Raw genomic sequence first — 55,706 nt, 5'->3', positions numbered from 1 at the left:
GGATCAGGCCCGCACGATCCGCATCCCGGTGCACATGATCGAGACGATCAACAAGCTGGTCCGCACCAGCCGCCAGTTCCTTCACGAGCAGGGCCGCGAGCCCACGCCGGAAGAAATGGCCGAGCGCCTGTCCATGCCGCTCGAAAAGGTGCGCAAGGTGATGAAGATCGCCAAGGAGCCGATCTCGCTCGAAACGCCGATCGGCGACGAGGAAGATTCGCATCTGGGTGACTTCATCGAGGACAAGAACGCGATCATCCCGGTGGACGCGGCGATCCAGGCGAACCTCAAGGAAACGGTCACCCGCGTCCTTGCCTCGCTCACCCCGCGTGAGGAACGCGTGCTGCGCATGCGCTTCGGCATCGGCATGAACACCGACCATACGCTTGAGGAAGTCGGCCAGCAGTTCTCGGTTACCCGCGAACGTATCCGCCAGATCGAAGCCAAGGCCCTGCGCAAGCTCAAGCACCCGAGCCGCAGCCGCAAGATGCGCTCGTTCCTCGATCAGTAACAACTGCACGAAGATACAAGAGCCTCGCTTCGGCGGGGCTCTTTTTTATGGACATCATCCCCTGATGCTCCCTCCCGGTTGGAAGAACGATAAGCCATGGCCTTCGGGGATACCGATATTGTCAGCGAAGCGGGCGCTCGCGAAGCAACGCTCTGTGCCGCAGGTGCCTGCATAACTTTCCCATCGTTGATCCTGATGGGCCTGCTGGCAGTGCTGCGGATCGCCGGCCCCGCCTTCCTGCTCACACTGCCGCCTCCGTTACTCATGCTCCTTGCTGCAATCCTTGCGACATCCTTCGCCTGCGCTTTTCGCTTCTCCCAGCAGAAGGGTGAGCGTGCAGGCTACCTGATGCTCCTGGCCCTCCTGGGCAGCGTTCTCGCGACATCTTTCGTGGCTTTGAGCATCGATGCAGCGGGTATCTTTGCTGTCATCCCGATTGCCACTCTGGCTGCCGTGGTCAGCAAGTTAGTCCTGCATGGTATGCGCGGCGCGCGGAACCTGCGCGAGCCGCCGCCCGAGTTCTTCGAATAGCGCTCAGGTCTTACCGTGGTTCTTGCCAGCGTCCGAATAGGCCGCGATGCTGGCCGCTGGAGCATCCAGCCGCAGCCACAGGGAAACACCGATGGCCATCAGCAGCAGCAGTGCCGCCAGCACCTGCGAACCGCGTAAAGGTAGCGCAGGCTGTAGCGGCACCAACGCGCAAACGGCGATCGCCAACGGAAGAACCGCCACCATCGGCATCGTCGGCCCCACTGCCTGCAACAGCGAATAGCCGAGCATGAGCGCGTAGCCTGTTACCACACCGGCAACGGTCGCTCCCGCCGCCCGCGCCAGACTGCCAAGCCCGAACGCTCGCAGCAGCGCCACTACGCCTCCCAGCATCAGCGGCACCGCTAGCACATAGGCGGCTGACGGAGCGTAAGCCTGAAACACGGTGCCGCCCAGAAGCAAGGGCAGCACCAATCCGGCCTCCCCCGCCTCGCCGTCCGGCTTGCGGCCCAGCAGAAGCACCGAGACGGCCATACTGACGCAAAACGCCACGATCTGGAGCCTCGGGATAGCAGCAAGGCGGTCGTAATAGTTCACCGGGCCATCTGCGCCGGACAACAGGTTGAGCAGATAGAGCGCGCCCGCCGTCACCAGAACAAGCCCAAGCATTCGCACAGCACCATCCAGGAAGGCCCTGCCCTCGAACCGGCGTAGCGACAGCAGCCCATGGCCGACGAAGCCCACGGCCAGCATCACCCAGCCCCACCAGACCGCATAATGCACCACGAACAGGCCGAAAACGTCGAAGAACACCACGTCCGGCGCCCGGCCCGGTAGTTCCGCTCTGCGGGCAAGGGCCCGTGCAAGTCCCAGGGTCTGCTCCCCCATCTGCTGAAGAGAGCCTCGGTCGAGACTGTCTGCCGTCGCCATCGGCGAATGATAAAGCCCCGGCCTTCCGATGAAGGCGAAGTTCCACGCCGGGTAACCATGCGGCAGCGCCACCGAGAGATCGGTATCGTTAGGCAAGACGCTGTAGATGAAAGTTGCCAGCGACGTACCCGCCGGATGCGGTGCCGTATCCGCCCAGAGCCGCGCGACATCGCCGTTCAGCGCGGATGTCTGAAACAGGTTCGCCTTGCCGCCGCCACCGCGCGTTTCCAGGTTCACGATCGCGCCGATCCGCCGCGCTTCAGGGGCCTGGGCAAAGAACATCCTCGCCCCCAGCAGCCCGGATTCCTCCCCATCCGTGAGAATCACCACGACATCCCGCCGAAGCTCCCGCTCCAGCGAGAGCGCACGCACGGTCTCCAGGATCGACGCAACTCCCGCCCCATCGTCGGCCGCAGCCGGAGACCCCCAGACACTGTCATAATGCGCCATCAGCGCCACGGCGGGCAGGTTCGGCTCGGATCCCCTCAGAAGGCCGAGTACATTCGTCAACGGGATGCGCGCGGCATTACCGCCACTGCGGGCATTCAGGCCCCGGCGTGCGTCCTCCGGAAAAGTCCCTTCCTGCGTGCGCACCGTCAGGCCCAGTTCGCCAAGCCGCTGCATCAGGTAGCCACGCAAAGCCGCATGTTCGGCCGATCCGCTGGGATGCGGCGCGCGGGCGATACGCTCCACATCGCCCATCGCCCGCAAGGCGGAGAAATCCCGGGCGGCTGCCGTGACCTGAGCGGGTCTCGGCGGCGTCGTTCCCAGGATCGCCAGCCCCACGGCGAGAAGCAATGCCACAAGGAACCATTTGCCGCTCTTCACGCGATCCTCCTGATTTTCGGGAGCAAGTCGGGCCGACAATGCCACGTCCTTCACCGCTCGCCAGTCCCTTTCGACTCCAGATGCGCGCAAGACTGGCAAAGCGACGAACTCGCGACTAAGGGGAGCGCGAAAGAATCCTCGCATCCAGGACAGGCGAACCGATTCCATGCGCATCGCGATTGCATCAGACCACGCCGCCGTCGACCTCAAGGCCGAACTGCGCGAATACCTCATCGAACAAGGTCACGAAGTGGCCGACCTCGGCCCGGAAACCGCTGACCGCGTCGATTACCCCGACTACGGCTACAAGCTCGCATCGGTCGTCGCTGACGGCACGGTGCAGTTCGGCGTCGCTCTGTGCGGCTCCGGAATCGGCATCTCGATTGCCGTGAACCGCGCCCCGGCCTGCCGCTGCGCGCTTGTTTCCGAGCCGCTCTCCGCAGCGCTGGCGCGCGAGCACAACGATGCCAACTGCATCGCCATGGGCGCGCGACTGACCGGGATCGACATGGCCAAGGCCTGCCTCGACGCTTTCCTTTCGACCGAATTCGGCGGCGGCCGCCATGCCGGACGCGTCGAAAAACTTTCCAATCCGTCCTTCTGAAGGGGCTTTCAGAACATGACCGTTGAAACCGCCATCCGTTCACCCGGCTTCTTCACCGACAGCATCGCGCAAAGCGATCCCGCCGTGGCCAAGGCCATCGGCCACGAACTCAAGCGCGAGCGCAAGCAGATCGAGCTGATCGCCTCGGAGAACATCGTCTCCAAGGCCGTGCTCGAAGCGCAGGGATCGGTGCTGACCAACAAGTATGCCGAAGGCTACCCCGGCAAGCGCTACTACCAGGGTTGCGAGCCCTCGGACGAAGTCGAAACGCTCGCCATCGAACGCGCCAAGCAGCTGTTCGACTGCGGCTTCGCCAATGTGCAGCCCCACTCGGGCGCGCAGGCCAACGGCGCCGTGCTGCTCGCCACCGTGAAGCCCGGTGACACCATCATGGGCATGAGCCTCGATGCCGGCGGCCACCTGACGCACGGCGCCCGCGCCGCGCTTTCGGGCAAGTGGTTCAAGGCCGTGCAGTACGGCGTGACCAAGGACACCCACCTGATCGACTACGATGAGGTCGAGGCCCTTGCCAAGGAGCACCAGCCCAAGCTCATCATCGCCGGCGGTTCCGCCTACCCGCGCGTGATCGATTTCAAGCGCATGCGCGAAATCGCAGACGCCGTGGGCGCGCTGTTCCAGGTCGACATGGCGCACTTCGCCGGCCTCGTGGCCGCTGGGCTGCACCCCTCGCCCTTCCCGCACGCACATATCGCCACCACCACCACGCACAAGACGCTGCGCGGTCCGCGCGGCGGCATGATCCTCACCAATGACGAGGCGCTGGCCAAGAAGATCAACTCGGCGGTGTTCCCCGGCCTTCAGGGCGGCCCGCTGATGCACGTCGTCGCTGCCAAGGCCGTGGCCTTCGGTGAGGCGCTGCGTCCCGAGTTCAAGGACTACGCCGCGCGCGTGATCGAGAACGCCAAGGTCCTCGCCGAAACCCTGAAGGAGCGCGGCGCCGCGATCGTTTCGGGCGGCACCGACACGCACCTCGCCCTGATCGACCTCTCGCCGCTGGGCGTGACCGGCAAGGACGCGGACGAGGCGCTGGAACGTGCGGGCATCACCTGCAACAAGAACGGCATCCCCTTCGATCCGCTGCCGCCGATGAAGACCAGCGGCATCCGCGTGGGCTCGCCCGCCGGCACCACCCGCGGCTTCGGTCCGGAAGAATTCCGCGAAATCGGCAACATGGTTGCGACGTTCTGGACGGCCTTGCCAAGTGCGGCGAAGCGGGCGACGCTCAGGTGGAGCAGAACGTGCGCACGCGCGTTGAAGCCCTGTGTGACCGTTTCCCGATCTACGAGGACTGATGCCATGACCGACCCCAACCGCCCCCACGACAATGGCGACTTCATCACCGATGCACGCCATGAAATCGCCGGAATGCTCCAGGATGGTCTCGACCATCCTTCGACCAAGCCGGTGCTTGTCTGGGGCGCGTTGGGGGCGGTGGCCGGCGCGGTATTGCCGTTCGTATCGATCCCGCTCGGCCTTGCCGCCGGTGCAGGATATCAGTTCTACAAGCGCGTGCGCCCCTGAAGTCTCTCAAGTCTTGAAAGTATCTTACTGAATGCGCTGTCCTTTTTGCGCCCACGACGATTCCCAGGTCAAGGACAGCCGCCCGACCGAGGACAACACGGCGATCCGTCGCCGCCGCCAGTGTTCAAGCTGCGGCGCGCGGTTCACGACTTTCGAACGCGTCCAGCTTCGCGAGATCACCGTCGTCAAGAACGACGATTCCCGCGAGCCTTTCGACCGGGCCAAGATCGAGCAGTCCGCCACTCTCGCCTGCCGCAAGCGCGGGATCGAGCGTGAGAAGATCGACCAGCTCGTGTCCGGCGTGCAGCGCCAGGTGGAAACGCTCGGCGAATCCGAAGTCTCGTCGCGCGAAATCGGCGAGATGGTGATGGAAGGTCTGCGCCAGCTCGATTCGGTCGCCTATATTCGCTTCGCCTCGGTCTACCGCGCCTTCAACGAGGCGCGCGACTTCGAGGAATTCGCCGGGACGGTTCGCGATGTCGCGGGTCCGGGCCACATGGAAGGTCGCAACGATGACTGACGTTAAGAAGCCGGTCATCGTGCTGGTCCGCCCGCAGCTCGGGGAAAACATCGGCAAGGCCGCACGCGCCATGCTGAACTTCGGCCTTTCCGAAATGCGTCTCGTTTCACCGCGCGACGGCTGGCCCAACCCCTCCGCCGGTCCCGCCGCGGCGGTGCCGACCTGGTCCTGGAACGCGCCGAAGTCTTCGAGACCCTGGCAGAGGCCGTTGCCGATTGCGGCAATGTCTTCGCCACGACCGTTCGCAAGCGCGGCGTCACCAAGCCTGTCGTCACCCCCGAGGAAGCGGCACGCGAAGTCCATACCGCGCAGGGCCGCTCCGCCTATGTCTTCGGCCCCGAGCGCTCCGGGCTGGAGACAGAAGACGTTGCGCTTGCCCGCGCGATCCTGACGGTGCCGATCAATCCCGAATTTGCCTCGCTGAACCTTGCACAGGCAGTGATCCTTTGCGCCTACGAATGGTCGAAGGGCGCGGTCTCGTCAGGTGAACTGGCCCAGCCGACCGTCGAGGACCTGCTCCCCCCTGCCCCGCAGGACGAACTGGAAGGCCTGATCGGCCATTTCGAGCGGATGCTCGAACCCAAGAACTACTTCTGGCCCGAAACACGTGCCGCCGCCAACCGGCTGACCTTGCGCAACCTGCTGACCAAGCCGGCATGGAACCACCTCGAAGTACGGACCCTGCGCGGGGTCCTCTCCGCACTGGAGAAAGAGCGCCGCAACCGCGATTGATCCGCGGATTGCGGCGCCAGCCCGCTCCCCCATCAGCCGTCCTGCAGGGCCGCCATTTCAGGTGGGCTCACACAAGGCGGATGGGGTAGCGGGCCGGCGCCGCCGTAAGATGTGCCGAAGGCATGTCGTTACGACGCATTCGAGACCGCAAATCCACCGATGCGGCTTGACTTTCCGGCCCCAGTCCGTAAGGGGCACGCCTTCACATGGCGCCTGCCTGTTTCGGCAGCCCGTCCATTCGGCCCCGCACCCCGGTGAAGCGGCGGCCGCATCCCGCAAAGTAGGCTGGATGGTGCGCCCCGGGACAACACGGATCGCCTCCAGGTCGGAGGCGGCAGCAGAACAGGAGACGACTTATGTCGAAGCGTAAAAGCGCCAAGTACAAACTCGACCGCCGCATGGGCGAGAACATCTGGGGTCGCCCCAAGAGCTCGGTCAACCGCCGCAGCTACGGCCCGGGCCAGCACGGCCAGCGCCGCAAGGGCAAGCTTTCGGACTACGGCATCCAGCTGCGCGCCAAGCAGAAGCTCAAGGGCTACTACGGCGACGTGACCGAGAAGCAGTTCAAGCGCACCTACCAGGAAGCTTCGAAGATGAAGGGCGACACCGGTCAGAACCTGATCGGCCTGCTCGAACAGCGTCTCGACATGGTCGTGTACCGTTCGAAGTTCGCACCCACCATCTTCGCGGCTCGCCAGATCGTTTCGCACGGCCACATCCGCGTCAACGGCGTGAAGTGCAACATCGCTTCGCGTCGCGTGAAGGTTGGCGACGTCATCAGCCTCGGCAACAAGGCCAAGGAAATGGCTCTCATCATCGAAGCACAGAACCTGCCCGAGCGTGAGATCCCTGACTACGTTTCGACCGACGGCACCGACAAGGTGACCTTCGTGCGCGTTCCGACGCTCGACGAAGTGCCTTACCCGGTGAAGATGGAACCGAACCTGGTCGTCGAGTTCTACTCGCGCTAAGGTCCCGGTCCACCGACAAGACATGCGAAGGGCGGCCCTCACGGGCCGCCCTTTTCTTTTGTGCGACGAACCGCCGGGAAGCGCGGTAAATCGAGGAATTTGTCAGGGAACGGACATGGTTCTCGTGCATTGGACAGTCACCATGTCACGCTATCGATTCATTACCCCCAACCGCACCGGAAAATGGTATCCCGACCTCGAAACCGCGAAGCAGTTCGCGGCGGAAATCGGCGCCGGATTTCTCGATTCCCGCACTGGGCGTTTCGTCGCCTATGTCGGCACGAAGCTCGAGATCGGCGCACTTCACGAAGAAGCCGGAGAGGCGCTGCAACCGGCCTGAGCTTACACTCAGGCCCGGAGAGCTCACTCTTTCGGCATCCCCAGGTTCTCGCGCAGAAAAGCGTCGCTCTGAGCCAGCATCCTGGCCCTCGCCTCGCCTTCAACCAGCGAGTGCGTGAGCCCTTTGAAGGTGACCAGTTCGGCCCGCTTCCCGGCATCGAGCAGGCGCCGCTGCATCAGCTCTGACTGGTCGACATCGACGTTGGTATCCCAGTCGCCATGAAACATCAGGACAGGCGCCTGAATTTTCGCGGCGTTCTGCGCGGGTGATCCTTGCGAAACATGCGGCCCGTTGCCGATCATGGCGTCGACCAACTTGTAGTCCGAATAGTTGAGATGATCGTTGCGCAGCTGCTGAAGGTCGGTGACCGGAGCTACAGCGATGATCGCCTTGAACAGATCCGGCTTCAGCACCCCGGATTGCAGCGCCGCATATCCACCATATGACCACCCGAAGATCGCCAGCTTGCCTTTCGCAGCGATCCCGTTCGATACCAGCCAATCTCCTGCATCGGTGACATCACCCACAGCCGTGCGCCAGGACTGGAATCCGTTCTTTTCGAACCAGGCTTCGCCGTAGCCCGACGATCCGCGAAAATTCGGCTGAAGAACGGCAAAACCACGTGCCGCAAAAAACTGCACGAGCCAGTCGAAACCCCATTCGTCGCGTGCCGAGGGTCCGCCGTGCGGCATGATGATGGCGGGAAGATTTTTCCCATCGCTGCCGGGCGGCAGGGTCAGGTAAGCCGGGACCATCGTACCATCAGAAGCCCGAAACTGAATGGATTTCATGGGCGAGAGCGTGCGTCCGGACATGGCTGTCCGTAGCGGGAGGACTTCCTCCAGCTTGCGTGTGGCCTTGTCGAAAATATAATATTTCCCCGGATCGATATCGCTCCCCACGAACATGAGCAGCTTGCTCTCATCAGCGCTGGAATCGACGATCGTCACCGAAGGATCACCGGGCAGCGCCTTCGAGAGCGCCGAGCGCAAGGCTGCCAGCTTGGGGTCGAAATACTCGATCTGGCGATAATCCGTGGCGAATGAGACGCCCACCACCCGCCTTGATCGACCGATGCGGATCAATTCGTCAACATCGACACCGGGCTTCGAGATGACTTCCTCCCGGCGGTTGGAGCCATCGAGGCTCTGCCGGTAAAGTGCGGAAAAGCCGTTCTTGTTGTCGAAACCAAATACCGAATTGCTCTCCGGGTCGACTGCCACGGGCCGGAAACCCGAATAGGTGCCGGAAGGATTGACGGTGACCCTTCCCAACGGGTTCCAGCCGTGCTGCCCCACCAGGCGATAGAAATAATCGGTATAATTGCGATCATAGCCTATACCCATTGCAGGCGTGCTCGCCATGATGCGGATATTGCCCATTCCGTCGGTTATGTAGCCGGCGGCTGTCCGGTTCGGCTTTTCCACGGTAGCACGGCGCAGGGTGCGAACATTCAGGCTTTCGACACCGAGCCCTTCCCCTGATTGGGCCAGCCGCGTCCCTATCGTATTTTCGGGAATGTACTGACGCAGCATCAGCACTTCTTCCGGCTTCCCGCCCTGCCAATCGATGATGTCGCCCCCGTATCGCGCCACCCCCAGCGAACGGCTGTTAGCGCTCTGCGTGAGCATCTTGGCAGGCGAACCGTCCAGACTGAGCGAAAGAAGGCGACTGAACGACAAGACGTTCCCAGTGCTCTTGTCCTGGACGAGGATACTGCAAACCAGTTGTGCGTCGCTGGGCCAAGAACAATAGCTGACATGTTCTCCCTGTCCGGACGCGTTCAGGATCGTCCGGGGAGCACCGCCCTTTACCAGGTCGGCGATCATGACCTTGTCACCACGCCCGCCCGAAGGCGCGACAATAGCGGCAAGTGCGCCGCCCGGAGCAAGGCTTATGTCCGTGATATCCTGCCGAGCGCCGAAAGCAGCCGCCAGTTTTTCGACGCTTTCGGCTTCGGCCGTTCCCCATCCTGCCATGCCCAGCACAAAAGCCGGGCCGGCGAGCCAAATCTTCTTCATGTAATCCCCCCAGTGGATAGCCATCGACTATCCTTGAGAGAGAACCTCTTCCAGTTAAATCTGCTGGTAGATCAATGGAGATACTCGCGACGGAAGTCTGCCGCGAACTGGGCGAAAGTGCCGGCGGCGATGGCGTCGCGCATGCCCTGCATGAGTTGCTGGTAAAACGAAATGTTGTGCTCGGTCATCAGCATGGAACCGAGAATTTCCCCCGCCTTCACGAGATGATGCAGATAAGCGCGGCTGTAGGTCGCGCAGGTAGGGCACTTGCAACGATCGTCCAGCGGGTTGCTGTCCTCCGCATGGCGGGCGTTGCGCAAGTTGAGCGGGCCGTTCCAGGTGAAGGCCTGGCCGTTGCGGCCCGAGCGGCTGGGCAGCACGCAGTCGAACATGTCGACGCCGCGCTCCACCGCACCGACCAGATCGTCGGGCTTGCCGACCCCCATGAGATAACGCGGATGATCGGCCGGAAGCTGGCCAGGGGCGAATTCAAGCGTGGCGAACATCGCCTCCTGCCCTTCGCCCACCGCAAGTCCGCCGATGGCGTAACCATCGAAACCGATATCGGTAAGCGCATCAGCCGACGCCTTGCGCAGGCCTTCGTCGAGCGCGCCCTGCTGGATGCCGAACAGGGCGGAATTGGCCGCATGCTCGCCGCCGCTGTCGAAACCGTCGCGACTGCGCCGGGCCCAGCGCATCGACATTTCCATGGACCGTGCGATCACGTCGCGGGGCTGGTCGATCTTAGGACATTCATCGAAGCACATCACGATGTCGGACCCCAGCAGGCGCTGGATTTCCATCGAACGCTCTGGCGTCAGCAGATGGCGCGAACCGTCGAGATGACTGGCGAAAGTGACGCCGTTCTCGGTGATCTTGCGCAAGTCCGACAGGCTCATGACCTGATAGCCGCCGCTGTCCGTCAGGATCGGGCGGTCCCAGTTCATGAACTTGTGCAATCCCCCGAGCCGGGCGACACGCTCGGCACCGGGGCGCAGCATGAGGTGATAGGTGTTGCCCAGGATGATCTCAGCGCCGGTGGCGCGCACATCCTGCGGCTTCATCGCCTTCACGGTTGCCGCCGTGCCCACCGGCATGAAGGCTGGCGTGCGGATTTCGCCGCGGCGCATCTTGATCGTGCCGGTACGGGCCTTGCCGTCGGTGGCGTGGATGGAGAATTCGAAACGGGGGTTCATGACCCGCCCGTTACAGACTTCAGAAGCCGTAGACCAGTGAGAAGCGAGAGATCGTGTCGGTCTGGAGCGAACCGTCCGGCGGAGAGGTTTCGTGCTCGATCGAATAGGACAGGCGCGCCTTCAGCCCCTTGCTCATTCCCGCTTCAAGGCCGGTAGCCGAGGTGAAGGTACTGTTGCCGGTTTCAACATAGGACGAGGCATCCTGCGTGAGCTTGATCGTCGGGCTGACCTGCCAGTCGAAATCGAGCGAGGTCAGCGTCGACCACGTCGTTTCCTTCGGCACGGTGACATAGCGCGTGCGGCGAAGCGCCGGGCCGATTTCCATCGACAGCGTCACATTGTCACGCTTGAGCACACGGTAGCCGAGCCCGCCCGACAGCGAGTAGCGATCCAGATAGCCCTGAATGCGGTCCTTTTCGTACTGCATTCGGCCATAAGTGAAGAAGCCGTCGTTCAGGGTATATCGCGGCTGGTAGCTGGCCCCGTACTGCTCACGCGTGACCGAGCCGCGATCCTTCTGGAAATCCGCGTTGAGCTGGATCGTATGCTGCCAGTCGATGCCTTTACGGTCCAGCTTGACCGCCCCGGTATAGCCGAAATTGCTGGTGTTTCCCGTCGCGCGGAAAGCGCCGAGTTCGACTTTGCCGGTCCAGAGTTCGAGTAGCGCGGCGCGGCGGATCCGCTCCGTTTCCGCATTCGCCTTTTCCGCGATCTCGCGGGCGTTCGCATCGAGGAACGCCTGCTGCATCGTGCGGATTTCTTCCTTGTCATAAGGCTGTGTGGCTAGCGCCGCCTTGACCACCGCTGCAACGGTGGCCGAATCCTTCGTCTTCACCGCCGCCTCGATCATGGCCTTCACATTGCGGGGAAGACGCGGCGGCGGCGCCGGGATGAACGGCGGCGGAGAGACATAGTCCGGCAGCACGAGACGAATCGGCAGCTCCACGACAGGAACCACCGACACGATCTCGATATCCGGGAAGGGTTCGAACTGAAAGGATTGGGGCGGCTCTGCCTGAGCCGGGACGGCAATCAGCAAGGCAGGCACACCAATCGAAACAGCCAAACGCATTGTCATGACACGATATTACCGACTCAGGCGCGCAGGCGCCACCCTGTGCGGAAGATCCAGGCGATGAACGCCACACAGAGCGCGAGGAAGCCCAGCGTCATGCCGAGCGACAGGCCGATGGGGAAGTCCGAACTGCCGTAGAAGCACCAGCGCAGCCCGTTCACCAGATAGACCACCGGATTGGCCATGGCGACCGAACGCCAGGGCTCGGGCAGCAGGTCTATCGAGTAGAACGTACCGCCAAGGAATGTCAGCGGCACGATGAACAGCACCGGAACGATGCCCAGCTTTTCAAAGCTGTCCGCCCATATCCCCAGAATGAACCCGAACAAGGAGAAGCTTGCCGAAACCAGCAGGATGAAGCCCAGCGCATAGAATGGATGGGCAATCGTGTAGTCGACGAAGAACGTGGCCGTCACGAGGATGATCGCCGCCAGGATCAGGGATTTGGTGGCCGCTGCTCCCACGAAGCCGATCAGCGTTTCGGCAACACCCACCGGCGCCGAAAGCAATTCGTAGATCGCGCCGGTGAAGCGCGGCATGTAGATGCCGAAGCTGCCGTTCGACGTGCTCTCACTCAGCAGGGTCAGCAGCAGCAGGCCCGGCACGATGAAGGCCCCGTAGTTGACGCCGGCCATGCCCGAATCCATCTTGCTGCCGATCGCCGCGCCGAACACGACAAAGTAGAGCACCGTGGTCAGAACCGGTCCGAGGATGGACTGCATGGCGGTGCGCATGGCCCGCATGACCTCACGCTTGTAGATGGTCCAGGTGCTGCGCGCGTTGAAGGCGATCATGCCGCCGCTCCTTCCAGAAGATCGACGAAGATTTCCTCAAGGCTCGATTCGCGAATTTCGATCGAGGTGTAGTCGATGCCGTTTGCCACGAGCTCCTTGGTGAGCTGCGCCACTTGCGCCTTGCCGCCGCCCGAACCGTCGCCGCCGCGATAGACGAGTTCGAGCCCGCCATTGCCCAGCGAGAGATTGTACGGGGCCAGCGCTTCGGGGACGAGCGCCAGAGGCGTGGCCAGGCCGATATGCGCCTCGGTACGGCCGAGCCGCTTCATCAGCGAGCGCGTTTCTTCCACCATGCGGATGCTGCCCGCCTGGATGATGCCCACGCGGTCGGCCATTTCCTCGGCCTCCTCGATATAGTGCGTGGTGAGGATGATCGTGGTTCCGCGGTCGCGAAGCTCGGCGATCTGCGCCCACATGTCGCGGCGAAGCTCGACATCGACACCGGCGGTCGGCTCGTCGAGGAACAGCAGGTCGGGTTCATGCGCCAGCGCCTTGGCAATCAGCACGCGGCGCTTCATGCCGCCCGAAAGTGCGCGGATCTGCGCCTTGCGCTTGTCCCAGAGGCTGAGCGCACGCAGGATTTCCTCGACCCGCGCGGGGTCCGGCGCCAGGCCGAACAGGCCGCGCGAATAGTTCACCGAGTGGATGACCGTCTCGAACATGTCGGTCGCCAGTTCTTGCGGAACCAGCCCGATGCGGGCACGCAGGGAGCGCCAGTTGTGATTCATGTCCTCGCCGAAGGCGCGCATGGTGCCGCTGGTCGGCCGCACGAGGCCGCAAACCGCGCCGATCAGCGTTGTCTTGCCCGCACCGTTAGGCCCGAGCAGCGCGAATATCTCGCCCTTGTTGATCGTGAGGTCCACGCCCTGGAGCGCGGTGAAGCCCCCGGCGTAAGTCTTGGTCAGACCGCTGATTTCGAGAATGGGTTCCATGGCCCGCGTGATGCGCGAAACCGGTGACAGTTCCAAGTCCCCTCAGGGCAAAAGAAGGCTGGAATCCCCGTAGGAGTAGAAACGGTAACCCTGCGCGATCGCATGGGCGTAAACCGCCTGCATCCGCTCCAGCCCCATCAGCGCCGAAACCAGCATGAACAGCGTGGACTTGGGCAGGTGGAAGTTGGTCATCAGCCCGTCGATCGCCTTGAAGCGATAGCCGGGCGTGATGAAGATCGAGGTGTCCCCTTCGAAGGGACGAATCACGCCATCCTCGCCCGTCGCGCTTTCCAGCAGGCGCAGGCTGGTGGTGCCCACCGCGATGACCCTTCCGCCGCCCGCGCGCGCGGCATTCAGGCGATCGGCGGTCTCGGCATCGATGCGGCCCCATTCGGCATGCATCTTGTGGTCCTGCGTCTCATCCGCCTTGACCGGCAGGAAAGTGCCGGCACCCACGTGAAGCGTCAGCGTCTCGCGCTTCACGCCCGCCGCATCCAGCCGCTCGATCAGTTCGGGCGTGAAGTGCAGCGCGGCGGTGGGAGCGGCAACGGCGCCCTTCTCGCGCGCGAACATCGTCTGGTAATCGCTGGCGTCCTGCTCGTCGGTCTCGCGCTTGCCGGCAATGTAGGGTGGCAGCGGCATGCGCCCTGCCCGCTCCAGCAGGACCTCGACGGGCTCGTCGCCCTCGAACAGCAAGGTCCAGCTGCCGTCATCGTGGCGCTCTTCAGCGACGGCAGTGACGTCTGCGGGAAATTCGATGCGATCGCCCGCCTTCAGGCGCTTGGCATTGCGGACGAAAGCCTGCCAGCGGCGAAGGTCGATCCGCTTGTGAAGCGTCGCTCCGATACGGGCCTCGCCGCGGCGCCCTTCGAGCTGGGCGGGAATGACGCGGGTGTCGTTGAAGACGAGGATGTCGCCGGGGCGCAGTTCTCCGGGAAGATCGCGCACGACGCGCTCGACCAGAGCCCCTTCGTCGCGGCCCTGCGCGACCAGCATCCGCGCCGAATCGCGCGGACGCGCGGGGCGGAGGGCGATATTCTCGGGAGGAAGGTCGAAGTCGAAAAGGTCAACGCGCATGAGCCGCCCTCTAGGGGCGCACTCACGCGGCGTCATCCATTTTTCGCTTCAGGTCACCGGGTCAGGTTACCTGGACTTCGATTTGCTGAGCTGGTCGGCCGTGATTTTCGCAGGCGGCGGCGCGACCGGGGCGGGCGGCGGCGGCGCCTTGTTCTCGGATGCCAGCGAGGCCTGCACGATCCTGGTCGGGTTCTGGGGCGGTTCGCCGCGCTGGATCGCGTCGACATACTGCATGCCCGAGATCACGCGGCCGAAGTTAGTATACTTCCGATCGAGCGAGAAACGCGGGTAGAACACGATGAAGAACTGGCTGTTCGCGCTGTTCGGCTCGTTGGTGCGCGCCATCGATACGGTGCCGCGAACGTGCGGCATCGCGTTGAATTCGGCTGCCAGATCGGGAAGCTGCGAGCCGCCCTGCCCGGTGCCCGTCGGGTCGCCCGTCTGCGCCATGAAACCGTCGATCACGCGGTGGAATATCTGGCCGTTGTAGAAGCCCTGCCCGGCGAGCGTCTTGATCCGCTCCACGTGATGGGGCGCCCATTCCGGCATGAGACGAATGGCGACACGGCCACCGTCCGAGAGATCGAGCAGGAGCACGTTCTCGGGCTGATGGGTTACATCGGGATCGACGAAAGTCGGCAGCGCCGCCACCGGCGGCGTCGGGGTCGGGTCTTCCTTCTTCTTGGCCATGGCGGGCGTAGCCGCCAGCGCCAGGCCGATCATCGTCGCGGTAAGGGTCAGGCGAAACGTCATCGAATACTCACAGGAAGGAAGCCGCTCAGGCCAGGGGCGATAGTGCCCCGCTGCTGACGTGACAATGAATGAATTTGTCGCAATCGTTTCTTGGGCGTTCTCAATAGTCGCCGAGAAGCCCGGTCTCGGCGATCCGCGCGACGACATCGGCGCGCACCGTGGGGCTGACGAACTTGGCGATCTCTCCGCCGAACGTGGCGATTTCCTTGACCAGCTTGGAGGCGATCGGCTGAAGGCTGACGTCCGCCATCAGGAACACGGTCTCGATGGTGGGGTTGAGCTGCTGGTTCATCCCCGCCATCTGGTATTCGTACTCGAAGTCCGCGACGGCGCGCAGCCCCCTGATGATGACGCTGGCGCCCTGCTTCTGCGCAAACTTCATCAGCAGCGCGTTGAAGCCGACCACGGTGACGTTCTCGATCCCGAGCGCCGCCACTTCGCGTTCGACCATGGCCATGCGCTCCTCGGGCGTGAAGAGCGGGTTCTTCGAAGGGTTCGTCGTCACCCCGATGATAAGGCGATCGACCAGCTTGGCGCCGCGCCGGATGATATCGGCGTGACCCAGCGTGATCGGATCGAACGTGCCCGGATAGACACCGATGCGTTCACCAAGGCTCATCAATGATCCCTCTCGATGATGTAGCGCGCCACTGCGCGCAGCAGGTCGGCTTCCTTGCCGTGCTGGGCGAGGTGGCCGATGGCCTGCTCCACCAGCATGCGGGCCTGTTCGCGGGCGCGTTCGGGGCCGAGCAGCGAGACGAACGTCTCCTTGCCCGCCTCGGCATCCTTACCAACGGCCTTGCCGGCCACCGATGCATCGCCTTCATGGTCGATAAGGTCGTCGGCGATCTGGAAGGCCAGGCCGATATCGCGGGCATAGCCACGCAGATGTGCGCGACCTTCCGGCGGCAGGCGGCCCAGGATCGCGCCCATTTCCACCGCCGCGCCAAGCAGCGCGCCGGTCTTGAGCTGCTGGAGCCGGGTTACGGTCTGAAGATCGAACTCGCTCGTCTCTGCCACCAGATCCATCATCTGCCCGCCGGCCATGCCCTGCGCGCCGCTGGCATGGCCAAGCGCCTGCACCAGTTCGATGCGGGTGAAGGGATCCGCGCTCGTCGCGGGATCGGCCAGCACCTCGAACGCGAATGCATGGAGCGAATCGCCCGCGAGCACAGCGGTCGCCTCGTCGAAGGCGATATGCAGGGTCGGCTTGCCGTGACGCAGCGCGTCATCGTCCATGCACGGCAGGTCGTCGTGGATCAGCGAATAGACGTGGATCGATTCGATGGCGATGGCGGCCCGGATCGCGGCTTCGCGAACCACGCCGTACATATCCGCAACGGCTGTGAGCAGGAGCGGCCGCAACCGCTTGCCGCCGCCGATCGCGGCATAGCGCATCGCCTCCAGCAGGCGCGCGCGGGCATCGTCCGGCACCGGCAGCATCGCATCGAACGCTCCGTCGATCTCCCGCGCGATCCGCGAGAGGCCTTCGGCGAGGATCGGGTCGGTCACGGCGACCTCACCCACGAATCAGCGATCCGCCGCGTCGAACGGCTGGGTGCCGGCGGGCACCCCGTCGGGACCGGCGACGATACGCTCGATCCGGGCCTGCGCGGCGTCGAGACGCTTCTGGCAGTGCTGGCGCAGCGCTTCCCCGCGTTCGTAGAGCGTGATCGAATCGTCGAGCGGCACGTCACCGCTTTCCAGACGGCGGACCACGTCTTCAAGCGCCCTCAGCGCATCCTCGAAACTCATCTCGGCGATTTCGGCACTGTTCTCAGTCATGATCACCGCAATGGAGCGGGCGCGTTCACCGGTCAAGGCGGGACTATGCGCCACTGCCCCGGCGCGCTGTATCGGCCGCCGCGAAAACACCCCTTTTTACGTCTAGCGAAGAGCCACGCACGGCGCTAAGGCGCGTCGCATGTCCGAAATCACCCCCGATGTCGTCAGGCGCATGGCCTCAATTCCGAGGAATACGAGCGGGTCCTGAACGCGCTCGGCCGAGAGCCCAACCTGGTTGAGCTTGGCATCTTCTCGGTCATGTGGTCCGAGCACTGCTCGTACAAGTCGAGCCGCTTCCACCTAAAGAAGCTCCCCACGAAGGCCCCCTGGGTCATCTGCGGCCCCGGCGAGAATGCCGGCGTGATCGACATCGGAGACGGCCAGGCCGCATCTTCAAGATGGAAAGCCACAACCACCCGAGCTACATCGAGCCTTATCAGGGCGCGGCCACCGGCGTTGGCGGGATCCTGCGCGACGTCTTCACCATGGGCGCCCGCCCGGTCGCCAACATGAATGCACTGCGCTTCGGCCGCCCCGATCATCCCAAGATGAAGCACCTCGTGCAGGGCGTCGTCTCCGGCATCGGCGGCTATGGCAACTGCGTCGGCGTGCCGACCGTGGGCGGCGAAACCAACTTCCACAAGGCTTACGACGGCAACATCCTCGTCAACGCCATGACCGTGGGCGTCGCCGATACGGACAAGATCTTCTACTCGGCCGCCACCGGCCTCGGTAACCCGATCGTCTATGTCGGATCGAAGACCGGCCGTGACGGCATCCATGGCGCCACCATGGCCTCTGCCGATTTCGACGAGCATTCGGACGAGAAGCGCCCCACCGTGCAGGTGGGCGATCCCTTCACCGAAAAGCTGCTGATCGAGGCCTGCCTCGAACTCATGGCCACCGATGCCATCGTCGCGATCCAGGACATGGGCGCGGCCGGCCTCACCTCCTCGTCGGTCGAAATGGCCAGCAAGGGCGGCGCCGGCATCCGCCTGAACATGAACAACGTGCCCTGCCGCGAAGAGGCGATGACGCCTTACGAGATGATGCTCTCGGAAAGCCAGGAGCGCATGCTCATGGTGCTTCAGCCCGGCAAGGAAGCCATGGCCGAAGCGATCTTCAAGAAGTGGGAGCTCGACTTCGCCGTGATCGGCGAAGTGACCGACACCGGCCACATGGTTCTCGAATTCAACGGCGAAGTGGTCTGCGATATTCCGCTCGGCCCGCTCGCCGACGACGCGCCGGAATACGAGCGCCCCTACGTCTCGCCTGAGGAATACAAGGCCTGGGCCAAGGTTCCGGCTCTCGGCGAAGTGGGCGAAAGCGCCGACATCGGCGCCGACCTGCTCAAGCTCATGGGCACGGTCGACCTCGCCTCGCGCAAGTGGATCTGGGAACAGTATGACAGCCAGGTCGGCGGCGACACGATGCAGAAGTCCGGCGGCGACGCCGCGGTCGTCCGCATCCACAACACGCAAAAGGCGCTGGCGATCAGCACCGACTGCTCGCCCCGCTATTGCTACGCAGACCCTTACGAGGGCGGCAAGCAGGCCGTGGCCGAGACCTATCGCAACATCAGCGCCGTCGGCGGCCTTCCGCTCGCCATTACCAACTGCCTGAACTTCGCGAACCCGCAGCGCCCCGAAATCATGGCGCAGATCGTCGGCTGCCTGAACGGCATGGGCGATGCTTGCCGCGCGCTCGACTATCCGATCGTTTCGGGCAACGTCTCGCTCTATAACGAATCGAAGGCCACCGGCGGCGGCTCGGCGATCCTGCCGACCCCGGCAATCGGCGGCGTGGGCATCCTTGTCGATCACGACAAGATGGCCACCGTGGCGTTCAAGAACGCCGGCGACGATATCTTCGTTCTGGGCGCTGGCGAGGGCAAGCTCGGCTCGCACCTCGGCCAGTCACTCTGGCTGCGCGAAATCGCGGGTCAGGAAGCGGGCGAAGCGCCCAAGGTTGATCTCAAGGCAGAGGCCGGCAACGGCGCCACGATCCGCGAGTGGATCGGCGCCGGCAAGGTCACGGCCGTCCATGACGTAAGCGACGGCGGCCTCGTCGTCGCGCTGGCGGAAATGGCGCTGGCCAGCGGCCTGGGCTGCAATCTCGAAGTGGAACTGACCACCGCCGAGGCCTTCGGCGAAGACCAGAGCCGCTATGTCGTCACCGCAGCTGCCGGCACGGAGCTTCCGGGCGCCGTCCGCATCGGCACGGTCGCCGGCACCAAGGTCCTTGGCAACGAAGTGACCGAACTTCGCGAAGCCAACGAGGCCTTCTTCAAGGACTGGATGGAGGGCTGATCGCCTTCCCGCCTGACACAGTACCGGAAGGGCGCCCCTTGTGGGCGCCCTTTTTGGTTGGTGCGGGCAGTTTGAGGATACGACGCCTCAGTGCCCGCCCGAGGACGAGGCGAGCACATTCACCGTCAACGCCAGAATGCCGAGGTTGAAGGCGAAGGCGAACAGCCCGTGAAAGGTGGAAACCCGCCGCACATCCGAATCGGTAATCTCGATATCAGCGGTCTGGCAGGTCATGCCGATCACGAGGGCGAAGTTCACGAAATCGGCAAAGTCCGGCACACAGTCGCCTGGAAAATCGAGACCCTCGTGATCCGCGCCGCCGCGCGACGAGTAATAAAGCCGGGCGTAGTGGAAGGCGTAGATCAGGTTGGCGAATGTCCAGCAGGCCAGCAGCGTCACCACCAGCAGCGCGATCTCGCCGGGAACGAGGCTCTTGTTGTCGAGCACCAGCGTGCCGAGCGCGGCAAGGATCACCGTGGAGATCACCCCTGTCAGCAGGAGCAGCATCACCTGCCCGGCGTCGTCACGCTTGGCCTGACGCCGCATGACATCGGGATTGCCATCCCGCCACAAGGGGATGCAGGAAAACACGAAGGCGATCACGGCGAGGTCGAAGGCGGTAACGATCGCCTCGACCAGCCCTATCGCCGGGATCAGCGGCCAGACCGAGATCGCCAGCACGCCAAGGAACAGCAGGTAGCGCGGATGCGACAGCCGGCTCAGGATCGAAGTTCCGCTACCGGCCATCGCGTGTCGCTCCCTTAGCTGCGGACCCATTCCTGTTCGTCGATGCCGAGAAGGCGCAGGACGCTGGTGAGGTCGCCCCGATCGATCCAGCCGTTCGACGCGGCACGCGCCTTGGGCTTGGCATGATAGGCGATACCGTAAGTCGCCGCTTCAAGCATGGGAATGTCGTTCGCGCCGTCACCGGTGGCAAGGCTGGTGACGCCCTCTCCTGCTGCCGCGATCTCGGCAATCAGCGTGGCCTTCTTGACCGAGCTGTCGACGATCGGTCCGACCAGGCCGCCGGTCAGCATGTCGTCGGCCACCTCGAGCCGGTTGCCGACGACATGCTCGAAACCGAGCCGCCCGGCGACGGGATCGGCGAAGTGGTGGAAACCGCCGGTGACGAGCACCGTGCGGCAGCCGAACTTCCGAAGTGTCGCCACCAAGGTTTCCGCACCCGGCATCGGCTTGATGCGGGTGGCAAGGCACTCGTCGATGGCACTGACGGAAAGCCCCTTGAGCAGGCCGACCCGTTCGCGCAGCGCCTGTTCGAAATCGAGTTCGCCCTGCATGGCGCGCTCGGTGATTTCGGCAATGCGGTCCTTGAGGCCGGCGAAATCACCCAGTTCGTCGATGCATTCCTGTCCGATCATGGTCGAATCCATGTCGGAGATGAAAACGCCCGGCAGGATCGGCTCATGATCGGAGACGAGACCGTCGGTCGGCGCAAAATGATCGTCGAGCGCCTTGCGCAGCGCCGCCGCATCCTCGTCCGGCGAGGCAAGCTGCATGGTCTGCCCGCAGAAATCGAGCATCGCCGCCGAAGCGAGACGTACGCCTCTTTCCTGCATTTCGGTGCGGGCCGCATCGATTCTTGCCGTGAGGTGGTCCGGTTCTGCTATCAGCCGCGCAATGAGCACTGCGAATTCCCTTGAAGCTGCGTATGAAAATTCCACAGGCGATGTGCCGAACGGGCAAAAACCGCCGCTCGCGCTCATTGCAGGGCCGACCGCCAGCGGCAAGAGCGATTGTGCCGTTGCCCTGGCGCAGGAACTGGAAAGGCGCGGAAAGCGCGCGGTCGTCATCAATACCGACAGTTCGCAGGTCTATGCAGACCTGACGGTTCTCAGCGCCCGCCCCGCGCCCGAGGAGATGGGCGGCATCGATCACCGCCTGTTCGGCACATGGGACGCGCCGAAACCTGTTCCGCCGCCGACTGGGCACGGGCCGCACGCGAAACCATCGCCGGCGTCCATGCCGAAGGCGCCATACCGATCCTCGTTGGCGGCACCGGGCTTTATATACGCACGCTGCTGGAAGGCATCGCCCCGGTACCGGCCATCGATCCCGATGTACGCGAGACGGTGCGCGCCCTGCCGGTTGCAGATGCCTATGCCGCCCTGCAGACCGAAGACCCGGAACGCGCCGCCAGGCTTGCCCCGGCAGACGCTGCCCGCATCGCGCGCGCGCTTGAGGTCGTGCGGTCTACAGGGCTGACCATCGCCCATTGGCAGGCCCGGACCAGCGGCGGCATCGGCGGCGATGTCTCGCTTCACGCCGCGATCCTCCTGCCCGAGCGAAAAGCGCTCTACGCACGCTGCAACTTGCGGTTCGAACGCATGATCGAGCGCGGAGCCCTGCGCGAAGTGGAAGCCCTGCTCGCAAGAAGGCTCGATCCCGACCTGCCGGTAATGCGTGCGATCGGCGTTCCCGAGCTTGCCGCCGTGGTGCGCGGAGAAACCACGCTGGAAGAAGCGATTGCCCGCGGATCACAGGTCACGCGGAACTATGCCAAGCGTCAGTTCACCTGGCTGCGGCACCAACCTCCGCAAGATTGGACAAGGATTGAGTTCGAATATTTCGACGAAAAATCCATACAAGATAGATTATTTCACGTTATGGGGTTGACGTAATATTTTCGTCCCCTTAGAGCCCCCTCACCTGCTGATGAAAGTATGCAGGGAGGAGAGGGAGGACCCGGCACGGCGCCCGTCGTGTCGGGTCGGTTTCATTATAGTTCGCCAACAAGCGAACTGTGGTTTTTTGGTAATGCGCACCGTGATTGGCGCGCAACATTCGAAGGGCAGCCCATCCCTCGGGAAACGCCCACGAGTCGGAAAAGGAATATGTTGTGACTGAAGAGCGCAGCGGCGCGAACATCCTGGTCGAAAGCCTGGTCAAGCAGGGAGTCGAATTCGTATTCGGTTATCCCGGCGGCGCCGTGCTACCGATCTACGATGCTCTATTCGGCGACGAGCGACTTCGGCACATCCTGGTCCGTCACGAAGCCGGCGCGGCCCACGCGGCCGAAGGTTACGCGCGCTCGACCGGCAAGCCCGGCGTCGTTCTCGTCACCTCGGGCCCTGGCGCCACCAATGCCATCACCGGCATTGCCGACGCCTTCATGGATTCGATTCCGCTGGTCATCATCACCGGCCAGGTTCCCACCGCGCTGATCGGCTCGGACGCGTTCCAGGAAGCGGACACCGTCGGCATCTCGCGTCACTGCACCAAGCATAACTACCTGGTGAAGGATCCGGCAGACCTTGCCGCGACCATCGACGAGGCGTTCCAGATCGCCACTTCGGGGCGGCCCGGCCCGGTTCTGATCGACATTCCCAAGGACGTCCAGATCGCCAGCGCCATCTGGAACGACACGCCGACGCAGCGCCGCCAGCGCTATTCGCCGCGCACCGAAGGCACAGCGGACGAGATCGCGCAGGCCGTCGAACTGATCGCCAAGGCCAAGGCCCCGGTGCTCTATACCGGCGGCGGCGTCATCAATTCCGGCCCGCGGGCTATCGAGCTGCTGCGCGAGCTTCAGGCGAAGACCGGCGCGCCCGTCACCTCGACGCTGATGGGCCTCGGCGCCTTCCCGGCCGACCATGCCGACTGGCTGGGCATGCTGGGCATGCACGGCACCTACGAGGCCAACCTGGCGATGAACCAGGCGGACCTGATCGTCTGCATCGGCGCCCGCTTCGATGACCGCGTGACCGGCCGCCTCGACGCATTCGCGCCGAATTCGACCAAGATCCACATCGATATCGACCGCGCATCGATCAACAAGACGGTCCGCGTCGACCTGCCGATCATCGGCGATTGCGCCACCGTGCTCGACCAGATCCTGACGCTCTGGGGTGATCGCAAAGGCCAGGACCTGGCGCCTTGGAAAGCCCGTGTCGAGGAATGGCGCGGCAAGAACAGCCTCTACTTCCCGCTCTCGAAGAAGGCCATCATGCCGCAGCTCGCGGTCCAGCGCCTGTTCGAGCTGACGAAGGACAAGGACCCGGTGATCTCCACCGAAGTCGGCCAGCACCAGATGTGGGCGGCGCAGTACTTCCACTTCTTCGGTCCGAACAAGTGGCTGACTTCGGGCGGCCTCGGCACCATGGGCTATGGCCTGCCCGCCGCGATCGGCGCTCAGCTCGGCAACCCGGACAGCCTCGTCATCGACATCGCGGGCGACGCCTCGATCCAGATGAACATCCAGGAACTGGGCACCGCCACCCAGTACCGCCTGCCGGTGAAGATCTTCATCCTCAACAACGAGTGGATGGGCATGGTCCGCCAGTGGCAGGAACTGACGTACGAAAGCCGCTACTCGCAGTCCTATTCGGACAGCCTGCCGGACTTCGTGAAGCTGGCCGAAGCCTATGGCTGGAAGGGCATCCGCATCGAGAACGAAAGCCAGCTCGATGCCGGCATCCAGGAGATGATCGACTACGACGGCCCCGTCATCGTCGATTGCCTCGTCGCCAAGGAATCGAACTGCTTCCCGATGATCCCCTCGGGTGCGGCCCATACGGACATGATCCTCTACGGCGATACCGTCGCCGGCACGATGGACGACGAAGCCAAGGCTTTGGTCTGAGAACGCGCGCGCAGGATCCGAAAGACATATCATGATGCACATCAAGCAAGAGGCCGAGGAACGCCACGTCCTCACCATCACCGTCGATAACGAGGCGGGCATTCTCGCCAAGATCGCCGGCCTGTTCACCGCACGCGGCTATAACATCGACAGCCTGACCGTGGCCGACATCACCGAGAACCACGCGGTGAGCCGGATCACCATCGTCACCCACGGCCCGCCGAGCCAGATCGACCAGATCCACGCCCAGCTCGAACGCCTGGTACCGGTGCACAAGGTGGTGGACCTGACCGAAGTCGGTCCGCACGTCGCCCGCGAACTGGCGCTTATCAAGGTGGCCGGTCTCGGCGAAAAGCGCGTCGAGGCACTGCGTCTGGCCGATATCTTCCGCGCCAAGGCAGTCGATACCACCACCGGGAGCTTCATCTTCGAACTCACCGGGGCGCCGGACAAGATCGATACCTTCGTGCAGCTGATGCGCGACCTCGGGCTTGTCGAAGTCGGCCGCACCGGCATCGTCGCCATGATCCGCGGGCCGCACGAGGCCTAGAACCGAGCTTAATCCATCCTTCGGCACACGGTGCCGGAAACAACGAACCACGCGCCCACGGCGCATATCAATCAGGCCCCGCCTTACGGGAACGGGCCGTCGAAAGGGTACTACGATGAAGGTCTATTACGACGCCGATTGCGACATCAACCTGATCACCGAGAAGAAGGTCGCGATCCTCGGCTACGGCAGCCAGGGCCACGCCCACGCGCAGAACCTGCGCGACTCGGGCGTCAAGGAAGTGGCCATCGCGCTGCGGCCGGGTTCGCCCTCTGCCAAGAAGGCCGAAGGCGCCGGCTTCAAGGTGCTCGCCAACGCCGAGGCGGCCGCATGGGCCGACGTGCTCATGATCCTCGCCCCCGACGAGCATCAGGCCGCGATCTACGCCGCCGACATCCATGAGAACCTGAAGCCCGGCGCGGCGCTCGCTTTCGCCCACGGCCTCAACGTCCACTTTGGCCTGATCGAACCCCGCGCCGACATCGACGTGATCATGATCGCGCCGAAGGGCCCGGGCCACACCGTCCGCGGCGAATACGTCAAGGGCGGCGGCGTGCCCTGCCTCGTCGCGATCCATCAGGACGTGACCGGCAATGCACAGGACGTCGCTCTGGCCTACGCTTCGGGCGTCGGCGGCGGCCGTTCGGGCATCATCGAGACCAACTTCCGCGAGGAATGCGAAACCGACCTGTTCGGTGAGCAGGCCGTGCTCTGCGGCGGCACCACCGCGCTGGTCCAGGCCGGCTTCGAAACGCTGGTGGAAGCCGGTTACGCACCGGAAATGGCCTACTTCGAGTGCCTCCACGAGCTGAAGCTGATCGTCGACCTGATGTATGAAGGCGGCATCGCCAACATGCGCTACTCAATCTCGAACACCGCCGAATACGGCGACATCAAGACCGGTCCGCGCATCATCACCGAAGAGACCAAGAAGGAAATGAAGCGCGTTCTGGAAGACATCCAGTCGGGCCGTTTCGTGAAGGACTTCGTGCTGGACAACCGCGCCGGCCAGCCGGAACTGAAGGCTTCGCGCATCGCCGCCAAGCGTCACCCGATCGAGGAAACCGGCTCGAAGCTGCGCGCCATGATGCCCTGGATCGGCGCCAACGCGCTGGTGGACAAGGCGAAGAACTAAGTTCCGTCCAGACGCTTTGGCGTTTGACGAAACATCGGAGGCGGCGCAGAAATGCGCCGCCTCTTTTGTTCAGGAGCAGACCCGATGCGCCGTCCGCATATCGCTTTCGCTTTGGTTGCCGCTGCCGCGCTTGCGGCCCCCGTCATCGCCCAGCCTGGCCCCGGCGGTGGACGCGACCGCATGGAAATGCTGCACGGATCGGGCACCCCCGCCGACGTCAAGGCCGGAACTTACGCCGTCGAGCCGGCCCATACGCAAGTCACCTTCAGCGTCTCGCACATGGGCATTTCGCCCTTCGCCGGCACGTTCTCGGGCGCGAGCGGTTCGCTGACGCTCGATCCCAACAAGCTGTCGGCCACCAAGCTCAGCGTCACCATTCCCACAACTTCCGTGCAGACGACCAGCAGCAAACTTTCCGAGGAACTCGTCAGCGCCGACTGGCTTGATGCCGGCAAGTTCCCGACTGCCACTTTCGTCGCCACGTCGGTCACGCCGCGCGGCCCCGATGCCGCCTCGATCGACGGCACGCTGACCCTCCACGGTGTCAGCAAGCCGATCACCATTATCGCGCGCTTCTTCGGCGCTGCACAGAACCCGATGAGCAAGAAGGATTCGATCGGCTTCCTCGGCCGCGCCCTGATCAAAACGCTCCGACTTCGGCGTTTCCAAGTACGTGCCGGTGGTCTCCGACGAAACCGTACTGGTCATCAACGCCGCCTTCGAGAAGCAATAAGCGTCATCGACCGTTCACGGCCCATGCGCCATGGGCTCATGGCATGAATGCTCGAAAGGAGATCGGCATGAAGACCAGACTGACCGCGACTATCACCCTGGCCACGGCGCTCTTCGCCCTTTCTGCCTGCGCCAGTACCGGGAACGACAAAGTGGCCGATGCAACCCCGCCGTCGATGGAGCCGAGCTGCGGCGCCGAACAGTTCGCTTCCTACGTCGGCCAGCCTGCCAGCGACGAGGTTATCGCCGCAATCACCGCATCGCGCGGCGACAAGCCGATGCGCGTCATCACGCCCGGCTCTGCCGTGACCATGGACTACCGGCCCGACCGCCTGAACGTCCAGGTCGGCGATGACGGCAAGATCAAGGGCTTCACCTGCACCTGATCCCATACCATCTGACATCTTGATCCGGGCGCTCCGCTCCTCCAAGCACCATTGCTGGAATGTAACGGAGCCCCGGATGAACGAAGCTGACGATATCGAGCGCGAGGACGGCCTCGCCCGCGTCGAGGCGTTCTCGGACGGCGTGCTCGCCATCATCATCACCATCATGGTGCTGGAGTTGAAAACCCCGGTCACCGAGGGACTGAAGGCGCTCTGGCAACTCTGGCCGATCTTCATCGCCTATGTGCTGAGCTATGCCTACGTCGCGATCTACTGGGTCAATCACCACCGCCTGCTCGGCCATGCGCGGGTCGTGACCAGCGGGCTGCTGTGGTCGAACATGCCGCTGCTGTTCACCCTCTCGCTGATCCCCTTCTCCACCGCCTATCTCGGCGAGCATCACTTCAGCCGCGAGGCGACCCTGCTCTATCTGGCAACGATGCTGACGCCTGCCCTCGCCTATGTCCTGCTGCAGGGACGAATCGCGACCACCGGCACACGCACCGCCGCCAGCCGCCGCTATCACAAGGCCTCGCACCGCAAGGGGATCGCCGCTTCGGCAGTATATGCCCTCGGCATTCCGCTGACTTTCGTAACCCCATGGCTCGGCATCGCCTGCGCGGCCCTGGTCGCCGTATTCTGGATGTTGCCCTGGAGCGTGCTCGACCGTCTGTTCCTCGACAGGGTTCCGCCTGCCTAGATCATGAAGCGCTTCGCCCTCTGCGGGCAGGAAAAGGCCCTTTTCTCTTTACATCGACCAAGCGAATGCCCATAGGCTCCGGCAATGAACCTTCTTCTAGGCCTTACCCTGCGACTTACTCGCCCTTGGGCGTGAGTTGACGCGTCGGTCCTGCGGCGCGCTCGGCGCTCAAGGGGACCCGGAAAGACCGGCCTGAACTGGACCGGCAAGCCTTTTAACCGAAGAAGTTTTTCCGAGCGAGATTACCCATGACCATGCTGCAAGACCCCTCGGTCAAGTACCGTCCCTTCCCGCAGATCGACCTGCCGAACCGCCAGTGGCCCTCGCAGGTCATCACCAAGGCGCCGCGCTGGCTCTCGACCGACCTGCGGGACGGCAACCAGGCACTGATCGACCCGATGGGCGCCGAAAAGAAGAACCGCTTCTTCGACCTGCTGGTCAAGGTCGGCCTCAAGGAAATCGAAGTCGGCTTTCCCAGCGCGGGTGCGACCGAGTTCGACTTCATCAACGGCCTCGTCAAGAACGACCGCATTCCCGAAGACGTGCTGGTGCAGGTGCTGACCCAGTCGCGCGAAGACCTGATCACCCGCTCGTTCGAGAGCCTGGAAGGCGTCCACGCCGCGATTGTCCACCTCTACAACGCCGTCTCGCCGCTGTGGCGCAACGTGGTGTTCGGTATGGACAAGCAAGAGATCAAGGGCATCGCGCAAGGCGGCGCCAGGATCCTGCGCGATCAGGCGGCGAAGTATCCCGCCACCAAGTGGCAGTTCGAATACTCGCCCGAGACCTTCTCGACCGCCGAACTCGATTTCTCGATCGAGGTCTGCGAGGCGGTGATGGAAATTCTCCAGCCGACGCCGGAAAATCCGATCATCCTCAACCTGCCGGCAACGGTCGAGGCGGCAACGCCCAACGTCTATGCCGACCAGATCGAGTATTTCTGCCGGAACCTGCCGAACCGCGAATCGGCAGTGATCTCGCTGCACACCCATAACGACCGCGGCACCGGCGTCGCTGCCGCCGAACTGGGCCTGATGGCCGGTGCGGACCGGGTCGAAGGCTGCCTGTTCGGCAATGGTGAGCGTACCGGCAACTGCTGCCTCGTCACCGTGGCGATGAACATGTACACGCAGGGCGTGAACCCCGAGCTGGACTTCTCGGACATCGACGAAGTGATCCAGACGGTGGAATACTGCAACCAGCTGAAGGTCGGCGAACGCCATCCCTATGGCGGCGAACTGGTCTTCACCGCCTTCTCGGGCAGCCACCAGGACGCCATCAAGAAGGGCTTCGCCGCGCAGGAAAAGCGCAACGACCAGATCTGGTCCGTGCCCTACCTGCCTATCGACCCCGCCGATCTGGGCCGCGATTACGAAGCCGTGATCCGCGTCAACTCGCAGTCCGGCAAGGGCGGTTTCGCCTGGGTGATCGAACAGGACCAGGGCCTGAAACTGCCAAAGCGCATGCAGGCGCACTTCTCGAAGCATGTGCAGGAACTGGCCGACGAACTGGGCCGCGAACTCCAGGCCTCGGACATCTGGGAGGTCTTCCGCAAGGCCTACCGCATCGACGACCCGCAGCACTTCCAGCTCATCGACTGGGAAGAAGCCAAGGCCGCCGACGGCACCCGCGTCTTCGCCGGTAAGATCGGCGTGGACGGCAAGGAGCAGTCGGTCTCCGGACGCGGCAACGGCCTGATCTCTTCGGTTACGGCCACGCTGGCCGAGAGCTTCGGTGTCACGCTCGACGTGCGCGACTATGCAGAGCACTCGATGGGCAAGAGCTCCGACGCGCGTGCAGCGGCCTACGTGGAATGCGTGGCCCCCGATGGCCGCGTGATCTGGGGCGTCGGCATCGACGAGGACGTGGCCACCGCCAGCGTCCGCGCAGTACTCAGCGCTGCGAATACCGCACGCATCTGACCGCAAGACATACGCGTTTGAACATAAGCGGCGGGAGCACGATGTGCTTTCCGCCGCTTTTGCGTTCCGCCTTTAGATTTGCGAAGCAAGGGGCGCGCGCCCCTAGGGCGGGAAACGAAAAAGGGCGGCCCAAAGCCGCCCTTTTCCTTTTTTCCGTTACCGGTTTCGATCAGTCGCCGGTCAGAATGCGGTCGACCAGTTCCTTCACGGTCGGCGTGTAGCCGTTCGAATAGAACGGATCCTGCTTGAACTTGTAGGCAGCATGGCCCGCAAACATCAGGTTTTCGTCGACCGGGCCGCCATGGGCAATGTCCTGAAGCGTCTTCTGGATGCAGAAGCTGCGCGGATCGGCAAGGCGACCCGTGGTATAGTCGTCGTGATCCTTCCACGAAGAGAACCCGCAGTGCGACAGGCAGCCCATGCAGTCCGCCTGATCCTTGCGGATCTCGTCACGCTCGGCCGGATTGACGAAGATGATCGTATCGTCAGGCGTCCGCAGGCCGTCCGTGAAGCCCTGGGCCGACCAGCTGCGCGCACGGTCGAGATCCTTGGGCGCGACCCAGAAGTTCTTGCCCTTCACGCCGACGTCGAGACGCACCGTGTGCTCTCCGGCCTCGACCTTCGAATAGGGAATCTGGCGTTCCGAACGCGCTTCGAGGTTCCGCAGGAACGGGTTGCGCACGGCCGAGGAATAGAACCCGGTCGGCGAGAAGCGGTGCAGCAGCACGTCGCCCGGTTCCAGCGTGCGCAGATGGTCCTTCCACGCCTGCGGGATCGGGCTTTCCTGCGTCAACAGCGGGCGCGTGCCGTACTGGAACGCGATCGAGCCGAGTTCAGGATTGTCGATCCAGTTTTCCCAGTCACGCAAGAACCAGACACCGCCGGCCATGACGATCGGCACGCTGTCCGGAATGCCTTCTGCACGCATGGTATCGCGCAGCGCCTTCACGCGGGGATAGGGATCTTCCGGCTTGAGAGGATCCTCCGCGTTGGACAGGCCGTTGTGACCGCCGGCCAGCCAGGGGTCCTCGTAGACCACCGCGCCCATCAGGTCAGAGACCTTGTGATAGGCACGCTTCCACAGCGCGCGGAAAGCACGGGCGGAGCTGACGATCGGCAGGTAGTTCACGTTGAAACGCGCTGCGATCTCGGACAGCTTGTAAGGCATGCCCGCGCCGCAGGTGACGCCGGTGACCATTCCCTTGGTCTTTTCCAGCACGCCTTCCAGCACGGCCTGGGCGCCGCCCATTTCCCACAGGACATTGATGTTGATTGCACCCTTGCCGCCGGAAATCTCGTAGGCACGGCGAACCTGCTCGACTGCGCCGTCGATGGCGTAGTCGATCAGCTCCTGATGGCGTTCCTTGCGCGTCAGGGCATTGTAGACCTGCGGGACGATCTTGCCTTCGGCGTCATAGCTGTCGGCATTGACGGCGCTGACCGTGCCGATGCCGCCAGCCGCCGCCCAGGCGCCCGAGCTCATGTGATTGGTCGCGGCAACGCCCTTGCCGCCCTCGACGAGCGGCCAGACTTCGCGTCCACCATAGACAATCGGCTTGAGACCCTTGAAACCCATCTTCTCTTTCGTCTTTCCCCCGGCGTCGGGCACGCTGGTTCAGCGGCCTTATATACGCCCTGTGCTACTGACGCTCACTACTTTTGCGCCGTGGTGTTGCCGGACATCCGGAAGGTACGATGTTTGCGGGTTCCGGCCGCGCTCCTGCGACCTCGAACTGCGCGTAGTAGCCTTGTAACTCCGGCTTACGGACAAATTCCGTCAAACGAAAGCCCAAGGACGCGAATTCGCAGAAAAGCAGCTGCGGTGGAATTCCGTGGCTGTCGCTCGCGCGGTCGACATCGACCACGACCACGCGGCCTCCCTTGCGCAGCGCGGGGCGCAGGCGCCAGAGGAAGGCGTAAGGCTCCGTGACCTCGTGGTACATATGTACCAGGAAGACACGGTCGAAACTGTTTTCGGGCAGCTTGGGATCATCCTGCGTGCCGAGCTTGATGGAGACGTTCTCCAGCTCTTCACGCATGACGCGGTTGCCCAGCCGCTCGTTCGCTTCACGGTCGATATCCTCGGCCAGCACGCGCCCCTTGGAGCCGACGCGCTGGGCCAGACGAACCGTGTAATATCCCTCGCCTGCGCCGAGATCGGCCACGCTCATGCCCGGCTCTATCCGGGCGAGGTCCATGACGACCTGCGCCTCGTTCATGCTGTCACGCTGGACTTCGGTGCCGACGGCGCCGTCTGGCGTCTTGGAAATCGGGCGATCCGCCACCGGAAAGGCCCGCGCGGTTTCAGGGCGCGATTCGTCCACCGGCTCGCGATGGCAAGCCCCCAGGGCAAGCCCGAGAGCGAGCGTCGAGACCGCGATGGCGGCGCGACAGACAAGGCGGGATGACAAGCGCATGCGGCCCTTTAGCGGTTCGCCCGCGCTTGGCAAAATCGGCTGCCAAGCTGCGGTCCGAACGCGCTTCGAACTCAGTCTACGTCTTCGACCTCGACCTTCTCGCCCGTGACGCGCTGCGACAGGGCAGCGGCCATGAACGGATCGAGCGCGCCGTCCAGCACGTCGCCGGGCGCGGTCGAGACGACACCGGTGCGCAGGTCCTTCACCTGCTGATAGGGTTGAAGCACATAGGAACGGATCTGGTGGCCCCAGCCGATATCGCTCTTGCTCGCGTGTTCGGCGCTGGCGGCTTCCTCGCGCTTGCGCATTTCTTCCTCGAACAGGCGTGCCTTGAGCATGCCCATCGCGATTTCACGGTTCTTGTGCTGCGAACGGTCGATCTGGCTCGCCACCACGATGCCCGATGGCTGGTGCGTGATGCGCACCGCCGAATCGGTGGTGTTGACGTGCTGCCCGCCGGCACCCGAAGCGCGATAGGTATCGATCTTCAGGTCGGACGGGTTGATGTCGATCTCGAAAGTATCGTCGATCACCGGGTAGACCCATACCGACGAGAAGCTCGTGTGGCGCGCGCCGAGCTGTCGTAAGGGCTGATGCGGACCAGGCGGTGGACGCCGCTCTCGGTCTTGGCATAGCCATAGGCGTTCTCGCCCTTGATGAGCAGCGTGCAGCTCTTGATACCCGCGGCTTCACCGGCGTGATAATCGACCAGTTCGACCTTGTAGCCATGACGCTCCGCCCAGCGCGTGTACATGCGCTGGAGCATCTCGGCCCAATCCTGGCTTTCGGTTCCGCCGGCCCCGGCGTGAACTTCGAGATAAGTGTCGTTACTGTCCGCCTCACCCGAGAGGAGCGCGGTGACCTTGTCTTGGTCGGCACGATCAGCCAGCGCAGCCAGCGTCGCGATACCCTCGTTGATGGTATCCTCGTCGCCTTCCATCTCGCCCAGTTCCACGAACTCGACAGCGTCCTGCATCTCGCGGCTGATGTCGTTCACGGCGCCGATCGAGGCTTCGAGACGGCGACGTTCCTTCATCACCGCTTCGGCTTCCTTGGGCTTGTCCCAGAGCGTGGGGTCTTCGACGCGCGCGTTCAGCTCGTCGAACCGGCGCAGGGCGCGGTCCCAGTCGAGGAACTTGCGGACCAGCGCGAGGGCCTTCTCGATACGCGCAATGTGGGCCTGCCCTTCGGCACGCATGACTTCAAACTCCCAGAAACGAGCGCCGCGCATAGCGCAGTGGCGACGTAAGTAAAGCGCGCGCGATGCCCATCGTCAGGCAAGCCGTGCGAAAGCGGCGCTATTACCCGCTGATGGGGGTGCTGTTCAAGAGCCGTGAAAGGCTCTCTCAGCCCTTCAGCTTCCTGACCGCTTCCAGCGTGAGCTTCACGTGGTCGCGATAGTCGAGGTCGGAATGGACCATGACGATCCTTCCGTCCCGCGCGATCACATAGCTGGTACGATCGGTCATGCCGGCCGGCGCGCCTTCGCGCTTCAACGCAACGTCGTAGGCCTTGATCACCGCCGGCGTGGCAACGGCAACCGCGAACTTGTCGCGGCAGGCTTCGGTCGAGAATTTCTGGAGCGTGGGCAGATCGTCGTTCGACATGCCCACCACGGTGGCACCGAGCTTGGCGAAATCATCCGTTGCATCGGCGAAAGCATGCGCCTCCAGCGTGCAACCCTGTGTGAAGGCCTTGGGGTAAAAATAGAGGACGACCGGCCCCTTTTTCAGCGCCGCCTTGAGATCGAACGACATGGCCTTGCCGCCCTTCGCGCCCTGCGTCGAAAAAGCGGGCGCCTTGGCGCCGACCGGCAGCGCCGCATCGGCGGCACCGGCAGAAAAAGCGAGAGCCAGAGCGGCGGCGACGGCGGGAAGAGTCTTGCGCATGCGGCGCAATCTGGACCTGGAAAGAGGGCCTGTCCAGCCCCCTTCCCCGTTGCCATTATCGGTTGGAATTACCCCAGCTTACTCGATGTAGCCGAGTACGGTTCCCACCTCGTAGGTTTCACCGATGGCGGCCACGATCTTGAGCGTGCCCGAAGCCGGCGCTTCCACCTCGTTGGTCGACTTGTCCGCTTCGAGCGAGAAAAGCGGCTGACCTTCGGAAACCGCGTCCCCGTCCTGGGCGAGCCATTCTGCGATCTGCCCTTCCTGCATGGAGAAACCGATCTTGGGGAGCAGGATTTCAACGGCCATGGTCTTTCTCGATCCTTTGCGAATGTCTTTGACCATTGCCTATCGCGCGCCCGTGCACCGGCATAGGGCCGAGAGCCTGGGCGCGTGCAGGTTTCGCCGGTACGATTACATCGCCAGCGCCGCGTTTTCTCGCGCGCAGTCCGGTACGGGCAACGAGGCGCGCTTTTCAGCCAGTTCTGCCCGCGCAGCAGCGATATCGGCGGTGAAAGCCGGTTCGGCATTCAAACGGGCGAAGACAGTGGTCGCAACGATCCTTCCTTCCTCGACATCGCTCAGCCAATGAACATTGCAGATCCGGCGGCTCTCCCCGAAGGCACGCCCCCGCGCGACCAGTTCTCCGGCGCGATCAGGCACCAGATCGGCAAGGATCAGCCCCATGCCGAACCCGATGGCGCTGTGCCCCGAGGGGTAGGAGCCATCCTTGCGCAGGATCCCCTCCTGATCGGGCGTGCAGATCGCCTTGCCGTTTTCCATGAACGGACGCGCCCGCTTATAATGATTCTTGGTGGGATAGCTGGCGAGGCCGAAGTCCATCATGGCCTTGAACAGCAGGGCCTGAACCCGCAGGGTGGTGTCCGCGCCGATGCGGAAACCGGCAGCGCAGGAAAACGTATCGGTGAGTTTCGGCGTAAAGAGATCGGCATCGATCTTGGCCTGTTCCCAGCGCGGCGTGCCATGCAGGGCGAGGGCCGCCTTCGCCGCCTCTTCGTCCCGCGCCATGGCTGCGGAGCCGGGTGCCGGGGGCGCCGGGTTATAGAGCAGGCTGTTCGGCGCGCCGCCTCGCGGAAAGTAGCTGCCGTGGCGCATTATCTCCGCCATCGCCACCTTGTTGGCATCGGACGGGGAAACCGAACTCTGGGCAGGCGCCGCGACTTGCGCCTGACCCATGGCTACCCCGGCAGCCCCAGCCGCGATTGCGATCACCCCGCAGATACGCGTTGCCAGCCTTGCACCCTTCATCGCCGAACTCCCTTTTTCTGTTATTCACGCTTTTCCAGCTTGAGTAACAGGATCGTACCGGCAGGCCATCAGGCATCGTGCCGGTATCGCCCGGGCAATTCCCCTTAGCCCGGCGCCTTTCCATCCTCGTGCGCCATCCAGTGCACGAAGCGGTGGAGAGGATACATCGCATCGTGCGGGTTGCCGATCGTCGAAGGCCCCGCCTCGCCCAGATGGACGACGCGCTGCGCGCCGCCCGCCGCCAGCCGGTCGCGGTAGTCCGCCATCCGGTCGAAGGGGTAGAACCCCACGGTCTGCGTGGCGACGTTGATCCACTTCACCGCCTCGTCGAGACTGTCTACCCGCACGACATTGGCGGTCTTGTTGATCGGATGGAAATCCACCGGCTCATCCGAGCGGATCACCAGCCCCTTGCCGTCGGTCCTGCCCCAGACGCCGTATTCGTCCTCCATCAGGATCATCATCTCCACCGCCTCACGCATGTCGCGGTCCAGCGGGCGGACATCGCCGCTTTCGGCGGCGCGCCGGGCGACGTGATGGTGCAGACGCTCGCAGAAACGGTCAACGTCCGCCTCGCTGCCTTCCACGAATTGGAAGCGACTGGCGACGCAAGCCTCCTGATTGAGGGTCATGACGTCCGCCGAGCAGAGATCCGCAACCCGATCTACCGTTTCATCATCCACCAGGGCTTCGCGCCCCACGAACGAGATCGACGTCTTGGGATCGAACGAAACGAGCTGAAATCCTGGTCCCAAATATTTGATAACATTGTTTATAGCATCGCCGCCACCCCAGGCCACGATCTTGTCGAAGTACTGCGGGCGATAGAGCACGCGCTCGGTCGCGTCGTCACCCCCGCGCCAGTAGACCGCCGACATCGAGCGGACGATCGGATGGTTCGGGTCGATATCCGCCATGGTCCGCAGGATCGCGACCATGGTGAAGGGGTCCGCGCTGCTCATCTTGAACAGGTTGATCGCCTTGACCATCGAGCCTTGCGCCACCGACTTTACCGCCACGCCGGGCGAATTGCCCGGCAAGACATGGATCAGGCGCGGCGCGAAGGCGCGCACGAAGCTTCTGCGGCCGGTGAAATCCTCCTTGGGTACCCATTCATCAAGTGCGCGCGGATCGGGGAAGTTCTGCTCGACCTCGGCCCGAAGCACCTTCTTGTCGAGATAGGCCGCGGCATGGCGGGCGGTATTCTCCACCACCGCGCGCGGCAGTATATGCGTGCGGCACATCCGCTCGATGCATTCCTGCATGTGATCGTTGTCGGTAGCGATAAGCCGCTGGCCGGTCTCGACTAGGAAGTCGATGATCTCGTCCAGCGGAACATTGAGCAGGGGCGGCACCTCGGTACGCGGCGGCACAGCCCGGTCGAAGGGTATGCGCGGGGTGGCGAAGGTAACGCCAAGGTCGCGCGATGTCTGGATCACATCGGTGCCGTGAAGAACTTCGCCGCGCAGGAAGAACGGCGCGGAAACGAGTTCTTCATTTTCAATAGTTTGGATAACAGAGTTCATGCCACACCTCGCACATATGCATCGACCGTACCGGCGCAACCGATCTTGTCGTCACCTTCCAGGTCCGCGTAACGAACGATGTTGTCCCGGACCGAAGGGCCGTGGTTGCCGCACTTGCAGGGGCTGTAGTCCAGCGAAATCCGGTCCCCGGTGATGATGCCGCCCCAGCGCCCGTCTAGCGAAAGATCGAAGAATGCCGCGCGGCCCTCCATCTCGCCCTGTCCATGATCGAGCGCATTGTCACCGGTCTTGTCCAGGAGGATCGGAACCACCCACGGCGGCACATGATAGCGCCCGCCCTCCCGACACTTCGGCATGCCGGAGTTCAGTTCCTGCATGGAATAGTTCTGAAAGTGACGATCCTCGGGAATGTTGAAAGTATCGAACACATATTCCTTATAATCATCGGGAAGTTGTGCCCGCTTCAGCCCGCCACCGACGTAGATCGAGTTGTCCGGATCGAAATCGTCCCGGCCGTAGCCCGCATCGCGCACCGCCTTGGCCACTTGCCATAGCCCGCTCCAGAGACCCGAGAGCTGGAGCTTGCGATGGCGGTTCTCGATTATGAACTGCGCCGTAGCCGGAATGGCGTCGGCCACTGCCCTCCCCCGCGCGGCAGAAGTCTCCTCGAAGGCGGCAATCTCCTCGGGGCGCGCCGTGCCCTCTGCGATCTTCTTGCGCATGACCACCATCGAGGTCAGCGACCCCACGGTGATCGGCGGCACCGGATAGCTCCAGCGCGGATACTCGGGATTGGCGAAAGCCTCGTACTGGGCTTGCGCTATCGTCGCGTTCTTGGGCACCGTGGCGACCGGCGCGCAGCCGACGATGAGGCGGTCCTGCGCAGGCGCCACGCCGGAACCCCAAGCAAAGACGTTGACCGTATCGATTTTCGACCAGTCCATGTCCTTCTGCGAGGCGATCAGCATGGCGGACTTGCCGGTGGTGCCGCTGGAGCACGAGATGAAATGGCCCAGCGCCGCCAGCCGCGCGATCCAGTCGTCGATCCCGGTGATGCCATCAAGCTCCAGCCCCTCGATCGGATAGGGCGAAATCGTGCCGAGCCACTTGGTCAGCCGGTCCCAGCGCTCCTCGATCAGATAACCCTCGGGGTAGGACTTGTAGGCGGTGTGCGGGAACAGCAGCGGCACCACCTCCGCAACCGAGCCAATCCTCTCCACCCCGGCGTCACGCGCACGCAGGCCAAGCAGCCTGATACGGTCCTTGCGCTCCTGGAAACGCTCATCGAGCGCGGCGACCTGCGTGGCCCGCAGTTCTTCGGCGCTGAAGGTAAAACGCTGCGGATCGGCGACAAGGGCCATGAGTTTGTCGGCGGCTTCGGCCATCTGGTGCTCTCCCGTTCTTTTCTTCGCGGCCCGGTCCAGATGGACATCGGCCCGCGACTCGATTAATGGCAACTAATGCGTTTCATTATTCACGGTCCCCTTGGCAGCGCAAGCCCGATCGGTTCCAATGCCGAAATGACCGAAAAGACCGACGTGATCGAAGCCGCCACTTCCGCTCCAGTCGCCGTTCGTGCGGGACGCCCGACGCGGGAACAGGCGCAGGCCCGCCACGCGCAACTGCTTGACTGCGCCTTCGAAAATTTCCTTGAAAAGGGGTTCGAGCCCACCACCATCGAGGCCATCGCCGCCGAAGTGAGCATGACCAAGCGGACCGTCTACGCTCGCTACCCGGACAAGGCCGCACTGTTCCGCGCCGCAATCCGCCGCGGAACGGAATGCCGCGCGGCGAGCCCCGAGGCGATTGAGGCAACGCGCGCCGATACGCTTGAAGAAACGCTCGTGCGGATCGCGCTGCTGCGCATTCAGCTGGCCGGAACGCCGGAAGGCGTGAAGCTGCAGCGCCTCATCAATACCGAAGCCTATCGCTTCCCGGACATCTTCCAGACCTATTACGAGATCGCCGCCCTGCCCACCGTGCGCTTCCTCGCTGAGCTTCTGGAAGAAGAGACCCTCGCCGGGCGACTCGCCATTGAGGATGCGATGCTTTCGGCCAATGTCTTCATGAGCATGGTCGTCAGCGCTCCCGTACGTTTCCTGATTTCGGGGAACGAGCTTCCGGCGCAGGATGTGGATCGCAGGGTACGCTTCGCAGTGCGGCTGTTCCTCCGGGGCGCGGAGCCGCGCTGAGAGAGAATTCAAAGGGAGAGTAACGATAATGTCGCAATCAGACGGCCAGCCGGACCTTAGCAAGCCGCCCGCCGAAAAGTCCGATGCCCGCCAGCGATGCGCCGTCGTCACGGGCGCCAGTTCCGGCATCGGCAAGGCCACCGCGCAGGCCTTCGCACGCATGGGCTGGCACGTTATCGGCACGGGACGCGACCCCCGCCGCTGCGAACAGGCCGAGGCCGAAATCCGCGCTGCCGGAACGGGAGCCGCCCGCATCGACATGCTCCGGGGCGACTTCGCCGAAATGCACGAGGTCCGCCGCGTCGCAGGGGAAATTCGCGCGTTGACCGACAAGGTCGATGTTCTCGTCAACAATGCGGGCGGCGTGCGGGATGGATGGCATGAGACGTCCGAAGGCCTCGAATCCACGTTCGCGGCCAATCACCTCGCCCCGTTCCTGCTCACGCGCGAACTCCAGCCGCTGCTCGAACGCGCGGCCGAGGATGCACCTCCCGGACTGGTGCGGGTGATCGCCGTCTCGTCGAGCGGGCACCGCGCCTGCGCGGGGATGCGCTGGTACGATCTGATGATGAAAACCGCCTTCGACGCCAGTGCCGCCTACTGCCAGGCCAAGCTAGCCAACCTGCTGTTCACGCGCGAACTGGATCGCCGGCTGATCGACAAGGGTATTGTCGCGCTTTCCATGCATCCCGGCCGGGTCGGTTCGAACTTCGCCAGCCACGGCGACGAGGCGATGCAGAGCTACATGGCCGCTAACGAATGCGCAGCGCCCGAGCAACCCGCGCGAACGATCGTCTGGCTGGCCACTGCCGAGGACCTAGGCGGCAAAGGCGGACGCTATTTCCACGAGTTGGCGGAGGAGCAACCGGCAGCTCAGGCGCAAGATAATGTTGCGGCTGCAAAGCTATGGCAGGAAAGCGAAATAATCCTGGAAAAAATCCTGGAACCGGCCGGCTGAGGGCAAATTACCGTCCCGCGCCGCGCCTGTATCCGGAGCGGTCGCGGGACGATATGCGACCCGTAAAGGGCTATCGCAGCAGCAGCCGAAAAGTTCCGGCTCACGCTTAATTCGATCACTCATGCGAACGATCGTTAACGACGAATCAGTCGTTAGCGCATGTTTCAAACGATTGCATCACCGAATAACCTCTCGCTTGTCCGTGGCGCGAATTCCGCCCCGCGCCAATCGCCCCCGTGGTCAGCGCCCGGGCAGCCTTGACCTGCCGGCCCCTCTCCGCAATGCGTCCGGCAACTGCGAGGAAACCCTACCGATGACCGCCTCAGCTTCCGATACCGCCCATCGCCACGCCGCAGCGCGCTCTATTTGCCCGCCTCCAACGCCAAGGCCCTGGCCAAGGCGCGCACGCTGCCTTGCGACGTGGTGGTGCTGGACCTTGAAGACGCCGTGGCGCCCGAAGCGAAGGAGGAGGCCCGCGCCGCCGCCATCGCCGCCGTTGCCGAAGGGGGCTTCGGCCACCGCGAAGTCGCGATCCGCGCAAACGGCATCGATACCGAATGGGGCGCGGCCGACCTTGCCGCAATCGCCGGATCGCAGGCCGCGGCCGTGCTCGTCCCCAAGGTCAATTCGCCCGAGGACATCGCCCGGTACGATGCGGCGCTCCTTGGCGCGGCCCCGCAGATGCAGCTCTGGGCGATGATCGAGACCTGCGAAAGCGTGGGCAACCTGCCCCGGATCGCCGCCATGGCCCGCACCACGCGGCTGTCGCTCTGGATCATGGGCACCAACGACCTTGCCAAGGAGATGCGCGCGCAGCTCACGCCGTGCCGCACGCCGTTCCTGCCCTTCCTGTCGATGGCGGTTGCCGCTGCACGCGCCGAGGGGATCGCGATCCTCGACGGCGTATGCAACGAATTTCGCGACATTGACCTGTTCGAGGCCGAAACGCGCCAGGGGCTGATGTTCGGTTTCGACGGCAAGAGCCTGATCCACCCCGCCCAGATCGAGCCCTGCAACACCGTCTTCTCCCCAAGCGAGACCGATCTCGCATGGGCGCAGGCCGTGATCGCGGCGTTCGCCCTCCCGGAAAACCAAGGCAAGGGCGCGATCCGGGTGGACGGCAAGATGACAGAGCTGCTGCACCTGGAACAGGCGCGGCGGCTGGTGGAAGTTGCCGGCCTCATTCAGGCGATGAAGTAGTACAACCTCGGCAAGACGAAGCCATCCGTCTCCCGGCGCGATCGCGGCGCCGCCGACAGGAAGGGGGCAATAGCCCCCTTCCCTCGCCGTCAGCCTTCGCCCTTCGATCCGGGCACTCGGGCGATCTCGCCCGGCTCATTGGCGATCACCTTGAGCACCGCCGTCCAGGCATCGACGTTCTGCTGAAGTGCTGCCGGATCGACTTTGTCGAGCGTGTCGTCGGGCGTGTGATGCAGGTCGAAATAGTGCATCCCGTCCTGCCCAAGATCGACCACCGCCAGTTCCTGCCTGGCGATGATGGCCGAGACGTCCGCTCCGCCGGTGGCCGCGCCGTCGTGTTGGACGATGCCCATCGGCCAGAGCGCGGCCTTGATCTTCTCGGCCACGGCCTTGTTGCTTTCGGCCAGGGTCAGGCGGAACTGCCACACCTTGTCGGCACCGAAGTCGCTCTCCATCGCCACGGCATGGGGTTCATTGCCATGCATCTCGGCATAGGCCTTGCTGCCACCGCCGGTGACGCCCATTTCCTCGTTACCCGCCCAGAGCACGCGGATCGTGCGCAGGGTCTTGCCGTCCTTCTGCGCGGCAAGCGCGGCTGCGGTGACGATGCCGCAACCCGATGCATCGTCGATCGCGCCCGTCGCCAGGTCCCACGAATCGAGATGGCAGGCGAGCACGATCTTCGGAAGCGAAGGGTCGCGCCCCGGCAGGTCGGCGATCACATTGCCCGAAGGCGCATCGGGAAACGGCTTGCCGAGCATCGTCAGGTCGATCTTCATCTGCTTGCCGCGCTTGGCGATGCGGGCGATCAGGTCGGCATCGGGGTTGGAGACCGCGCCGGCCGGAATCGCGGCCACGTCCTTGGCAAATACGGTAACGCCGGTGTGCGGATTGCGGTGGCTGTCGGTACCGGCCGAGCGGATGACAATGGCCGAAGCCCCCTTCTGGGAAGCGATCGACGGCCCCCGGCGGCGTACATCCCCGTAAGGGCCATAGCCCGAGCCGTCCTGCGCCGCGCGCATGGCGTGGTCCACGAAGGCGATCTTGCCCTTGAGCGATCCGTCCGGCGCCGCGCGCAGGGCATCGAGCGTGGGGAAGTAGACGAGTTCGGCCTGAAGGCCCTTGGCCGGCGTGGGGGCCGAAAGGCCAAGGGCGTGATCGCCAGCGCATGCGCATAAGGTGCGGTCAGCTTCGCGCGTTCCTCTCCGCGCGTCCAGACGAGGGTCTTGAACGGCTCGATCTTGACGTTCTGGAAACCCAGCGCGTTGAGCTTGGCCTCTGCCCAGAGGCGGGCCTGCCCCTCTTCGGGCGAGCCGGCGAGCCGCGCACCAATCTCGGTGGTCAGCCCCTCGACGATTTCCCAGGCAACGCCCGAGCCTTCGGCAGGCGTGGCCAGAGCGGGAACCGGGAGCGAAGCGGCGGCAAGGAGCGAGGAGGCGGCGAGAAGCGCCGCTGGGGAGAATCTGCGTTGCATGACAGATGCCTAACGCGCCCCGTCGCTCCTGCCAACCGGTCCATCTGGATCCCGGACCGGGGGGCCAGCCGGGTTTCGATCAGGGCACCAGATCAAGCCGCATGAACTGGTTGTGCGGGCTCGGCTCATAGTCGGCAAATGCCTCGCACGAGATAAAGCCGGCGCTCCGGTAGAGCGAAATCGCCGGGACATGTAGCGGCGCCGTGCCGGTTTCGAGGTACAGGCAATTGTACCCCCTTGCCCGCGCCTGCTCGACGATATGGGCGAGCAGGGCCCGCCCCACGCCGGTGCCGCGCGCGGAGGGCGCCGCACGCATCGACTTCACCTCGCCCCGGCGCGCATCCAGTTCCTTGAGCGCGCCGAAACCGGCCAGCATCTCTCCGTTCCACGCCGTCCAGAAGGTCACGCTCGGCACCGAGAGGCCGCTCGCATCGAGTGCGAAGGCATGTTCGGCCATGACCTCCTGCAATTCGCGAAGATGATGCTCCAGCAAAGGAGCGACATGGGCCGCCGTGGGATCGTCCTGCCGGATGTGCATTGCGCTCATGTCCCTTGGTTCCTGCTACAGCCAGTTGCGGCCATCGGGGGTGCCGCAGCCATAGGGCGGCAACTGGCCCGGGAAGCGTGCCTGCATCTTGTGGCATCCCCAACTGCGTAGCGGCGAGGGGGCATAGCCGTTCAGCGCGATGCCGACTTCATCGTAAGGCGTATCGCCCTGAGCGACATACATGTACCAGCGGCCACCGAACATCACCGCTCCGGCAACCACAAACACGGTGACAACCTTTAGTAATTTCTGCATTTTTTCTCCGTCGGGGATCGGATAGGGGGGGGCAAGGCCCTGCCCGCTGCCGGCTTTGCGATCAAGCCCCTTTGTCGCCCTCGGCCTGGCCGGCCGCTTTCCTACCCGGCGCAATTCTGAGAGGATCGAGACCATTCTCTCTCCGCGAAACCCGCTTCCAATGGCCCTTCACATTCCCGTTTGCCCGAAGTTCACACCCTCCTGTCGTGGCCGACCGGCATTTCCTGCTGTTTTCAGCAGATGGCGGCCACTTGAAAATCCGGCGGCACGACACATTTCGGACGTTCCGTGTAAACTGGCGCGCCACACGCTCCGGGCGTCCGGCCCTGCCCTTGGCAACGGGGCCTCGCACCTGTAGAGCGAGCGCAACTTTTCAGATCCAGATCCTATTTCCAGAGGAAACCGATGGCTGCCCAATACGCCTTCGTCATGAAGGGCATGACCAAGACCTTCACCGGCGCCCCCAAGCCGGTGCTGTCCGACATCAACCTGCAGTTCTACCAGGGTGCCAAGATCGGCATCGTCGGCCCGAACGGCGCAGGCAAGTCGACCCTGATCAAGATCATGGCCGGCATCGACACCGATTACACGGGCGAAGCCTGGGCGGGCGAGAACATCACCGTCGGCTACCTCGAGCAGGAACCGGAGCTCGATACAAGCAAGAGCGTGCTTGAGAACGTCAAGGACGGCGCACGCGAAACCGCCGACCTCGTCGACCGCTTCAACGAGATCTCGAACCTCATGGCCGATCCGCCGGAAGACGCGGACTTCGACGCCCTGATGGAAGAGATGGGCGACCTTCAGGGCAAGATCGATGCGGTTGACGGCTGGACGCTCGACAACCAGCTTGAAATCGCCATGGAAGCACTGCGTTGCCCGCCGGGCGACTGGCCGGTGGACAAGCTCTCGGGCGGTGAAAAGCGCCGCGTCGCGCTGACCCGCCTGCTGATCCAGAAGCCCTCGATCCTGCTGCTTGACGAACCGACCAACCACCTCGACGCAGAATCCGTCGAATGGCTGGAAAACCACCTCAAGGAATACGCGGGCGCGGTGCTGATGATCACCCACGACCGCTACTTCCTTGACCACGTCGTTGACTGGATCCTCGAACTCGACCGCGGAAAGTACTTCCCTTACGAGGGCAACTACTCGACCTACCTCGAGAAGAAGTCCAAGCGCATGGAGCAGGAGGACCGCGAGGAATCCGGCCGCCAGAAGGCGCTCAAGGACGAACTGGAGTGGATGCGGCAGACGCCTGCGGCCCGCCAGACCAAGTCCAAGGCGCGTATCCGCAAGTTCGAGCAGCTCCAGGAAGCCCAGTCCGGCCGCAAGCCCGGCAAGGCGCAGATCGTCATCCAGGTGCCCGAGCGACTTGGCGGCAAGGTCATCGAGGTCAAGGATATCTCGAAGGCTTACGGCGACAAGCTGCTGTTCGAGAACCTTTCGTTCATCCTGCCGCCGGGCGGCATCGTCGGCGTGATCGGCCCGAACGGCGCCGGCAAGTCGACCCTGTTCAAGCTGCTCACCGGCAAGGAAACCCCGGACGAGGGTTCGATCGACATCGGTTCGACCGTGCACCTCGGCTTCGTCGACCAGAGCCGCGACCACCTCGACCCCAAGAAGAACGTCTGGGAGGAAATCTCCGACGGGCTCGACTACATGAAGGTCAACGGCCACGACATGTCGACCCGCGCCTATGTGGGCGCGTTCAACTTCAAGGGCGCCGACCAGCAGAAGAACGTCGGCAAGCTCTCGGGTGTGAACGCAACCGCGTCCACATGGCCAAGATGCTGAAGCTGGGCGGCAACGTCCTCCTGCTCGACGAACCGACCAACGACCTCGACGTCGAAACGCTCGGTGCGCTCGAGGAAGCGATCGAGAACTTCGCCGGTTGCGCCGTGGTCATCAGCCACGACCGCTTCTTCCTTGACCGTCTCGCCACGCACATCCTCGCGTTCGAGGGCGACAGCCACGTCGAATGGTTCGAAGGCAACTTCGAGGCCTATGAAGAAGACAAGCGCCGCCGCCTTGGCGACGCCGCGGATCGCCCGACCCGCCTCGCCTACAAGAAGCTGACGCGCTGATTTCGGCACTTCGCTGAACAGCTTCGGCGGAAGAACATGAGCCGTCGCTCCGGAAACTCCGGGGCGGCGGCTTGTTCATTTCGGTAGCACTGAAGATGAACAGAAGGCATTACCACGGTTCACCTCTGCGACAGCGCATCTCATATAGGAATACACTCAGGATGAACCGCCATCGCCGGGCGGCAAATCCGGTTTGGAGACCGGAAAAATGAAAAAGGAACATACTCTGAAGGCGAGCAGGCTTCTCTCTGCGGGCGCGATCGGCGCAATGGCGATTGCTGTAGCAGGCCTGGCCCTTCCCGCAGCCACAATGGCGGAGCCCCGCCAGGATCGCGCGCCCCGGCAGGAGCGCAGCGGTGGAGAACGCCCCAGCGGAAACGGCGGCGCGTCTCGCCCCGCACCGCGCCCCGAAGCCCCGCGCCCGCAGATGCAGCAGGCCCGGCCCGACATGGCACGCCCGCAGGCGCCCGAGCGCCCTCAGGCCCAGTCCGCATGGCGCGGAAACGATCAGCGCCAGCAGCAGGCCCGTCCCGTCCCCCAGCAGCAAGGGGATCGCTCCTGGTCGAACGCCCGCCCTCCGCAGCAGGGTCAGCAGCGCCCCGATCAGCAGCCGAATTGGAAATCCGGCAACCGCTGGCAAGGAAACGGCACCCCTAGCGCCTGGCAAAGAGCCAAGGGCAATATTGACCGCGGCGATGCCGACCGCCGCGACGACGATCGGCGCTGGAACGCTGGCAATGGCCGTGATCGCCCCGATGGGCGCCCGGATGGCCGTCCGGGCACCCGTCCGGGGAACGACCGGCCGGACGATCGGCCCGCCTGGAATGGCAAGGACAATCGTCCCGACCGCAACGCATGGGGCAAGGATCGCCGGGACAACGATCGTCGTTGGTCCAATGGCGACAACCACCGCTGGGATCGCGATAACTGGCGCCGCGACAACCGTTACGACTGGCAGCGCTACCGCGACCGCAATCGCTCGGCCTATCATATCGGCGGTTACTATGCGCCCTATCGAGGCTATTCGTACCGCCGCCTGAGCATTGGCTTTACCCTGGGCTCGATGTTCTATGGCAGCAACTACTGGCTGGACGATCCGTGGTCCTACCGTTTGCCGCCGGTCTACGGCCCTTATCGCTGGGTCCGCTATTACGACGACGTACTGCTGGTAGATACCTATTCCGGCGAAGTGGTCGACGTGATCTACGACTTCTTCTGGTAGAATCCCTGATGCCCCCGGATCGCATGATCCGGGGGCGTTTTTCTTGAGCCCAGCAATTCAGCCACAACTTTGTGAATAGCAGCAATTGATTGACCCCGCCCGCGCGCGTAGTCTGCCTGCCTTCATGCAGAAAACCATCCATCCGGACAGCGAAACCCTGACGAGGATAGGCAGCAGCGTGCGCGGGCGATTGTCCGAGAGCCCGGCGATAAGGCGCGTTCCGGTGGAAGGGGCGGAAATCTACACGGCCGAGCAATTCCTCTCGCCGGTGCACTGCTCCCATCTCATCGGCCTGATAGACGCTGTCGCCTGCCCTTCCCTCCTGGCCGAAGAAAAGGATTGGGAAGGCTACCGCACGAGTTTTTCGGGCGACATCGATCCGAACGACCTTGTCGTCCGCGCACTCGACACGAAACTGAGCGAACTCACCGGGATCGATCGCGCCTGCGGCGAATCCGCGCAGGGTCAGCGCTACAATCGAGGCGAGTTCTACCACGAGCATTGGGACTGGTTCGACACGAGCGCGCACTACTGGCCGCGCGAAAAGCGTAATGGCGGACAGCGAAGCTGGACGGCGATGATCTATCTCAACACCGTGGACGAAGGCGGGATGACGGACTTCGTCCACCTCGGCCTCAAGGTTCAACCGATCGCGGGAACGCTCCTGATCTGGAACAATGCCCTGCCTGACGGTACTCCCAACCCCCTGACCATGCATGCCGCGCGGCCCGTGGTGCGCGGCGTAAAGTATGTCGTCACGAAGTGGTTCCGCGCGCGTTGCTGGTCCTGAACGCGATGGCACCGGGTCATGAGTTAAAGACCTAACACTCCTCGCCGTCTTCGGCCGAGCGGCGAGCCTCCAGATACTCCATGAGATGATCGAAACGCCGGTGCAGCCGGATGATCTCAAGCTGCGTGCGCAGATTGACCTCATAGTCGTGCCGCGCGGTGATCCGATCCTTGTCGGCCTGCCGGTTCTGACTCATCATGATGACAGGCGCCTGGATGGCGGCCAGCATCGAAAGCATCAGGTTCAGGAAAATGTAGGGGTAGGCGTCGAAGGGCTTGATTCCGATCGCCTGAAGGATCGTGCTGTTCAGCAGCATCCAGCCGAACAGCACCACGCCGAAAGCGATGATGAAGCCCCAGCTTCCGCCGACCGCCGCCACCCGGTCGGCCAGCCGGTCCGCGCGGGTTGCATGAAGCGCGGCCAGCTCATCGGCATTGGGGCCAACGATACTGCCGGTCGCAATGCGGTCGAGGACCTCCCGGTCCTCCCTGTCGAGATCATCGAACCGACGCCCTAGCAGCTCTTCGGCGAGTTCCTCGGGCGTCTTGGGGTTCTTGTGCATTCAGGCCCCGATCTTTCCGTTCAGCCAGCGGCCGAAAGGGCCTCCGCGATCAGTTTGCGCGTTTCAGGCACGCCGTAAAGGGCAATGAAGCTGCCCATGCGCGGCCCCTGCGAAGAACCGAGCAGCGTTTCGTAAAGCGCCTTGAACCAGTCACGCAGCGTCTCGAACTGATAGGTCTCGTTCTTGCCGATCTCGTAGACCACGTTCTGAAGCGCTTCTGCGGTCGCTTCCGAGCCGGCCTTCTCCAGTTCGGCGTCCAGCACCTTCAGCGCTTCGGCCTCGTTCGCAGTCGGCGCACGGCGCTTCAGGGTAGGTGCAATGAAGTCATGATTGGTGGCGAGCGCGGCGCGGACCATCTCCCCCAGTTCCGGGTGCGCCTCGGGCGTGGCATCGGCGACATAGTTGCCGAGATAGGACCAGACCTGCTCTGCAGTCGCCTCCGCGCCGAGAACCCCGACGAGGTTGAGCAGCAACGAGAACGTCACCGGCACAGTGTCGCCGGCACCTGCATCTTCACCATTCGCGCGCAGCAGGTGCCACACGGGATTGCCGAGTTGCTTGTCGAGCGCCTGACCGGCCAGATTGCCGCGGAACTGCCAATACTCGTCGACAGCCTTGGGGATCACCCCGACATGAAGTTGCTTGGCGCTCTTGGGCTCACGGAACAGGTAGAAGCCCAGCGACTCCTCCGTGCCATAAGTCAGCCACTGCTCGATGGTGAGACCGTTGCCCTTCGACTTCGAAATCTTCTCGCCATTCTCGTCGAGGAACAGCTCGTAGATCAGCCCCTCCGGCTTACGACCGCCCAGAATCTGCACGATCTTGCCGGACTGGGTCACCGAGTCGGTCAAGTCCTTGCCGCACATCTCGTAATCGACACCCAGCGCATACCAACGCATGGCCCAGTCGACCTTCCACTGGAGCTTGGCCTTTCCTCCGAATACGGACTGCTCGACGACGGTGCCATCCTCGTCCGTAAAACGGATCAGGCCGGTGGCGGAATCGAGCACTTCGACCGGGACCTGGAGCACAACACCACTGGTGGGCGAAACCGGCAGCACGGGCGAATAGGTCTTGCGGCGCTCCTCGCGCAGCGTCGGCAGCATGACATCGAGGATCGCCTGGTTGCATTCGAGCACGCGCGTCAGCGCTGCGTCGAATTCGCCGGAGTTGTAGCGATCGCTGGCCGAGACGAACTCGTAATCGAAGCCGAAGCGATCGAGGAAGTCGCGCAGCATCGCGTTGTTGTGATGCGCGAAGCTTTCGTGCGTGCCGAATGGATCGGGTATGCGGCTAAGCGGCTTGCCGAGGTTGGCGGCGAGCACTTCCCCGTTCGGGATATTGTCGGGGACCTTGCGAAGGCCGTCCATGTCGTCCGAAAAGGCGACAAGACGGGTCGGCGCTCCGCCCGTCAGCGCTTCGTAGGCACGGCGGACGAGCGTAGTACGCAGGACTTCCTGGAAAGTGCCGATATGCGGAAGGCCCGACGGACCGTAGCCGGTCTCGAACAGCATCGGCGCATCGCCGGGTTTGCCGTTCGGATAACGCTTGAGGAGCTTCTGGGCCTCCTGGAAGGGCCAGGCCTTGGACACGCGTGCGGCTTCAATCAGGGCGTTTTCAGTCATGGCAGCGCTCTTTGGCGAAAAGCGCGCATTTCGCAAGCAAGAAGGCATGCGCCTCGCCCTCGAAAGTGCCCTCATCCCGAACCTGATCGAAGGCCGCTCTCAAAGAGACTCATCGCTCGCAGCGAAGCATCTCCAATCGTCGGCAATGGAAGATCAGGTCCGGGATGACGCGAGAACTCAAGCTTCCTGCCACTGCCAGTCGTAGGCGAGCGGGGCCTCACGGAAAGCAAAGCGATCGATGTGGCGGGCGACCACGTCGGTCAGGCCCTCTACATCCTCGCGCTTCTCACCGGTAATGGTGATCGCGATACCGCCCTCGTCCGCAGCCATGACGGCCACGGCGGAAGGAAAGGTCACGGTTCCGGTATCACCATCCACTTCGGTCTGGAGCTTATGGCTCCAGTGCTTGCAAAGCTGACGGACGTATTTGCCACCGCTTTCGGTCGCGACACGGGTAGCGATGCTGTTCATCCCTCGATCCTTTCGATCTTGCGAGTGGCCTCGTCGAGTGCATCTGCGATCTGCAGGATGACATCCCGATTGGCGCCATCTTTCGAGAGCCGGTCGAACATCGCGATTTTCAGCGCATGCATCGCCCGGCGCACCGGAGCGGGATCAACCTTCTCGCGCGCTTCGGCAAGAGCCGAAAGCCGTGCCTTCAATGCAACCGCCTTATCGGCATCCGCTTCTGCCTGGGCCTTGCCCTGCTCGGTTGCTTCATAGGACTTGCGGGAGGTTTCACCGCTAGCCGGCGCGATCAGCCCGGATTCCTCCATGTAAGTGAGCGCAGGGTAAACGACGCCCGGACTGGGCGCATAATCTCCACCCGACAGCCCTTCGATCTCGCGGATCAGGTCATAGCCATGGCGCGGCGTCTCGGCGATCAAGGCTAGCAGCAGGATCTGGAGTTCGGCCTGATCGAACAACCGTTTGCGGCGTCCACCACCCGGACCCCCTCCAAATCCGCCGCCGAAACCGCCGCCAAATCCGCCAAAGCCTTCGCCCCGGCCGCCACGCCCGCGTCCCCGGCCGCCGGGAAATCCGCCGCCGAAACCTTCGCCAAAGCTGTCGCCATCGGGCCCTCGGCCCATTCCGAACCCGCCGCGCCACGCATGCCGCGCAGTGCGAACTCGTCCGAAGAATAGTGCTCGCGATGATGCCCGCGACGGCTGCAACGGCCCTCACCACGCTCGATGCCATGGCCATGATCGCGGCCCCTGCCGCGCTTGTGAGAATGCATATCTCTCATTTCGATTTCTTTCCAATTCATGATGGCCTCAAAATATATCTTAAAGGGAAATTCGCAAGAGCCTAAAATGTATCTTGATGTATTTTTTGTTCCGACACTGCGGTTTTCGACGATAGCCGGCTTCGCAAGGTTTCCCTTTTGTCCGCAGCTTGCCTAAGACGATCGGCATGGCCGCCCTGCCCCTTCCCGCACTCCATGCCAGCCACGGCGGCTCGTGGCTTCGCGACGGGTCCGGCAACACCCGGCCTGTCTCGAAGGGCGAATCGGTGATGGCGGCGGCAGACACGCCGCTGCTGATCCTCAACGCTCCCCTGGTCGCCACGCGACTGGGCTATCCCGACCTGTCCGGCCTCGACCTGCTCGAACTCTACGCCTTCGTGCATCCTGCGCGTTTCGTCGTGCCGACGCCCAAGGGTCTCGGCCAGGCGCTCGATCTCGAAATCCCGAAAGACGATGCCGACGTCCCGCGCCTGCTTCAGGAAGCCGCCGGCGCCCTGCTCGCCATTTGCGAGAGCCCGACCTGGCCCGAACGGGAAGGGGCATGGACGTTGCTACAATCGCTCGTCCGCATGCGCTGGCCATGGTCGAAGCTGCTGGAATCGCGCATCGCTCGTCCCGAACGCGCCGAACGCTGGCTGTTCACGCGCCTGCCCGAATGGGAGGAAAGCCCCGAACTTCCACAACCCCGGCAGATTACGCTGGAAAAAGATGAAGTACTCCAGCGCCTGGCGCGGCTGACGGGCAGCGGCGCGGAGCAGCGCCCCACCCAGCAGGCCTATGCCGCAGAAGCCGCGGCTGCATTTGCCCCGCGCCAATCCTCCGGACGCCCGCACGTCCTGCTCGCGCAGGCAGGTACCGGAATCGGCAAGACGCTCGGCTATCTGGCCCCCTCTTCGCTATGGAGCGAATTGTCCGGCGGCACCACTTGGGTTTCCACGTACACCAAGGCACTGCAACGCCAGCTCCGCAAGGAGAGCCGCCGCGCATGGCCGGAACGGCGCGCGGACGGCAGCCAGCCCGTCGTCGTTCGCAAGGGCCGCGAGAACTATCTCTGCCTGCTCAATCTCGAGGATGCCCTGCAGGGCGGCTTCGCCGGGCGCGCGGCAATCATGGCGCAACTCGTCGCGCGCTGGGCGGCCTATACACAGGACGGCGACATGATCGGCGGGGACCTGCCGGGCTGGCTCGGTACCCTGTTCCGTCAACGCGGCATCACAGCCCTCACCGACCGGCGCGGCGAATGCGTCTATGCCGGCTGCCCGCACTACCGGAAGTGCTTCATCGAGCGTGCCGCACGGGCCAGCGCCGGGGCCGACCTCGTGATCGGCAATCATGCACTCGTCATGATCAACGCCGCGCGCGGCCGCGACCACGCTGCCCGGCCGACCCGGATCGTCTTCGACGAAGGCCATCATGTCTTCGACGCCGCCGATTCAACGTTCGCCGCCGCGCTCACCGGCGCCGAGGCGATCGAACTTCGCCGCTGGGTAATCGGGCCGGAAAAAGCCTCGCGGGGACGACGGCGCGGCCTCTCCGCCCGGCTCGCCGATGTCGCCAGCTATGACGAAGCGGGCGCAAAGGCGATCAACGCCGCCCGCGCCGCGGCCGAAGCGCTTCCCGGCGATGGCTGGATGCAGCGCCTCACCGAAGGCGCGCCCTCCGGCCCGATCGAAGAACTGCTCGCCGCCGTGCGCGCAACCGTCTACGCCCGCGACGAGAGCGGCGGACAGGAAGCCGGCTACGGACTCGAAACCGAGGCAGCCGGACTGGACGGCGCCTTCGTCGAGATCGCGGAAGCCGCACGCGAGGCCCTGGGCGAACTACGTCAACCTCTCGTCCGTCTCGGCCTGAGGCTGGAAGCGCTGATGGAAGATGGGCCCGACTGGCTTGACGGTCCCGGCCGAGCGCGCATCGAAGGAGCCCGGCAATCGCTCGGCTGGCGTGTGGATATCCTTCTGGCCTGGGAAGCGATGCTCGGCAGACTCGCCGGCCCCGCCGATCCCGAATTTGTGGACTGGCTGGCGCTCGATCGTTCGGAAGCGCGCGAATACGATGTCGGCATCCACCGTCACTGGCTCGATCCGATGAAGCCTTTCGCCAGCGTCGTTCTCGAACCGGCACACGGCGTCGTGATGACCTCGGCAACCCTGCGTGACGGCGAGAACTGGGACAAGGCCATCGCGCGCTCGGGCGTCCGTCATATCGACGTTGCCCCGAAGCTTTCGGAACATCTCAGCCCCTTCGACTATGCTGCACAGGCCGAAGTCCTCATCGTCAACGATGTGCCTCGCGGCGATATTCCCGCGCTCGCCGGCGCCTACGCGCGGCTGATCGAAGCGGCAGGTGGAGGCGCACTCGGCCTGTTCACCGCCATCCGCCGTTTACGCGCCGTCCATGGCCGCATTGCCGACCGGCTCGCCGCGCGGCCTGCCTCTCTATGCGCAGCACGTCGACCCCATCGACACCGGCACGCTGGTGGATATCTTCCGCGACGATCCGGCCGCATCCCTGCTTGGCACCGATGCCTTGCGCGACGGCGTGGACGTGCCGGGCGAATCGCTGCGACTGGTGGTGATGGAGCAAGTGCCCTGGCCGCGCCCCACCATCCTGCACCGTGCCCGGCGCGTTGCCGGCGGCGGCTCCGCCTATGACGACAGCCTGATCCGCGCAAAACTGGCGCAGGCTTTTGGACGCCTGATCCGCAGTCGCGGCGATCGCGGGCATTTCGTCGTCCTCTCCTCAGCCTTCCCCTCGCGATTGCTGAGCGCTTTCCCTGAAGGAACGCCGGTGCTTCGAATTTCGCTGGAGGAAGCCTTGCATCGCGTCGCCTGGAATGTTTCAGGAGAAAGCGAAAAGCAGAGCGATGCGGCCCGACCTTCCGTTTGACCCCGAACTAGTGTGAACCGAACTACTCGATGAAAACTCTCGGAATCTTCAGACATGCCAAGTCCGACTGGCACGACGCCCGCCTGCGGGATTTCGATCGCCCGCTGAACAAGCGCGGGCGAAAAGGCGCGGCCTTGATGGGATTGCACATCCGGGATCATGCAATAGGCTGGAACCGCGTCCTCGCATCGCCTGCCGTCCGCGTCACGCAGACGATCGAACTCGCAGGCGAAGCTGCAGGTGAGATGCCGCCCATCACCTGGGACCGCCGCATCTACCTTGCAAGTTCGGCAACGCTGATAGACTTGCTGCGCGAACAGACGGGTGACCCGCGTTCGATCATGCTCGTTGGCCACAACCCCGGACTGGAAGATCTGATCTTCGACCTCGTGCCGGATGACGGCAGCAGTCCGATGCGCGATGTGGTCGAAGAAAAGTTTCCCACCGCTGCATATGCGGTGTTGGAACTGGACATCGATTCCTGGGACCAGATCCGCGAAGGCATCGGGCGCCTCGCCCACCTGACCCGTCCCCGGGATCTAGACCCCGAACTGGGACCGGACATTCAATTCTGAATAGCGGGCAAGCCCGCCTCACACCTCGACGAGGGCCTGGGCCAATCGCTCGCGAATTTGGTGCAGCGCGTTTTCGAAAGCGTCGATAGCTTCTACAGGCTTCGGATTCGTGGAAGGGTCGACGCCGACCGAAATGGACGCCGTGGCCAAGCCCGTGGCCGGCTGCTCTTCAAGCGCCATCCGGGCGCCGCGCAAGGTATAACCCTCACGATTGACCAGCCGGTCGATCGCCGCGATCAGCACGACATCCTCGCGCCGATAATAGCGACGATTGCCGCTACGCTTGATGGGTTGAAGCGACGGAAACTGCTCTTCCCAGTAGCGCAGGACATGTTGCCGGATGCCCAACGCCTTGGTCACCTCGCCGATCGTGCGCAGCGCATCAGGCGCCTTGCCATCGTCAAAGCCAAAAGGGTCGAATCCGGAACCGGTTTCGCCGCCCGCTTCACTTGCTGCCATGGCTAAAATCTCCGCATTCCTGGCCGCAATCAGCCAGTAATGCGGTCCTTCAGCATCTGGCTTGCCCGGAAAGTCATGACCCGGCGCGGCGTGATAGGCACTTCGACCCCGGTTTTCGGATTACGTCCGATCCGCTCGCCCTTATCGCGCAAGAGAAAAGTTCCGAACCCGGAAATCTTAACGTTTTCGCCCTCGGCGAGGGCCTCCGACATGTGTTGCAATATCGCTTCGACCATCGCAAGCGACTCGGACCTGGACAGTCCAAGCTTCCTGTGGATGGCTTCAGCGATCTCCGCCCTCGTCAGTGTGTCCGTGGAACGCATCAGTCCCGCATCCCCTCCGTGCGACAAACCCCCACGAAGATAATATGAAAAAATGCGGGAAAAGCAATGCCGCACGCAGCAATTGCGGGCACTCCCCCATACCGGAGCAAATTCACATCCGGATCAGGCTGGCGCCCCAGGTGAAACCGCCGCCCATCGCCTCCAGAACGACCAGATCGCCCTGGACAATTCGTCCGTCGCGAACCGCCTGATCCAGCGCCAACGGGACCGAAGCTGCCGAGGTATTGGCATGCTGCCCCACCGTCATGACGACCTTCTCACGTGGAAGATCAAGCTTCCTGGCGGTGGCTTCCAGAATGCGCGCATTGGCCTGATGGGGCACGAGCCAATCGATATCGTTTGAAGAAAGACCAGCTTCTTCAAGGACTTCGTTAAGGACCTCAGCCAGATTGACCACGGCATGGCGGAAGACCTCGCGGCCTTTCATGCGCAGCTTGCCGACCGTCCCCGTGGTTGACGGACCGCCGTCGACATAAAGGAGCTGGTTATGCGCACCGTCAGCATGAAGACGCGTGGCAAGAACGCCGCGCGGCGCATCACCGTCCTGCTCCTGCGCTTCGAGGATGATTGCTCCCGCACCATCTCCGAACAGGACACAAGTGGTGCGATCTTCCCAATCGAGGATGCGGCTGAACGTTTCCGAACCGATTACCAGCGCACGCTTGGCCATGCCGGAGCGCAACATCGAATCGGCAACGCCCACGGCGTAAAGGAATCCAGAGCACACCGCTGCCACGTCAAAAGCGATTCCGCCCCGGCAACCGAGGTTGCTTTGAACGATGGTAGCC

The 55,706-nt window shown here is 63.7% G+C and carries 50 protein-coding genes and 7 pseudogenes (1 of these 57 only partly in view); 26 read left to right on the top strand and 31 right to left on the bottom strand.

Translation table 11 applies throughout. From position 1 onward, the window contains the following. Both ADT71_RS26460 and ADT71_RS26455 read left to right on the top strand, forming a co-directional pair. The coding region (locus ADT71_RS26460) for a sigma-70 family RNA polymerase sigma factor (protein WP_156336833.1) at nt 1-511 on the top strand (511 nt) is incomplete at its 5' end. Nucleotides 512-607: 96 nt separating this feature from the next. Beyond that, a complete protein-coding gene (locus ADT71_RS26455) occupies nt 608-1,042 on the top strand; it encodes a hypothetical protein (protein WP_054441718.1) in 435 nt (144 codons plus the stop codon). Nucleotides 1,043-1,045: 3 nt separating this feature from the next. Here ADT71_RS26455 and ADT71_RS26450 read toward each other — a convergent pair whose 3' ends face one another. Continuing rightward, the gene (locus ADT71_RS26450) at nt 1,046-2,758 is read right to left on the bottom strand and encodes a M28 family peptidase (RefSeq protein ID WP_165913195.1); all 1,713 of its coding nucleotides are present in this window, start codon (nt 2,756-2,758) and stop codon (nt 1,046-1,048) included. Nucleotides 2,759-2,924: 166 nt separating this feature from the next. Between ADT71_RS26450 and rpiB the strand changes: the two genes are divergently transcribed. From rpiB to ADT71_RS26415, 7 genes and pseudogenes are all read left to right on the top strand, one after another. Continuing rightward, nucleotides 2,925-3,362 carry a ribose 5-phosphate isomerase B gene (gene rpiB / locus ADT71_RS26445; protein ID WP_054441715.1) on the top strand — a complete coding sequence of 146 codons (438 nt, stop codon included), beginning with the start codon at nt 2,925-2,927 and terminating at the stop codon, nt 3,360-3,362. Between the two features lie 15 nt (nt 3,363-3,377). Further along, a pseudogene (glyA, locus tag ADT71_RS26440) lies at nt 3,378-4,675 on the top strand (serine hydroxymethyltransferase). Between the two features lie 4 nt (nt 4,676-4,679). Then, the gene (locus ADT71_RS26435) at nt 4,680-4,904 is read left to right on the top strand and encodes a hypothetical protein (protein ID WP_054441713.1); all 225 of its coding nucleotides are present in this window, start codon (nt 4,680-4,682) and stop codon (nt 4,902-4,904) included. Between the two features lie 31 nt (nt 4,905-4,935). Further along, a complete protein-coding gene (nrdR, locus tag ADT71_RS26430) occupies nt 4,936-5,424 on the top strand; it encodes a transcriptional regulator NrdR (RefSeq protein ID WP_054441711.1) in 489 nt (162 codons plus the stop codon). After that, nucleotides 5,417-6,156: pseudogene (locus ADT71_RS26425) on the top strand (RNA methyltransferase). Before nrdR ends, ADT71_RS26425 begins: the two are co-directional and overlap by 8 nt. A gap of 356 nt (nt 6,157-6,512) precedes the next feature. Next, nucleotides 6,513-7,127 (top strand): 30S ribosomal protein S4, encoded by a 615-nt coding sequence (gene rpsD / locus ADT71_RS26420; RefSeq protein WP_054441709.1) that lies wholly within the window; start codon nt 6,513-6,515, stop codon nt 7,125-7,127. A 142-nt stretch (nt 7,128-7,269) separates the two neighbouring features. Then, complete coding sequence (locus ADT71_RS26415) at nt 7,270-7,467, top strand: hypothetical protein (RefSeq protein ID WP_054441754.1); 198 nt, start codon at nt 7,270-7,272, stop codon at nt 7,465-7,467. A 23-nt stretch (nt 7,468-7,490) separates the two neighbouring features. Here ADT71_RS26415 and ADT71_RS26410 read toward each other — a convergent pair whose 3' ends face one another. The 10 genes from ADT71_RS26410 to ADT71_RS26365 form a co-directional block, all read right to left on the bottom strand. After that, nucleotides 7,491-9,296, bottom strand: a complete 1,806-nt coding sequence (locus ADT71_RS26410; protein ID WP_231636208.1) for a S9 family peptidase — start codon at nt 9,294-9,296, stop codon at nt 7,491-7,493. A 263-nt stretch (nt 9,297-9,559) separates the two neighbouring features. Then, nucleotides 9,560-10,684, bottom strand: a complete 1,125-nt coding sequence (gene tgt / locus ADT71_RS26405; protein WP_054441707.1) for a tRNA guanosine(34) transglycosylase Tgt — start codon at nt 10,682-10,684, stop codon at nt 9,560-9,562. 19 nt (nt 10,685-10,703) lie between these two features. Beyond that, nucleotides 10,704-11,732 (bottom strand): YdiY family protein, encoded by a 1,029-nt coding sequence (locus tag ADT71_RS26400; protein WP_231636212.1) that lies wholly within the window; start codon nt 11,730-11,732, stop codon nt 10,704-10,706. Nucleotides 11,733-11,779: 47 nt separating this feature from the next. Beyond that, nucleotides 11,780-12,553, bottom strand: coding sequence for an ABC transporter permease (locus tag ADT71_RS26395; protein WP_054441704.1), 774 nt, complete (start codon nt 12,551-12,553; stop codon nt 11,780-11,782). Further along, nucleotides 12,550-13,485 carry an ABC transporter ATP-binding protein gene (locus tag ADT71_RS26390; RefSeq protein ID WP_054441752.1) on the bottom strand — a complete coding sequence of 312 codons (936 nt, stop codon included), beginning with the start codon at nt 13,483-13,485 and terminating at the stop codon, nt 12,550-12,552. The genes ADT71_RS26395 and ADT71_RS26390 overlap by 4 nt, the downstream gene beginning before the upstream one ends. A gap of 42 nt (nt 13,486-13,527) precedes the next feature. Further along, the gene (gene queA, locus ADT71_RS26385; protein WP_054441702.1) at nt 13,528-14,562 is read right to left on the bottom strand and encodes a tRNA preQ1(34) S-adenosylmethionine ribosyltransferase-isomerase QueA; all 1,035 of its coding nucleotides are present in this window, start codon (nt 14,560-14,562) and stop codon (nt 13,528-13,530) included. Nucleotides 14,563-14,628: 66 nt separating this feature from the next. Beyond that, on the bottom strand, nt 14,629-15,315 hold the full coding sequence (locus tag ADT71_RS26380; RefSeq protein ID WP_054441701.1) for a peptidylprolyl isomerase: 687 nt from the start codon (nt 15,313-15,315) through the stop codon (nt 14,629-14,631). Nucleotides 15,316-15,415: 100 nt separating this feature from the next. Beyond that, nucleotides 15,416-15,934: a pantetheine-phosphate adenylyltransferase gene (gene coaD / locus ADT71_RS26375; protein ID WP_054441700.1), complete on the bottom strand. Its 519-nt coding sequence runs from the start codon at nt 15,932-15,934 to the stop codon at nt 15,416-15,418. Continuing rightward, complete coding sequence (locus ADT71_RS26370; RefSeq protein ID WP_054441699.1) at nt 15,934-16,842, bottom strand: polyprenyl synthetase family protein; 909 nt, start codon at nt 16,840-16,842, stop codon at nt 15,934-15,936. The genes coaD and ADT71_RS26370 overlap by 1 nt, the downstream gene beginning before the upstream one ends. Before the next feature lie 3 nt (nt 16,843-16,845). After that, nucleotides 16,846-17,100, bottom strand: coding sequence for an exodeoxyribonuclease VII small subunit (locus tag ADT71_RS26365; RefSeq protein ID WP_054441751.1), 255 nt, complete (start codon nt 17,098-17,100; stop codon nt 16,846-16,848). Nucleotides 17,101-17,239: 139 nt separating this feature from the next. Between ADT71_RS26365 and purL the strand changes: the two are divergent. Continuing rightward, nucleotides 17,240-19,409, top strand: a pseudogene (purL, locus tag ADT71_RS26360) (phosphoribosylformylglycinamidine synthase subunit PurL). An 87-nt stretch (nt 19,410-19,496) separates the two neighbouring features. On the opposite strand, the gene ADT71_RS26355 reads toward purL, so the two are convergent. Both ADT71_RS26355 and serB read right to left on the bottom strand, forming a co-directional pair. Further along, complete coding sequence (locus ADT71_RS26355) at nt 19,497-20,156, bottom strand: DUF1345 domain-containing protein (protein ID WP_082370568.1); 660 nt, start codon at nt 20,154-20,156, stop codon at nt 19,497-19,499. A gap of 14 nt (nt 20,157-20,170) precedes the next feature. Next, a complete protein-coding gene (gene serB, locus ADT71_RS26350; protein WP_054441749.1) occupies nt 20,171-21,055 on the bottom strand; it encodes a phosphoserine phosphatase SerB in 885 nt (294 codons plus the stop codon). Here serB and miaA point away from each other — a divergent pair. The 8 genes and pseudogenes from miaA to leuA all read left to right on the top strand — a co-directional run bounded on the left by miaA (nt 21,048) and on the right by leuA (nt 29,434). Continuing rightward, nucleotides 21,048-22,048, top strand: a pseudogene (gene miaA, locus ADT71_RS26345) (tRNA (adenosine(37)-N6)-dimethylallyltransferase MiaA). The gene serB and the pseudogene miaA overlap by 8 nt on opposite strands. A 218-nt stretch (nt 22,049-22,266) precedes the next feature. Continuing rightward, nucleotides 22,267-24,009, top strand: a complete 1,743-nt coding sequence (gene ilvB, locus ADT71_RS26340; RefSeq protein WP_054441748.1) for a biosynthetic-type acetolactate synthase large subunit — start codon at nt 22,267-22,269, stop codon at nt 24,007-24,009. A 31-nt stretch (nt 24,010-24,040) separates the two neighbouring features. Next, nucleotides 24,041-24,559 (top strand): acetolactate synthase small subunit, encoded by a 519-nt coding sequence (gene ilvN, locus ADT71_RS26335; protein ID WP_054441698.1) that lies wholly within the window; start codon nt 24,041-24,043, stop codon nt 24,557-24,559. A gap of 115 nt (nt 24,560-24,674) precedes the next feature. Beyond that, the gene (gene ilvC, locus ADT71_RS26330) at nt 24,675-25,694 is read left to right on the top strand and encodes a ketol-acid reductoisomerase (protein WP_054441697.1); all 1,020 of its coding nucleotides are present in this window, start codon (nt 24,675-24,677) and stop codon (nt 25,692-25,694) included. Nucleotides 25,695-25,778: 84 nt separating this feature from the next. After that, the gene (locus ADT71_RS26325) at nt 25,779-26,474 is read left to right on the top strand and encodes a YceI family protein (RefSeq protein ID WP_231636207.1); all 696 of its coding nucleotides are present in this window, start codon (nt 25,779-25,781) and stop codon (nt 26,472-26,474) included. A gap of 20 nt (nt 26,475-26,494) precedes the next feature. Further along, nucleotides 26,495-26,812 carry an I78 family peptidase inhibitor gene (locus tag ADT71_RS26320; RefSeq protein ID WP_054441747.1) on the top strand — a complete coding sequence of 106 codons (318 nt, stop codon included), beginning with the start codon at nt 26,495-26,497 and terminating at the stop codon, nt 26,810-26,812. A 76-nt stretch (nt 26,813-26,888) separates the two neighbouring features. Further along, nucleotides 26,889-27,512 carry a TMEM175 family protein gene (locus ADT71_RS26315; RefSeq protein ID WP_054441691.1) on the top strand — a complete coding sequence of 208 codons (624 nt, stop codon included), beginning with the start codon at nt 26,889-26,891 and terminating at the stop codon, nt 27,510-27,512. Between the two features lie 248 nt (nt 27,513-27,760). Beyond that, the gene (gene leuA, locus ADT71_RS26310; protein WP_054441689.1) at nt 27,761-29,434 is read left to right on the top strand and encodes a 2-isopropylmalate synthase; all 1,674 of its coding nucleotides are present in this window, start codon (nt 27,761-27,763) and stop codon (nt 29,432-29,434) included. A 169-nt stretch (nt 29,435-29,603) separates the two neighbouring features. Here leuA and ADT71_RS26305 read toward each other — a convergent pair whose 3' ends face one another. The 8 genes from ADT71_RS26305 to ADT71_RS26270 form a co-directional block, all read right to left on the bottom strand. Further along, nucleotides 29,604-31,010, bottom strand: a complete 1,407-nt coding sequence (locus ADT71_RS26305; protein ID WP_054441687.1) for a nitronate monooxygenase family protein — start codon at nt 31,008-31,010, stop codon at nt 29,604-29,606. A gap of 64 nt (nt 31,011-31,074) precedes the next feature. Beyond that, on the bottom strand, nt 31,075-31,851 hold the full coding sequence (locus tag ADT71_RS26300) for a class I SAM-dependent methyltransferase (RefSeq protein ID WP_054441685.1): 777 nt from the start codon (nt 31,849-31,851) through the stop codon (nt 31,075-31,077). Between the two features lie 71 nt (nt 31,852-31,922). Next, nucleotides 31,923-33,049 (bottom strand): peptide chain release factor 2 gene (gene prfB / locus ADT71_RS26295; protein WP_156336829.1). Its coding sequence is split into 2 segments (ribosomal slippage): nt 31,923-32,422 and nt 32,422-33,049, totalling 1,128 coding nucleotides; the frame shifts between segments, so codons are not numbered across the junction. A gap of 148 nt (nt 33,050-33,197) precedes the next feature. Continuing rightward, complete coding sequence (locus ADT71_RS26290; protein WP_054441683.1) at nt 33,198-33,740, bottom strand: peroxiredoxin; 543 nt, start codon at nt 33,738-33,740, stop codon at nt 33,198-33,200. 78 nt (nt 33,741-33,818) lie between these two features. Continuing rightward, a complete protein-coding gene (locus tag ADT71_RS26285; protein WP_054441681.1) occupies nt 33,819-34,049 on the bottom strand; it encodes a biotin/lipoyl-containing protein in 231 nt (76 codons plus the stop codon). Between the two features lie 105 nt (nt 34,050-34,154). Continuing rightward, nucleotides 34,155-35,009, bottom strand: coding sequence for a phosphatase PAP2 family protein (locus ADT71_RS26280; RefSeq protein WP_054441680.1), 855 nt, complete (start codon nt 35,007-35,009; stop codon nt 34,155-34,157). A 104-nt stretch (nt 35,010-35,113) separates the two neighbouring features. Next, nucleotides 35,114-36,535, bottom strand: a complete 1,422-nt coding sequence (locus tag ADT71_RS26275) for an acyl-CoA reductase (protein ID WP_054441676.1) — start codon at nt 36,533-36,535, stop codon at nt 35,114-35,116. Beyond that, entirely contained in the window at nt 36,532-37,881 is a 1,350-nt protein-coding gene (locus ADT71_RS26270; RefSeq protein WP_054441674.1) for a hypothetical protein, read from the bottom strand. The genes ADT71_RS26275 and ADT71_RS26270 overlap by 4 nt, the downstream gene beginning before the upstream one ends. A 135-nt stretch (nt 37,882-38,016) precedes the next feature. Here ADT71_RS26270 and ADT71_RS26265 point away from each other — a divergent pair, with 135 nt between their 5' ends. The 3 genes from ADT71_RS26265 to ADT71_RS26255 all read left to right on the top strand — a co-directional run bounded on the left by ADT71_RS26265 (nt 38,017) and on the right by ADT71_RS26255 (nt 40,846). Then, entirely contained in the window at nt 38,017-38,688 is a 672-nt protein-coding gene (locus ADT71_RS26265) for a TetR/AcrR family transcriptional regulator (RefSeq protein WP_054441746.1), read from the top strand. Between the two features lie 28 nt (nt 38,689-38,716). Beyond that, nucleotides 38,717-39,646 (top strand): SDR family NAD(P)-dependent oxidoreductase, encoded by a 930-nt coding sequence (locus tag ADT71_RS26260; RefSeq protein WP_054441672.1) that lies wholly within the window; start codon nt 38,717-38,719, stop codon nt 39,644-39,646. A gap of 366 nt (nt 39,647-40,012) precedes the next feature. Next, a complete protein-coding gene (locus ADT71_RS26255; protein ID WP_197283125.1) occupies nt 40,013-40,846 on the top strand; it encodes a CoA ester lyase in 834 nt (277 codons plus the stop codon). A gap of 89 nt (nt 40,847-40,935) precedes the next feature. On the opposite strand, the pseudogene ADT71_RS26250 reads toward ADT71_RS26255, so the two are convergent. The 3 genes and pseudogenes from ADT71_RS26250 to ADT71_RS34530 all read right to left on the bottom strand — a co-directional run bounded on the left by ADT71_RS26250 (nt 40,936) and on the right by ADT71_RS34530 (nt 43,257). Then, nucleotides 40,936-42,320: pseudogene (locus ADT71_RS26250) on the bottom strand (M28 family peptidase). A 79-nt stretch (nt 42,321-42,399) separates the two neighbouring features. After that, nucleotides 42,400-42,867, bottom strand: a complete 468-nt coding sequence (locus ADT71_RS26245) for a GNAT family N-acetyltransferase (RefSeq protein WP_347812925.1) — start codon at nt 42,865-42,867, stop codon at nt 42,400-42,402. Nucleotides 42,868-42,882: 15 nt separating this feature from the next. Beyond that, complete coding sequence (locus ADT71_RS34530; RefSeq protein ID WP_231636206.1) at nt 42,883-43,257, bottom strand: hypothetical protein; 375 nt, start codon at nt 43,255-43,257, stop codon at nt 42,883-42,885. A gap of 270 nt (nt 43,258-43,527) precedes the next feature. Between ADT71_RS34530 and ettA the strand changes: the two are divergent. The 3 genes and pseudogenes from ettA (at nt 43,528) to ADT71_RS26225 (ending at nt 47,218) form a co-directional block, all read left to right on the top strand. Beyond that, nucleotides 43,528-45,206: pseudogene (gene ettA, locus ADT71_RS26235) on the top strand (energy-dependent translational throttle protein EttA). Between the two features lie 208 nt (nt 45,207-45,414). Then, the gene (locus tag ADT71_RS26230; RefSeq protein WP_054441661.1) at nt 45,415-46,428 is read left to right on the top strand and encodes an RcnB family protein; all 1,014 of its coding nucleotides are present in this window, start codon (nt 45,415-45,417) and stop codon (nt 46,426-46,428) included. Between the two features lie 124 nt (nt 46,429-46,552). Further along, nucleotides 46,553-47,218: a 2OG-Fe(II) oxygenase gene (locus ADT71_RS26225; RefSeq protein ID WP_054441659.1), complete on the top strand. Its 666-nt coding sequence runs from the start codon at nt 46,553-46,555 to the stop codon at nt 47,216-47,218. A 31-nt stretch (nt 47,219-47,249) separates the two neighbouring features. Here ADT71_RS26225 and ADT71_RS26220 read toward each other — a convergent pair whose 3' ends face one another. The 4 genes from ADT71_RS26220 to ADT71_RS26205 all read right to left on the bottom strand — a co-directional run bounded on the left by ADT71_RS26220 (nt 47,250) and on the right by ADT71_RS26205 (nt 50,496). Then, the gene (locus ADT71_RS26220) at nt 47,250-47,780 is read right to left on the bottom strand and encodes a DUF1003 domain-containing protein (protein WP_054441657.1); all 531 of its coding nucleotides are present in this window, start codon (nt 47,778-47,780) and stop codon (nt 47,250-47,252) included. A gap of 20 nt (nt 47,781-47,800) precedes the next feature. Then, nucleotides 47,801-49,405, bottom strand: coding sequence for a lysine--tRNA ligase (locus tag ADT71_RS26215; RefSeq protein ID WP_054441654.1), 1,605 nt, complete (start codon nt 49,403-49,405; stop codon nt 47,801-47,803). A 177-nt stretch (nt 49,406-49,582) separates the two neighbouring features. Continuing rightward, nucleotides 49,583-49,876, bottom strand: coding sequence for a DUF2218 domain-containing protein (locus ADT71_RS26210; RefSeq protein ID WP_054441652.1), 294 nt, complete (start codon nt 49,874-49,876; stop codon nt 49,583-49,585). Further along, nucleotides 49,873-50,496 (bottom strand): PadR family transcriptional regulator, encoded by a 624-nt coding sequence (locus ADT71_RS26205; RefSeq protein WP_082370566.1) that lies wholly within the window; start codon nt 50,494-50,496, stop codon nt 49,873-49,875. The genes ADT71_RS26210 and ADT71_RS26205 overlap by 4 nt, the downstream gene beginning before the upstream one ends. A 325-nt stretch (nt 50,497-50,821) precedes the next feature. Between ADT71_RS26205 and ADT71_RS26195 the strand changes: the two are divergent. Both ADT71_RS26195 and ADT71_RS26190 read left to right on the top strand, forming a co-directional pair. Next, a pseudogene (locus ADT71_RS26195) lies at nt 50,822-53,540 on the top strand (ATP-dependent DNA helicase). 29 nt (nt 53,541-53,569) lie between these two features. After that, on the top strand, nt 53,570-54,115 hold the full coding sequence (locus ADT71_RS26190) for a histidine phosphatase family protein (protein WP_054441646.1): 546 nt from the start codon (nt 53,570-53,572) through the stop codon (nt 54,113-54,115). Nucleotides 54,116-54,133: 18 nt separating this feature from the next. On the opposite strand, the gene ADT71_RS26185 is transcribed toward ADT71_RS26190, so the two are convergent. The 3 genes from ADT71_RS26185 to ADT71_RS26175 all read right to left on the bottom strand — a co-directional run. Continuing rightward, nucleotides 54,134-54,574, bottom strand: coding sequence for a MerR family transcriptional regulator (locus tag ADT71_RS26185; RefSeq protein WP_054441644.1), 441 nt, complete (start codon nt 54,572-54,574; stop codon nt 54,134-54,136). A 29-nt stretch (nt 54,575-54,603) separates the two neighbouring features. Next, entirely contained in the window at nt 54,604-54,897 is a 294-nt protein-coding gene (locus ADT71_RS26180; protein ID WP_054441643.1) for an integration host factor subunit alpha, read from the bottom strand. 112 nt (nt 54,898-55,009) lie between these two features. Continuing rightward, nucleotides 55,010-55,706, bottom strand: partial view of a beta-ketoacyl-ACP synthase III gene (locus ADT71_RS26175; RefSeq protein WP_054441642.1) — the 3' portion only. The gene runs 272 nt beyond the window's last position; 697 of the gene's 969 nt are visible here — the last part of the coding sequence; the start codon falls outside the window, past its right edge; the stop codon is at nt 55,010-55,012.

This window comes from Novosphingobium sp. ST904 (assembly GCF_001298105.1).
GTDB lineage: Bacteria > Pseudomonadota > Alphaproteobacteria > Sphingomonadales > Sphingomonadaceae > Novosphingobium.
This window is presented reverse-complemented; position numbering and strand designations above follow the sequence as displayed.

What these genes read in the sequence shown, in the direction of transcription:
- ADT71_RS26455 (WP_054441718.1), top strand. Translation starts at nt 608, where the DNA reads ATGGCCTTCGGGGATACCGATATTGTCAGCGAAGCGGGCGCTCGCGAA.
- rpiB (WP_054441715.1), top strand. Translation starts at nt 2,925, where the DNA reads ATGCGCATCGCGATTGCATCAGACCACGCCGCCGTCGACCTCAAGGCC.
- ADT71_RS26435 (WP_054441713.1), top strand. Translation starts at nt 4,680, where the DNA reads ATGACCGACCCCAACCGCCCCCACGACAATGGCGACTTCATCACCGAT.
- nrdR (WP_054441711.1), top strand. Translation starts at nt 4,936, where the DNA reads ATGCGCTGTCCTTTTTGCGCCCACGACGATTCCCAGGTCAAGGACAGC.
- rpsD (WP_054441709.1), top strand. Translation starts at nt 6,513, where the DNA reads ATGTCGAAGCGTAAAAGCGCCAAGTACAAACTCGACCGCCGCATGGGC.
- ADT71_RS26415 (WP_054441754.1), top strand. Translation starts at nt 7,270, where the DNA reads ATGTCACGCTATCGATTCATTACCCCCAACCGCACCGGAAAATGGTAT.
- ADT71_RS26410 (WP_231636208.1), bottom strand. Translation starts at nt 9,296, where the DNA reads ATGATCGCCGACCTGGTAAAGGGCGGTGCTCCCCGGACGATCCTGAAC.
- tgt (WP_054441707.1), bottom strand. Translation starts at nt 10,684, where the DNA reads ATGAACCCCCGTTTCGAATTCTCCATCCACGCCACCGACGGCAAGGCC.
- ADT71_RS26395 (WP_054441704.1), bottom strand. Translation starts at nt 12,553, where the DNA reads ATGATCGCCTTCAACGCGCGCAGCACCTGGACCATCTACAAGCGTGAG.
- ADT71_RS26390 (WP_054441752.1), bottom strand. Translation starts at nt 13,485, where the DNA reads ATGGAACCCATTCTCGAAATCAGCGGTCTGACCAAGACTTACGCCGGG.
- queA (WP_054441702.1), bottom strand. Translation starts at nt 14,562, where the DNA reads ATGCGCGTTGACCTTTTCGACTTCGACCTTCCTCCCGAGAATATCGCC.
- ADT71_RS26380 (WP_054441701.1), bottom strand. Translation starts at nt 15,315, where the DNA reads ATGACGTTTCGCCTGACCCTTACCGCGACGATGATCGGCCTGGCGCTG.
- coaD (WP_054441700.1), bottom strand. Translation starts at nt 15,934, where the DNA reads ATGAGCCTTGGTGAACGCATCGGTGTCTATCCGGGCACGTTCGATCCG.
- ADT71_RS26365 (WP_054441751.1), bottom strand. Translation starts at nt 17,100, where the DNA reads ATGACTGAGAACAGTGCCGAAATCGCCGAGATGAGTTTCGAGGATGCG.
- ADT71_RS26355 (WP_082370568.1), bottom strand. Translation starts at nt 20,156, where the DNA reads ATGGCCGGTAGCGGAACTTCGATCCTGAGCCGGCTGTCGCATCCGCGC.
- ilvN (WP_054441698.1), top strand. Translation starts at nt 24,041, where the DNA reads ATGATGCACATCAAGCAAGAGGCCGAGGAACGCCACGTCCTCACCATC.
- ilvC (WP_054441697.1), top strand. Translation starts at nt 24,675, where the DNA reads ATGAAGGTCTATTACGACGCCGATTGCGACATCAACCTGATCACCGAG.
- ADT71_RS26325 (WP_231636207.1), top strand. Translation starts at nt 25,779, where the DNA reads ATGCGCCGTCCGCATATCGCTTTCGCTTTGGTTGCCGCTGCCGCGCTT.
- ADT71_RS26320 (WP_054441747.1), top strand. Translation starts at nt 26,495, where the DNA reads ATGAAGACCAGACTGACCGCGACTATCACCCTGGCCACGGCGCTCTTC.
- ADT71_RS26315 (WP_054441691.1), top strand. Translation starts at nt 26,889, where the DNA reads ATGAACGAAGCTGACGATATCGAGCGCGAGGACGGCCTCGCCCGCGTC.
- leuA (WP_054441689.1), top strand. Translation starts at nt 27,761, where the DNA reads ATGACCATGCTGCAAGACCCCTCGGTCAAGTACCGTCCCTTCCCGCAG.
- ADT71_RS26305 (WP_054441687.1), bottom strand. Translation starts at nt 31,010, where the DNA reads ATGGGTTTCAAGGGTCTCAAGCCGATTGTCTATGGTGGACGCGAAGTC.
- ADT71_RS26300 (WP_054441685.1), bottom strand. Translation starts at nt 31,851, where the DNA reads ATGCGCTTGTCATCCCGCCTTGTCTGTCGCGCCGCCATCGCGGTCTCG.
- ADT71_RS26290 (WP_054441683.1), bottom strand. Translation starts at nt 33,740, where the DNA reads ATGCGCAAGACTCTTCCCGCCGTCGCCGCCGCTCTGGCTCTCGCTTTT.
- ADT71_RS26285 (WP_054441681.1), bottom strand. Translation starts at nt 34,049, where the DNA reads ATGGCCGTTGAAATCCTGCTCCCCAAGATCGGTTTCTCCATGCAGGAA.
- ADT71_RS26280 (WP_054441680.1), bottom strand. Translation starts at nt 35,009, where the DNA reads ATGAAGGGTGCAAGGCTGGCAACGCGTATCTGCGGGGTGATCGCAATC.
- ADT71_RS26275 (WP_054441676.1), bottom strand. Translation starts at nt 36,535, where the DNA reads ATGAACTCTGTTATCCAAACTATTGAAAATGAAGAACTCGTTTCCGCG.
- ADT71_RS26270 (WP_054441674.1), bottom strand. Translation starts at nt 37,881, where the DNA reads ATGGCCGAAGCCGCCGACAAACTCATGGCCCTTGTCGCCGATCCGCAG.
- ADT71_RS26265 (WP_054441746.1), top strand. Translation starts at nt 38,017, where the DNA reads ATGACCGAAAAGACCGACGTGATCGAAGCCGCCACTTCCGCTCCAGTC.
- ADT71_RS26260 (WP_054441672.1), top strand. Translation starts at nt 38,717, where the DNA reads ATGTCGCAATCAGACGGCCAGCCGGACCTTAGCAAGCCGCCCGCCGAA.
- ADT71_RS26245 (WP_347812925.1), bottom strand. Translation starts at nt 42,867, where the DNA reads ATGAGCGCAATGCACATCCGGCAGGACGATCCCACGGCGGCCCATGTC.
- ADT71_RS34530 (WP_231636206.1), bottom strand. Translation starts at nt 43,257, where the DNA reads ATGGTCTCGATCCTCTCAGAATTGCGCCGGGTAGGAAAGCGGCCGGCC.
- ADT71_RS26230 (WP_054441661.1), top strand. Translation starts at nt 45,415, where the DNA reads ATGAAAAAGGAACATACTCTGAAGGCGAGCAGGCTTCTCTCTGCGGGC.
- ADT71_RS26225 (WP_054441659.1), top strand. Translation starts at nt 46,553, where the DNA reads ATGCAGAAAACCATCCATCCGGACAGCGAAACCCTGACGAGGATAGGC.
- ADT71_RS26220 (WP_054441657.1), bottom strand. Translation starts at nt 47,780, where the DNA reads ATGCACAAGAACCCCAAGACGCCCGAGGAACTCGCCGAAGAGCTGCTA.
- ADT71_RS26215 (WP_054441654.1), bottom strand. Translation starts at nt 49,405, where the DNA reads ATGACTGAAAACGCCCTGATTGAAGCCGCACGCGTGTCCAAGGCCTGG.
- ADT71_RS26210 (WP_054441652.1), bottom strand. Translation starts at nt 49,876, where the DNA reads ATGAACAGCATCGCTACCCGTGTCGCGACCGAAAGCGGTGGCAAATAC.
- ADT71_RS26205 (WP_082370566.1), bottom strand. Translation starts at nt 50,496, where the DNA reads ATGGGCCGAGGGCCCGATGGCGACAGCTTTGGCGAAGGTTTCGGCGGC.
- ADT71_RS26190 (WP_054441646.1), top strand. Translation starts at nt 53,570, where the DNA reads ATGAAAACTCTCGGAATCTTCAGACATGCCAAGTCCGACTGGCACGAC.
- ADT71_RS26185 (WP_054441644.1), bottom strand. Translation starts at nt 54,574, where the DNA reads ATGGCAGCAAGTGAAGCGGGCGGCGAAACCGGTTCCGGATTCGACCCT.
- ADT71_RS26180 (WP_054441643.1), bottom strand. Translation starts at nt 54,897, where the DNA reads ATGCGTTCCACGGACACACTGACGAGGGCGGAGATCGCTGAAGCCATC.